The following is a 57671-nucleotide window of genomic DNA, read 5'->3' on the forward strand; positions in this document are numbered from 1 at the left end:
CACATTAGCTTTTTTTAATCAATTTTCAAGCGAGTTTCAACATGATATTTCTACAAAGAACATAAAATCTCAATTACAACAATCTTGTAAAAAGCAGACTATGAATGATATACCGTTATACTCTGATATAACTGAGAATGAACTTGCATTCATAAACAAAAACAAACCCAATAATGTAATAATTAATGATGAATGGATTCGATATTATCCTAAACACGAAATTGGTTCGCAGGTAATTGGGTATGTAGAAAATGACCTTAAATCAAAGCATATGCTTGTTGGAAAAAGTGGGATTGAGTTGCAATATGAAAATGATTTAAAAGGAAAACCAGGAAAAACTCTTATTTTTAAGATTGGTAATAAAAAGTTCTTCTGGAACATTCAAAACGTACAAAAAGGAAAAGATGTCCGGCTATCCTTAGACTCTAAATTGCAGCAAAAAACAGAGGAAGCATTAAGATCGCAAATTAAGAAATTACCTGATGCTAAAGGTGGTTATGCTGTAGTGAGCGATGTAAAAACTGGTGCAATTTTAACTATGGCCAACTCGGCAGTATTTAATCCAAATACATATGTATCATCTAAAAATGAAAACTTTAAATCACTTTCGCAAAATAAAACAATTCAAAAATTAAAGTATGGTGAATCTTATGTAAATATGTCCTCTACTATAAAACCTCTTACTATTTTAATTGGATTAAACGAAAAGCTTTTTCAACCTGAAGATACTTATTTAGATAAGGGTACCTTTCAGTATGATAATCAAAATAACATTTCGAATGCACCTGGAACGCCAACAGGTGAGATTACACCAAGGCAGGCTATCATTAATTCATCTAACACATTTATGACAGCAAAAGTAGCTCTGCCCTTATTCAACCAAAATAATGGGAATATAGAAAAAGTGGCACATATATGGACAGATTATTTAATGCAATTCGGCCTACGTTCTAAAACCGGGATTGATTTACCCTTTGAAGAATACGGACAATATGAATTCCATCCATCTAATACGTTTGAAAAGGGGCTCTCCGCTTTATTAAATGCCTCTTGGGGAGAAAATGAAGTGCATACCCCCCTTCAAATCGCTCAATATGCAGCAACTTTGGCAAGTAAAGGTGATAAATATAAACCTCAAATTGTAAGTGCTATTATTGGTCAAGATGGTAAAGAAACAAAAAAGTTTAAACCCCTTTTAGAAAGTTCAAATCGTTATCCTATGGAATTTTGGAGTGTCGTGCAAGGTGGAATGGGTCAGAATATAGAGGAGATTAAAAATTTACCCTTTCATGTCGCAGGTAAAACGGGTAGTACAGGTTCTCCTAATGAGCAAGAAAGAATGATAAATCATTCTCTTTTCATTTCATATGCTCCTACCGAAAATCCACAAATCGCAATTTCTGTCGTTATTCCGGGTAGTAATTCAGAAAAAAACATCGCTGCTCTCGTTACAGCAGAAGTTTTAGAGTTCTGGCATACACTTCAATAAGAAAATAAAAACAAAGAGGAAGGTTCATTAAAGTGAACCTTCCTCTTTTACCATATAGAATCTATATTTATTATTTTCCACATACCTTCATGATCCTTTTCGAACACAAATGAATATTTAATATCCGTTAAAACATATTCTTTTTGTACATACCCAGTATTACCGTTAAATGTCGATATTTTTATATATTCCTCATTCTGTACTTTTTCTGGAATCCAAGCTTTTACCATTTCATTAGTTACTTCGTATAAAACATGTGCTTCTCGTTTTGGTTCAGCTAAAATCTTCGTTTTATTTCCAGTAACAGTTGCATATATATAATGCGCCTGCTTTGGTTGGTCACTTTCTGTCAATCCACTTGGTACTTTATATATTTGCTTTGTATCATTTGCAAACTCTCCCCCCATTGTAAGAGCGACCTGCAACTCATGAAAAATATCTTCATTAAACTTCAATTCATCCTTCTTATAACTCTTCCCTTTAAATAGAACTTCCTCATTTAATGCTCTATACAAATCATTTTCATTTTTTGAATTTGTACTTTGATATAAATCATTCATAAATTGTTTCAATGATGGATCTTGAGCAGATTCATCTTTTGTTTTCGGCTCAATTTGAGTACTACTTTGTACCGGTGATTTATTATCATCAAGCCAAGGTTGTTGAACAATGAAAAATAACATTGTACAAACCAAAACAACTACAACAGGCAATGCTTTTTTTCGAAATGGTCTCTTATATGTTACAGAATCTACTTTACTATTTTGATATACCGATTGCTTTATTTTATCAATATATTCTTCTTCATCTTTCCGATGCTCCATTGGTCCTTTTTTCAATTTACTATACCAGTCAGGATTTTTTTTACTGTTCATCACTTCTACCCTCCCCTATTAGTTTTGAAACTTTACTTCTCGCTCTACTTAATCTAGATTTGACTGTTCCAATTGACACACCTAATGTTTCAGCCATTTCTTCATAAGATAATTCATATTTTGCGTCTAATATTAGTATTTCACGGTGTTTTTTAGGTAGTTTTAATACAACATCCCACACTTCATTTAGTTCCTCTTGTTTAAAAAACTGTTGTTCTGCCGAAGAAGACTGCTTGTCGTCACTAAAAAATCCCACTAAAGATATCCTTTTAAAATAAGCAGATTTTAAATAGTTTATTGCTGTATTTCTTGTGATTTTTAATATCCACGTTTTAATAGATGAATCCTTTCGAAACGAATGCCAATGTTTAAAAACCTTTATAAAGACATCTTGTGTGATATCATCTGATAAGTGTGGATCTTTTGTAATAATAAATGAATAATTCCATACATCTTGCCAATAGTCTTTAATAACATAGTCGAGCTCGTCATGATTACATTTTTCAATAAACTTCTGTCCCATTTCCACACCTCAAACTCATTTGAATAAACATAAAACTGCCCTCACTTTTAATATGGTTTCAATATATAGACATGATACAAGTTTCATTTGTTCCATACCGCTTTTTTCTATATAGCTACGCTTTCTTTATTTCCTCTTAACGTTACGTAGCTCTTCTTGCGCCCTTTGTATTTTGGTCCTGGTGCAAAAACAACGTAAAAGAGAATAAAACATATATATTCCTAACAAAATCGTATTTTATGTTACAAGTCCATCTACTATATTATTCAAGTACTTTTGTTGTCTAAGTTGCTTACTATCAGGTATGCCTTTTTCTTTTTTCAACTACTCAATTGCTATAGAATAAGCCGGATTCTTATCGATTGTTATTACACGTGGCTTCGAAACATGAAAAGGCCGCAGCGCTATATAATAAGAAAATTCCGGATTCAAACTTTCTATTTTGAGTACGTTTAATTTATAGAAAACAAATAACAACATAATTTTCTCAATAAGTAATATTCTTATTTCAATACAAAATTCTTACAATTGATGCTATACCTGTATTAAGGGGAGCGTTTTAGTTAATTAGGGAGAAAAATTATAAAAAATGATATGGGAGGAACAAAAAATGTCATTGAAAAAGAAATTAGGTGTTGGAGTGGTTTCAGCCGCTCTTGGTATGTCTTTAATTGGTGGGGGAACATATGCATATTTTAGCGATCAAGTTGTAACAAATAATACATTTGCTGCAGGTACATTGGATTTAGCTATGCAACCAACTACTTCACTTAACTTAGAAAATTTAAAACCTGGGGACAAAATATTAAAGAAATTCAATTTAAAAAATAGTGGCTCATTAGATATTAAAGATATCATGATGAAAATAGACTATACTGTAAACGACTTAAAACAAAATAATACTACAGAAGATTTCGGTAAACATATTAAAGTACAATTTCTTTGGGATTGGGATCCTGCAAAAAGCCCTGCATACGAGACAACCCTTGCAGAACTAAAATCACAAAGTTCAGAGATTGTCTCCAAAAAAGTATTTCATTCTAAGTGGACTGAAACAGGGGGGTTAAAACCTGGGAAAATGGATTGGTTTTGGATAAAGTTTGTATTTGAAGACAACGGCACAGATCAGAACGTGTTCCAAGGGGATAGTATTGCGTTAAAAATGGAGTTCCAAGCCAATCAAACAGAGGGAAAAGAAAGATAATTTCACAAAAATATCGTTGGGAAAATGTAAAACTGAGCTTGTAATTTTTTATAATTTGTCAAATTGACCATCATATTTCCATATAAAAAACCAGTGATACTAGTACATGTGTAGGATATCACTGGTTTTTTTGAGTTTAACATTTTGTATGTTTTGTAAAACTATTTTTCTTTCGGAAGTACAATTCTTTTATACAATTGAACTGTAATCAAGTAATAAATTAAGTAAATTACTACGAAAATGACAAGTGGCAACCAAATTCGAAAATACGGATCAATCAAAAGCGGACCGAACATGTTCATACCAACTAATACGTGAACAATACCCACAATTGCTGGGACTAAGAATACAAAGAATAACTCTTTATAAATCGATTGTGTTAATACCTCTCGGCGAACACCGATTTTACGAAGCATTTGATAACGCGTACAATCTTTGGATGCACCAGACAGAACTTTAAACATCAGACAACTTGCCATCATTGCTAAGAACGCAATTCCAACGAAGAAGCCCATAAACATGAGTCCGCTAGAAAGACTTTGGTTCGACTTATATGTTTGATACTTACTACCCAGTTCTTCTGCTTTCACATCTTTAAATTTAACTACATGTAATTGATCAAGTTTTTTCCATTCTTTTACATGCGAACCGAAATTATCCGCCTTACCAATGAATACTTTATTTTCTATACCTTTCATATTATCGTATATGTTTTGATTGACAATTTTCACTTCATGATTCGGATACATATACTTTGGTTGAATTGTTTGGAATGCATCGCTCCATTGTTTTGGTTTTCCATCATCTTTACCCCATTGTCTTGACAATGCAAATGCATTCATGGGGATTTTTTCTGAAACTTTCATTGTCTTCTCATTTTTTCTATCTTTTACTAAAGGACGATTATTCTCTAACTCTTCTTTTATATAATACACATACGTATCATCCACCTTGTAGCGATATTCAAGTTGCTCTTTAAATGGAATACCGTCTAGCAATTTCTTTTCTTCCACTGATGGATTATGAACTACCGAATCATAAATGGTTCCTTTATCAGTCTGTTTTAGAACATCGTTTTTAAATGCCATACCACAAGCAATTCCACCAGCTCCAAGAGCTACTAAGATTGCTACCGTTGCCAACACGTTTGTTAGACTGTTCATACGGAAGTTTAATTGCGCAAAAGTAAAAGCATTCAGCCCTTTTTCCCTACGTTTTTTATTACTATGTACCTTTTTCATCATAACGGGGAGAAGGGATCCAAATAGCATGTACGTACCAACTGTAGCTGTGATTAATCCAATAGCCATGAATGTAGGAATGCTTATTATATCTTCTCCTTGTAGCTGTGATATATAGATCAGTGATGTATAACCAATACCTAGTAAAAGTAAACCAAGGCATGCAACTACAGCTGTCATTTTCCCTTTTACTGCGACACGTTCTGTTTGTTCATCTGCATGTACAAGTTGCAAAACAGAAATACGTGACAATTTCATACTATTCATGATGGCTGATAGTACAAATAAGACAAAAAAGAAGATGCAAGTAACAGTCATAGACGGAATATAAATGCTTGATACCCCTCACCAGAAAACTCCAACTGTTTCATCAATAACTGACCGATACCGTCTGCAAGTCCCACACCAATTGTAATTCCAATCACAAGAGACGCTGCGCCTAATACGATTGTTTCAATAAACATAAGTAGTGTAACTTTATGCTTTTTTGCTCCTAACATCATATACATCCCAAACTCTTTTTGGCGAAGGGATAATAAGAAAGAATTTGCATATAAAATATAGAAGAACGTTATGATTGATAGTAAAACCGAACCAATTTGAAATGCAAATACAATAGCAGCTACATTTGAATTAGATTCAAGAAATGCTTTATTTTGTGCTAGCGTTTGGAACATATAGAAAATTGAAATAGATATAATAAGACCCAAAAGTAAGACAATATAGTCTTGCAACTTACTTTTTAGGCCTGACATAGAAAGCTTAAATAACATGATTGAACTTCCTTCCTTACGCTTTTTGTGTGCCTAAGTTTGCAAGCACGTCTAAAATTTCTTTATAGAATTCTTCACGGGTACCACCACGATGAATTTCTTTATATAACTCACCATCTTGAATGAATAAAATACGCTGACAGTAGCTTGCGCTGTAAGGATCATGCGTAACCATCATAATGGATACACCTTGCTCTTTATTTAAGCTTGTCATGGCATTAAGTAAACTCGTTGCATTTTTAGAATCTAGAGCTCCAGTCGGCTCGTCTCCCAAAATAATTGCTGGTTCATGAACTAACGCACGTGCTGCTGCGGAACGTTGCTTTTGTCCACCAGATACTTCAGAAGGATACTTTTGAAGTATCGCTGTAATGCCTAACATATCAGCTACCTTTTCTACTTTCTTTCCAATATTACGAGATGAAACACCTTGAAGTGAAAGTGGAAGTGCAATGTTCTCATAAATAGATAAGTTCTCTAATAAATTAAAGTCTTGGAAAATGAATCCTAACTTTTGTGAACGGAAATCGGAAAGCTCACCTTGTTTCATTTTCGTAATATCTGTTCCTGCAATTTCAACAACGCCGCCCGTTGCTTTATCTAACGTTGAAATTACATTTAATAATGTCGTTTTACCAGAACCAGATGGTCCCATAATTCCGACAAACTCACCCTCTTGGATTGAGAATGAAACACCTTTTAACGCGTGTGATTGGTTCTCACCTTTTTTACCGTACACTTTTTGGACGTTTTTCACGTCTACAACTGGTTTCGTCATATATATCCTCCTACCTTTGTTTTTTCATTTCTTTAAAATAAGTTGCTATTCTTATTTGCTACTAACAAAATAGTCATGTTGCATCTACCTTTTCCATAAAGCTGTCACGATGTATCCAATTGAAAGCTGTAAAGAAAATTTTATTTTAATCTCTCCACTCAACTCATCGCTTTGAATACATACATGATAAACTATAAAAATTAGGAAACACCCTGTAAAATCCTTAAGAATTCTTAAGTTTTAAAAAAAAAAGCTTATGGAACCTGTAATTCCATAAGCCAGTCTATTTGATTGGATGTTCAACAATAAAAGACATCCAGCCATCATTATATTCTGCATGTATATTACCATCATGAAGTTCAACAATTCTTTTTGAAATAGCAAGCCCCAAACCATTTCCCTGGTCATCTTTTCTTGCCTTATCCCCCCTGAAAAACCTTTCAAATAATTTATTTGGATCGCTCACAGGCGGTTTCTCGACTTTATTTGACACTTTCAAAATTGCTTTGTTATCCATTAATTCAAGACATACGGATAATTCAGATGGTTTCATGCTGTACTTTATCGCATTCATAAACAGATTTTCATAAACACGTACCATTTTTTCTACATCTATGAAGATAGGTATTGTTTCTTGTGTAATTGATTTTTGAACGATTAAGCGTTCCTTTTCAAATATAGGAATGTATTCTCCAACTATTTGCTCCAACAAACCTGATAAATCGACTTCATTTAAGTTTAAATTAGCATCAACGCCTGATAAACGAGTATATTCAAACAGCTCACTAATTAAATATTTCAGTCTCTGTGACTTTGAATACGTGGTTTCAAGGTATTCCTGTAATTGTGTGTTACTGTTGTATTGCCCTCTTTTTAATAAATCTATATAGCCGATAATAGATGTTAACGGTGTGCGTAAATCATGAGATACGTTCGTTATAAGTTCATTTTTTGTACGTTCTAATCGTCTTTCTTGTTCAAATGTATTTTCCAATTCCTTGGACATATAGTTGATATTTTGAGCAAGTTGGGTCAATTCGTCCTTCCCCTTAATCCCAATTGTCAAACCCAATTTTCCATTGGCAATATCATTTACATTATCCGAAATGAGCTTCAAATATACTATTTTCTTTCGAACCAATATCAAAAAAAGGATTATAAAAGTAAAGATTGCAAACGCGAATAAGAACAACATTGAGACATTGAATTCAAACATACCCCAATGCTCATATTTTCTAAATAATGGATCTATAATGAATAGAAAAGTGAGGATCGTAAAACCAAATGAGATAAAAAAACTAACTGCAACAGCACCAAGAAGTTTTATAATGATCTTATTTCTAAAACTAACATTCTTCATATTTTATATCCAATTCCCCACACAGTTTTAATATAAATGGGGTGTTTAGAATCCTCTTCTATTTTGTCTCTTATTTTTGTAATATGCACCATGACAGTATTGTCTGATTTATAAAAAACCTCTTCCCAAACTGCTTCATATATTTTTGCTACACTCAGGACAATCCCTTTGTTGCGGGCAAGTAGTTCGAGAATAGCAAACTCTTTTGGAGTTAACCTTGTTTCTTTTCCTCTTATCCATACTTGACGTGTATCTGTATTCACAGTTAAGTCACCAATTTCTAGAATACTTTTATTATATTCTATTGATGAATTGTATTTTTTAAACCTTCTTAATTTGGATTTTACCCTAGCGATTAATTCCAATGGGTTAAACGGTTTTGATAAATAATCGTCTGCACCAGAGGCTAGACCCTGAATTTTGTCTATATCCTCAGATTTTGCAGATAGCATGATGATAGGTATATTGCGGTCTTCCCTAATCTTCATACACGCTTCAATACCATCCATATTAGGCATCATAATATCTAAAATAATCAAATCAAACTCCTTTTCTTCTAACAGTTGTAAAGCTTCCATAGCATCTTCTGCCTTTTGAGTTTTCAGACCTTCATTTTCCAAATAAACAGAGATAAGATTTCTAATTTCTTTATCATCATCGACAATAAGAATTTTTGACTCCATAGGATTCCCCCATATTTTTTCTCGTATTAAACAGCTAAAGACATAAGCAGGTGAGACATTTTTATCTTCTCTTTATTGTAAACTTGCAAACGAAAAACAAGAAATAACATAATAGATATAAGTCGTATCGTTCCCCTAATATATTTTTCAAAATTTACTGCTGAAGCATATATACAGAGATAAGAAAGCTAATTGTTTTCATAGCTAATCATCCCACAGATTTGAACTCATTATCATACTCTAGAGTCCAAACCTTAAGAAAAAGGGGCAAAAGTTCTTAAGAATTCTTAAGCTTTCTACAGCATTTTGTCATAAGAATTTTTTAATATTACTGTTTAAGAAGTCTAAACTTTATTTTTTATAATGACGATTTATCAACATTTATTCTGGGAATTTTAGTTTAGAGATTCATGTTTTTGTACAATCTTAGATGTATGTAAAAAGATAAGAAAGTCTAAACTTTTACTTTTGGTTAGTAATTAAGACATAAAATTCTAAACTGAAATTTGCTACACTACAAAAATTATCCTTAGAAATACTTAATGTTTTGAATGCATCAAACTTTTTGCTTTTAAATATAGAATCACTCTTCTTAAACACTCACTCGCCGCAATAAAGCAAAAAACACCATTTGTTACTAAACCTAGCGCATACTGACTTGAACCTTTAAAAATATACGCTACGATAAAACGTAAAATAAATACAACAATCCATATACCTAAGGCGATATAAGAATTTTTAGTATAAACCTTCCCATTATTTTTATCAATTCGTATTATAGTTGTAGAACCACGCACAGCTCCTACAATTCCTCCAAGAGCAAGTAATACTACAAATAGACCTGTTTCTATTAATGTGAGATTGTTAAATACATGGGTAAATGTATAGTATGCGATCAAAACAGGAGCAATCCACATTCGTTGAACTTTCAATTCTCTTTCTTTTAGTTGAAGGAGAATTATAAGAATTAAAATAATAAGACCAGTTGTATTGTCCATGCTATACTCTCTTTCTTTTTTATTATGATCTGTTTAATTTCAATTAGAAAAACACTATGTTAATTTAAAATTTTATTCTTTTTACTACATACAGCAGCGATCACTTTACAATTTTTTTTCGAATTGCCATTACAGCTGCTTGTGTACGATCTGTTACATCTAGTTTTTGTAGAATATTGTGGACGTGAGTTTTGACTGTCCCTTCGGAAACATAAAGGATTTTAGCTATTTCATGGTTTTGTTTTCCATAAGCTAATAATTGTAAAACATCAATCTCCCGCTTAGTTAGAGTTTCCGTATATTCAAGTACTTCGCCAACTAAATTATAATCATTATTATCGTGTTTTATAAATTGTGTAAAAGCTTGATTTGCTGTCGTGCTATTATAAATCATTGCCCCTCTATGCATATATCGAATACTATCTAGCATTTCCTCCGTTTCAGTATCTTTTAATATATAACCCACTGCACCAGCTCGAATACCATCTAACACATATTGTTGTACATCAAAGGTTGTTAATAGGACAACCTTTGTGTTTGGTAATATACTCATAATGTTTTTAGTAGCCATAATGCCTGATAAGTCAGGCATTTGAATGTCCATAATTACCATATCTGGTGCAGTTTCTAAAGCCACTTTAATTGCTTCCTTACCGTCTTTACATTCCCCAACTATCTCCATGTCATCTTGCATTTCAATTATATAGCATAGGCCTTTTCGAACAAATGGTTCATCATCAGCTAGCACAATACGAATCTTTTCTGTCATACTTCTCCTCCATTTTGCTGAATTGGAATAGTGGCTTCAACTCGAAGTCCTTTTGGTTCATTTAGAATAAAGGAACAATTACCTCCAACTGATTTACAGCGTTTTATCATACCATTGAGTCCAAAGCCATATTGTAATGGCTTATCCCCTGTATATATACCATTATCATCAATTGTAAGTTTTACTACTCCATTTATTTCTGTTACGTTTACAATGACAGAATCTGCATAAGAATGTCGTAAGACGTTTGTTAAAGACTCTTGTAAGATCCGGTAAAGAATTGTACTTTCCTCTATCGTCCACTCTGTTATATTTCCATCTTGAATGAACTCAATTTGTAATAAAGAATTCGCTTGAACCTGTGAAATCAATCCTTTTAATGAAGTAAGCCCGAGATCTTTTTCATCACTTGTCCATTCTCTAACAGCAACTCGGATTTCTTCCATTCCTTTTCGTGCCACCTTTAAAAGTTCTTCAACATGATCTTGGGCAGCAACAGGATCTTTCCTTAACATAATCTTGAGAGCCTGTAATTGAATAATAAGTGAGGTCATTTGATGTCCAAGTCCATCATGAATCTCTCTTGCTAATTTTGTTCTTTCCGTAAAAGCTGCATAGCGCATAGAAAATACCGTTGTTTCTTGTAGTTCAGCATGTGCTTCGTCTAATTCTTTTAGTTGTTTTTGATTTTTTTGATATGCGTCTCTTAGCTTGGATGTACTTCGGATCGAGACATAGAGGCCAATAATAATTAATGTTTCTTGATAAGGAAACGTATTCGCATGTATAAATAGAATAATAACTATCCCCGTTATAGCAGCTAAAATTGTCGTTACTCGTGTCCACTTGGGTTCTGCAGCGGCAAGAAAAACTAAGAGTGGCCATAAAGCATAATTTGGAAAATTCGGATGAGAAAAATATAATACACATGATATGCTTATTAATATACTCGTAAACAAAGTGTACTTCCTTGCATTCCACCAAGATTTTGGTGAATACAACATCCATAGATAAACTGTTACAAAAACGCTACAAACCCATATTGCAAAGGTACCATGAGGTGCGAAACCTTTATAAAAAAATACACATATTAAGATGCTTCCTATCGCATTTCCTGCATGACTATCCATCATTTTTAAAAATACTTTTTCCATGTACTTATTCCCTCGCAAACTCACTGTTTAGTTTTTATATTTCTTGGCTATAGATAAATATCCATTTCTTGATTTAAGGGCTGGAAATTTACAACTCACAATTATAATAGTTCATAGTTGAGTTAAATCCCTTTAATGCATATCATCTAAAATCTGAAATTAAAAGAATAATGAAGTAGTTATTATAGTGTGTTTGCTTTACCTACTTCATTATACAAAAGAAGTTGTTTTCTTAACCTTTTTCTTTAATTTTCTTTTAGATTTTTTCTATATCTTTGTATCCTAATCACAATTCCAATAGTACGAATAACTACCATCGCAATTGTAAAAAATACAAAAGCAGGAGCTATAACATTAAAATCCAATTGATTCGATACCATGAAATCTACAAATTGTTTTGGATACCAGTCTGTCGCTACATAAGCTAATACGACACGCCATCCAAGTCCAATAATCCATAAACATAAATAAGGAATACCAGCAGTTACGTACGCTTTATTGTCAGAACCATAATCTACTTTCACTGTAAAAAGCATTAGCCCTCCCATGATCATGCCGACCATTGTCATGATTATGAGTGCGGTCATATTTGAACCTGAGGTAGGTATTTCCTCGACGAATAAATAAACACTTATACCACAAAGAATAAATGGCAATACAGCCTTTGTGGTCGTAAATTCTTTTCTTCCGATTTGTGTTACTAATACAATTGTTAAAAATGCGCCAATCATTATCCAAGCTTGAGTATTCAAATTAAAACCCCCATAAAGTATACATTTATTGTTTATTTGCTTACTTACTGGAGGATTGTAACATCCCTACTATTTTAGAACATCTATCTGAAAGATGATTTTTTGAATACCCTCTATCTATAGATAGAGTTTTTTATGATTCTTGTGTAAAAAAAGCCACTTGAATATATATAACTGGATATATGAGACAGCAGCATACCTTCATTAACCGAAATATTTTAACCAAAATCTAATTATTATTACGGTAATTACACAAAAACACCCAAGAATTATTAAAGTTAACCTCCTACAGTACAACGGACGAAAATCTCATCGATATGAGAAAAAGACAGTCTTTGATATTTGGGGTGTTATATATATGAGTATACTACTTCTACTCATCAGGTATCATAGTAAAAAAGTTGCGGCTCGTCAGGGTTTATTTGATATGCCGACTTTTATAAAATCCATAAAAGATAATAAAAAAACACATGGAAAGAACGCATTTTGTATAAAAATATACCTTAAGTTTATGGATGTGTGGCAGGACCCCATGCCCATTAACTTAAGAATATAAACTACGCCAAAGTACCAAAAAACGTTATTCTTTCTAAATAAGCTAGATTAGAAAGAATAACGTTTTTTTATGAATCCCATGTTTCAAGATGAATTACAACTATTTGACAAAGAATTATAAAGAGAAATTACACATGCATTTTCAAAAAACTTGCAAGAAAAATCGAATTTTACAAATGTTTTTGAAATATATGCAACAGAACTCTTTTTTTATAAGTCAACTTCATTTATTCCTATGCTATATACGATTATCATGCCAGAAGTTTATTGGAAAATGATTATTCTCATCATACGCTTCAAATTCATATCCCTTTTCTTTTAATCCTTTTATAATTGCTGGTATTGCTGCAATAGATTGTGGATGAATATCATGCATTAAAATAATCTCTTTGGACTTTGTTGCACCTGTAATTACACTTTCAGCAATTTTTGCCGCAGCAGCATCCACTGGCATGTTACCATATCTCCAGTCTGAAGTATCTATCGTCCAATCCCAAACTCTTAAACCACTTTCTACAACCTTATTTCGAAGTGCTTCATTTAATCCAGGCGAAGAACCATATGGAGGGCGTGTTAGTTTTGGCGATTCACCAATAATATTTGCTATTAACCCCTGGTCTTCTTTCATTTCATTGACATATTCGCCATTTGTATATAACTTCTTGGAATTGTGTGTCATACTATGCATACCTACATAGTGCCCTTCTGCTTTTTCACGTTTTACTAAATCGGGATACTGCTTTACATTTGCACCAATTAAGAAAAAAGTTGCTTTCGTATCATTTTGTTTTAATATATTTAACAATTCAGCTGTATATTTTCCTGGACCATCATCAAATGTAAGATAAGCAATTTTCCTCACTTGACCATTAAATTGATCTGGTGCAGCCTTATTCATCTTCACCTTCGACTGTTCACCTGCAAGATGTACTGCATTCACTTGGCTGGCTACTGCTCTAGCAGGTGAAGTAATTGATTGAAACATAAAATACCCAATTGCGATTGCAATAATGGCCACTATTGTGACTATTATTCTTTTTACATTTAATACATTTCCCATTCTATGAAATTCCTTTCTTTAATAGCATTTCTCTATAATACTTCTATTCATATTTAAATATATTCAATTTTTTCGTTCCTACAAGTACATATTAATAAACTATATGAATGGATAGCATCAACATTTTGTGCGCTCTGTACGCTAAGGATGTAACCCTTGATTTAACAGAGATTCTAATCCTTCTATTCCACCTACTACAAAAAAACGAGCGGAAATCTCATCGATATGAGAAAAAAACAATCTTGGATATTCATAGGTGTTGTCTATGAGTATAGTGAACTTAGAAAACAAAAGAAGGCTGCATAATCTTTAAAAACGATACCTATTTAGGCTTATTTGGCATGCTCATCTTTAAGGATAAGAAGTGTTTTAAGAGTGTTGTAGTTTATTTGAACGAAAATTGATTTTGTTTCTGTTCTTAAAACCAAAAGTAATTCACCGTTTTTTAACATTAAAAAGAGAGGGTCATGTGCTTCTTATGAATATGCATTAAAAATAAGAGTTGTCTTTATTTTCCGCTAAAGAAAGAACCGATTTCGTGCATAAAACGTGTAAACCAATTAGCTTGTTCTACTTCAGATTTTGTTACAAGGTCTACTTGTAATGATTTACCTGATAAGAATCCAGGATCTGTACTATCATTAGGCGCTATAATCATTTGACTAATTGTTACACCTTTTTTAATAGGCGCTTCTTGTTCTTTATTCAATACTTTAAATTCTTTTTTATAAACGTCTATGCTACCCTTTGGCATCGGAAGTGAAACATCTTGCTTTATTTGAACAGCTACATCTTTATCTTTTGCATTTTCTACCCGCACTGTTTCATGCCCTTTTACTGCTGAATCTTTTTCATAGGCCTTCTTCACTTTAAAATTCGCAAATCCATAATCATATAATTTCTTTGTTTCATCAAAACGTGCTGTATGAGATTTTGTTTTAATCACTACAGAGATAAGACGCATACCGTTTCTTTCTACTGTGCCAGTGAAACAGTCCCCGGCTTCTGGAGTTGTTCCTGTTTTCAAGCCATCTACACCTTCGTATTGCTTAATTAAACTTTTTAACATCCAGTTCGAGTTCGCCATATCAATTGGATACTTGCCGCTCTTTTGGAATGTTTTTTTCGGAACTTTTGCTGTTTCTAATATTTGCGGAAAATCTTGAATTAGACGTTGTGCTAAAATTGCACAATCTCTTGCAGACATTTTATTTTTGTCATCTGGAGTTGTCCCTTCAGGATGCTGTCCTTTTAAGTCAATGTTCGTTAAGCCTGTAGAGTTTACAAATTTATAATTTTTCAATCCAAATTCTTTCGACTTATCGTTCATCATTTTTACGAAATTGACTTCTTTTCCAGCAATTGCTTCAGCTAAAGCAATTGTCGCACCATTGGCAGAGCAAATTGCCATTGCCTCGTATAGTTCTCTTACCGTATAATAACCACCGTTTTCTAGGGGCACATTTGATAATGAGCGATCTTGTGAAACTTCGTGTGCGTATTTAGAAACTTTAATTTTCTGATCCCACTTAAGCTTCCCTTTAGCTATAGCTTCACTAACTAAGTACTCACTCATCATTTTTGTCATACTAGCAATCGCTAATAGTTCATCCGCATTTTTTTGATACAAAATTTTCCCGGAATCTGCTTCTACTAATATTGCTGCACCTGCTTCAATATTTAAAGCAGATCCTGTTTCTGCTGATACACTTACATATGTAACAAACATGCTAAAAAATAGTGTAAGCACAGTTACTATTGCAATGAATCTCTTGCAAAACATACCTTTCACTTCTGTTTCCTCCAATATCTTGTACTCAAAAAACGTTATTCTAACATAATCCGCCCCAAAATAGACAGTGTTATTAAATCCTAAATACATATAAGATATTAGAACCATTTTTAAATAAACCATCTCATCTCAATCTTATAGGCGCTAACACGAATCAGTTAGTCTCCTTCAGTTTTATCACCTTAACGAATAGTGGTCCCTGCAAATACTTCAAGAGTCATACCGATATCCACATATTTTTTATGGTTAGTGAATATTCAACTCAGTCACCTTTCGTAAAGGTTATAAATTTATCAAGTTTGTCAATTGAAATTTACTTTAGTACTACTCCTGCAGCCAAAAACATATAAGTGAAAACGCTCATTAAATCGAACAGGCGCTTACCAATTTGTAGGGTATCGGTATCAATAGTATAGGCCCCCATTCTAGCGACAAACTTTTTTGCGTTTATCTGAAATGATTCACCTATAAAAGTTCTACACTTGTAAGACTAACACTCTTTATTTCCACACACATCCCTATTTTTAATACCCTCTCTCCTTTCGAAATAGTCCGTAATGTCATATTTTTCAGGGTTACACTTAATAGACAATCCAAGTAATACATTTGTTCCACATTTACAAAAAAATCAAACCAGTGTGCACCGCATATTGTGGTACCCTATTAAAGAAAAGGTATATAAAATTTATCAAATCCATATGAGAATAGTTTCTTAGTTTCAATAAAACGCTGAGAACCATTACTATTTCCCATTACAACAGAAAGCATCCTTTTACCATCTTGTTTTGCTGTTCCTGCAAAATAGTAACCTACTGTATCTTTAAATCCAGTTTTTAATCCATAAACCTCTTGAAAATATAATATTCTATTAGGGGTCACCATATCATTGCTAGAAAATTGTAGGTTTAGACACAAAAAACAAGTGTATAAATTTAGATAATAGTTATAATTTCAAAAGTGGATCAGATTTTTTATTATGACTAAAAAATCTGATCCACTTATTTTTGTCCTTAAAAATAATCATATTTGAAAAAATTAATAACTGAACTTTCATTCATCGTTCAATATACTTTTACTTTTTCTGTTCTATATGGATATATTTGTTTATTTTTCTGTAATATTTACAAAATTAACGGCTCCCTTGTCCTTAGTTCCTAAAACCATATTCACTTTATCTATTTCCTTACTTAATTCTGGTGCTTTCCCTTGATTGACTAAATTAAGATTCCCAAAAGATTTATTAAAAGATAGAATCTGTCTAGTTTTTTCTTTCCCATTTATTTCTTTAAATAATGTATCATCTACAATTAATAGGATTTCGTTGGATCCACCACGATGTGGAGATACCCATACATCCCCTTTGTATTGAACATTCATTTTTTTGTTATCGAATGTTAATTCTTTTAAGTCTTTATATTCTTTATTTGCAAATATGATAGTTTCATTTTTCCCTATTTTCGGTAACGAATCGAGAGGGTCTGAAGATAGGAGCCCCTCGTTATTATCCCTTTCACGTATAAATCCCTTTTTATTCATTTTTTCAGCAGTTGTTCTACTAATAAATAGTAAATTACTAGTAGCAGTATCAATAAGATCCCCAAAATTAGTCGGTAGCTTTATGTCGAGCTTGTTATTATCTATCGTCCCTTCTTTTAATTGATATAGGTCTTGTGAGCTTGTTATATCTTTGTATGAGTCAATTATAGAGCTTCTTGTTTGTTCGTTTATCGCTCCTACTTCTATTGAAATTCCATTTGCTGGAGAGTCTTTTGTACCAAATAATGAATATGCTCCTAACATGGTAATTGAAATACCAGCTACTATTAATAATCCAATTCTTTTTTTCAACCTATATTCTCCTTCATTTAATTATATTTAAATTAAAAAATCGTTTTATACATTTTTTTCAAATATTGAGCACGAACAAAGTAAAAATATATAATTTGTAAAACTAAGAAACAAACCAATACTATAACGGAACTACCCAAGACTGAAAAATCAGCTAACTTTTGCAAGGCCATAAAAGCTACGGCACTATGTGTAATTGCTATTACAATGGGTAAAAAGAATAGTAATGCAAGTTGACGTGTCACAATTTTCTTTAATTCAGGTTTACTTAAACCAACTTTTGCTATCATTTTATATTGCTGCTGATTTCGTTCTAAGTCTGTGTATAATCGGAAATATAAAAAGCTTGCAGCAAACGTAAAGAAAACAATACCTATTAATACACTCATGATAGATGCAAGTCCAAAACCTTGCTTCATAGCTATCCATGTAAAAATTAAAGTCGAAAATTGATATGATTCGTTATATACCCTAGGATCATTTATATCTTTATTCCCTTTCTGTAAGGAAGCCAAGATTTTTTCAGCAACTTTTTTTGTTTTCTCCCAATCTTTCACAACAAAACCATTGATAGTGAATTGACCGTATTGATTCTCTGGATCCACAATCATTTGATTATATACAGAATCCGGAATAATAATTGTCGTTATGTTTGTATCTTGTAGTTCTTTTGGTGTTAGTAGTTTATATACATGCATAGCTTTTTTTATATTTCCATGCAACAATTGAAAGTTATTTTGAGTAGATTTTGTATTAGCAAATTTTCTTGATGGTATTACAAGACTATCATTTTCATCTTTTAAGCTTTCTTTTTCAAAACCAAATGCCTCAGCTAACTTATTATAATCACTTATTTTTATAACACTTAATAAAACATTACTGTTATAAATGGTATCCGAAATTTGTTTGATTGAATAAGTCACCCGTTCGAAATTAAACCCGCCATCATTGAGTTCACTTTCAATCCTTTTTATATGTTCTTTTTCTAAATTGTTATTATTATAAGACCGATAAGAAAATGCAAAAGGGCTATCCGATTCAGCCATGGATGAGTTACCTAACCCCATACAAGTCCCCACTGCAGTGAAGGCAACAGCAGAAATAATAGTTACCATAAAAAACATTTTTGCATTATCTTTTAATTGATACACTAAATCTGAGATGGTGAGTATGTTTGTTTTCTTAAAGAAAATATTTTCCCTTTTCTTTAATACACGTAACACATACACACTTAGTTGTGTAAATAAGAAGTACGTTCCAAGTACAACAAAGCTCACCCCTGTCGCCATCATGAATAATACATATTTCACATCCTTGTAATGAATTGCGTTAACACTATGGAAAACAGCTGTATACCCTAATCCAATACAAATTAGTGCGAACAAAGATAGCCAAAGGGATGCTTTTGGTTCAGGCTTTGGCTTTTCTTCTGCTTTTATTAATTCTACTAATTGCTCTACATTTACTAGTCGAGAAGTAAAAAGTGAAATAAATAAAAATAGTAATAAGAATGCTCCAAATGTTATCCCAATTGCTTTAAATGGCATGTAAAACGGGAGTCCTTTATCAATCATTAACAGATTGTTGCTCATAATTAAGATAAACTTAGAGAACGCCATTCCAATTGTAATTCCTGTTAAAATAGAAGCGGTACCAATTATTAAATTTTCAATAAATACTAATTTATTCAACTGTGAACGCGACATCCCATGTAGCATTAGAATTCCAAAATCTTTTTTTCTTGTTTTTAAAAATGCACTTACAGAATATAAGATAAAGAAGAATGAGAAGAACAATATTAACCCCTGCGATATCTGTAATCCTGACTTTGCAAATGTATTGATTATTATACTTGCAGCAAGATCCCCTTGTAAATTAGGATGAAATGCAAGTAATGCATAAGTAAAGAAAATCATAATAGCAAACGTACTACTTAAAAAATGAGCCAAATATGTTCGTTTACTTCGAATGACGTTATTAAATGCGAACTGTCGAAAAGTCATTTGCATTTCCTCCTAATAATGCTAAAACCTCTAGAATTTTTTGATAAAATACTTTGCGATTATCTCCACAATAAATCTCATTGTATAACTGTCCATCTTTGATAAACACAATTCGATCACAATAACTTGCAGCCATTGCATCATGTGTCACTAACATCATCGTTGTGCTATTTTCTTTATTAAGCTTTGTCAATAATTCCATCACATCACTAGCAGATTTTGAATCCAGATTTCCTGTAGGTTCATCCGCAAGTAATAATTTCGGATTATGAATAGTAGCTCGTGCGATAGCTGTTCTTTGTGCTTGCCCACCAGAGATTTCATACGTACGTTTATCTAATATTTCAGTTATCCCTAGTTTTTCAGCAATAGCTTCCACTTTACCTTCCATTTCTCTAGGGCTTACACCATCAAGCGTAAGTGGAAGAACAATATTTTCTTTCACTGTCAATGTATTAAGGAGATTAAATGATTGAAAAACAAACCCTAATTCACGTCTTCGAAATAAAGACAACTGATCTGGAGATAACAGATATGGGTTTTCTCCATGAATTAATACTTCTCCTGATGTTGGAGCATCTATAGTAGAAACCATATTTAATAGCGTTGTTTTACCACTCCCAGATGGTCCCATAATTCCTACAAATTCACCTTTGTTTATTTTTAAATCAATATGGGATAATGCTGTATAAGAAATTTTCCCAGAATAAACTTTCCCTAAATCTGAAACATGTAGTATCTCCACAAGTATTTCACCTTCCATTTCTCTTTTCGATACATGAAGTGTAACTTATATATAGTATGTCTCATATCGATTTCCCTAACATTTATCTAACAAGTTTGTAAGATTCAAAAGAAAAACCGATGAAAGGTATACCTTTCATCGGTTAACGAGATGCATACGGGAATATGATTCTAATTTTTGTTCCCTTACCTACCTCAGATTCTAGCTCAATCTTATGATTTAATTTTTCACATACTTCTTTAACAAGATATAATCCCATTCCCGTAGACTCTTTAAATTTCCTACCATTTTCTCCAGTATAAAATGGATTGAAAACACGTGGTAAATCAGCAGTAGGAATACCAACCCCATAATCTTTTACTTCCAAAACAATTGCTCGTCCCTTCGAACACGCCGAAACTATTACTTTTTCTTTCTTACTTGATGAATATTTAATTGCATTTGACAGTACTTGATTGAGTATAAATCGAAACCATTTCTTATCTGTTTCTACAATAAGATTCGGATCTACTTTTACCTCTGGATACACATAACTACGTATAAATAGACGTTTATTTTCATGAATAGCAGAATCAATCATTCCCAATAACTGCAATCTGTTCACTTGAAAATCTTGTTCAAATGTTTCTAAGCGAGCAACATATAAGACCATTTCTAGTCCTTTTTTGATTCTTTCTGTTTCTTCATTAATACTATCAAATCGTGAGTCTTCTGCATCTTGTGTAATTAACTCAATAACAGAAATAGGTGTTTTCATTTGATGAACCCATTGATTCATAAAAGTCATTTGTTCTTGTTGTTTTCGTTCCCATTTTTTTAATTGGTTTTGATAATATTGATATTGAGATTGTAGTAATGTTTCTAAGGCCATTGATAATGGAGTCAAATCACTATCTTTTATTGACTCATTTAAAGTTTCCATTGGTGTTGATAGACGCTTGTAGAATGAACGATGACTATAATAACGATAGATTAAATAACCCATTAATAAAAAAACACCCAAAAATACAGAATATAATGCTGTCAATATATGTGGATAACCATCAAACCAATATATAAAAAGAATGATAAGCAATTGGGCAAATGTATAACAAATAAGTGGAATATGTTCTTGTAAAAATAATTTCATTATTCCTTTCCTTCCTTTTTCCAAGTAGCATGCAAACGATATCCAGCACCACGAACTGTCTCCAGTGCATTTTCAATACCTAAATCTTGCAGTTTCCTTCTAATTCTCCCTATATTTACACTCAATGTATTTTCGTCTATATATGAACTATCCCATAGTTGTTCTAAAATCACTTCACGTTTTACAAGGAGCGGAGACTTTGTTATTAATATTTCTAATAAAGTTGTTTCTTTTCTAGTAAGTAAAATTGTCTTATCATTTAGTTGAAGTTCCATTCTTTCTGGGAACAGGATTAACCCTGATTGCTCAACTATTCGTTCTTTTACTTTAGGAGCATATTCACCGTATGCTCTTCTGAGCTGGCTACGGATTTTAGACATAACAACTTCATAATAAAAAGGTTTCGTAATGTAATCATCACCACCATTTTCTAAAGCCATAACTTGATCCATCTCTCCACTCCTTGCAGATAGAAATACAATTGGACAGGTAGAAATAGCTCGTATTTTACGACACCAATAATAACCGTCAAAATTAGGTAAATTCACATCTAATAGCACTATATCTGGTTTTATCTCTTGAAATATATCTAAAACATTTTCGAAGTCCTCTATAATAACACTTTGATATCCATATTTTTTAATATGAGTTCCTAGTAATTCAGCAATTTTCATATCATCTTCTACAATCATGATTGTATTCATAACGTACTCTCCTTTAATTTAAGTGCAATTTCTAAAGTTCATTTGTTATTTAATATTTTACTTATGTAAAAAAGATGATATCTTACCTCTCCCCTTAAATGCAATAAGTATCCAATAAATCTTATATTTGTTGTTACTTAATTAATAATTTCAATAGGGATTGTTTCTATCTTTTTTCTTTACTTAAGTAGACTCTTTTTAAAATACACAAAAAGACCGTCACAGTATTGTGACGGATAAACGGGAAAATATTACTAACTATTTACAATTATTATTTATTTGTCACTTTTAAAGCATCTAACACTATCTTGGTTGCTTCTGCAATAAGCTTATCATCGTATTTAGCATCCTCTTTATCATGATTAGAAAGTATCGCAAGAATAATTGGCTTTTTATTTGGTGGCCAAATAATTGCGATATCATTTCTGGTTCCATAAGATCCCGAGCCAGTCTTATCAGCTACTTCCCATCCTCCTGGAACTCCGGCACGAATTAAGTTGTCTCCGGTAGTATTCCTTTTCATCCAATCTATTAATAAATCCCGTTTCTCAGTTGAAAGTACATCTCCTAGTGCAAAAGCCTGAAGACTAGTAGCTAATGCCTTTGGGGTACTAGTATCATGTACGTCTCCTGGATGTACTTCGTTTAATTCTGGTTCAAAACGTTCAGGATTTGTAACGGTGTCTCCTACTTCTCTTAGTGATTTTTTGAATTCACTAGGTCCACCTAATTGTTTAAGAATAAGATTTTGTGCAGTATTATCACTATATCGAAGAGAAGCATCTGCAAGCTCTTTCAGGGTCATACCACTATCAACATACTTTTCTGTAATTGGATTGTAATTAACAAGATCTTCACGGGTATACAAAACTCTTTGATTTAGATCTTCTATTGATTTCTTTTGTAAAAGTACTCCCACAGCTAAAGCTTTGTGGGTAGATGCGTATGCAAACCGTTTATCTGATTGATACGTAACGGTTTGATTCGTATCAGTGTCCAATGCATAAATACCGAGTTTAGCATCAAATTCTTTTTCAAGTTTAGCAAAAGAATCATTACCAGTAGTTTCTTGTTTGGTTTGATTTGTTTGTTTCGTTTGTTTAGGTAATTCAGACTGAGTATTGCCATCGGAACAGCCTATAAGCGTTGCACATGAAAGAAATACTACAGGTACCATCTTTTTGTAATGTAACATGTTAAAAAACTTGTTTAAGACTATCATACATTTTCAACCTCTTTCAAGAATATATGGTTTTTCTAGGTGTTATACATACCGATACAATTAAAGAGTGTATCGGATATCACTCTTCTTGCATCTCACTTTTCATAAAATGATTGAACTATCATGAACACCTGTTTTATACGTATACTTAATAGACAACCTAAGTAACAAGTTTGTTCCATTTTTATCAGTAGTCGTATCTAGAAACCTAAAAAAGTCCATTTAGAAGATTTAAATGGACTTTTTCACTCATATAATACTATCTATAGTTAAACGAATAAGATTAAATACATTTAAATTTTCTTGTTTTATCTAATAAACTGTTTAGGCATTTCTTTAACGTGCTTATCATCATCACGCCAATCATAGGTTTCTTTCTGCGAAACATCTAAAGTTTGATCTCCAATTCTAACAATATTCTTATTTACCCATTCAATATATGGATCGGTATCTGGATAATTCCAATATATATTTTTCTCTGAATCTGTATCAAGGTTAACTAATTCACCCCTAACAGCATCCGCACTTAATGATCCTGCATTATGAAAATAAGTCTTGATGAGATATTTTCCATCTGGAGATTTCACTGTTCGAATTAATTCCCCTTTTGGAACACCTTGCAAACTAAAAAGTTTCCAATATCCAAATCCAATTATAATTACTAACATAGTAAGTATAGTTAGTAATACTTTTCTTTTTGTTTTTTTAATTTCACCTTTTGTATTTATAATACTCATTCAACTCCATTCCACAGAATACATACCATATTATACCATTAAATAAATGGTATAATATATCAAAAATAAAAATCCTCTCGTAATAGTATTATAAAAAGGGCATGGGATGGTCTCCCTATTTATAAAGTGAAACTTTAATCCTCCTCACCAATCGGGCTACCCGTTAATGCGGGCTACCCGTTAATGCGGGATAAACATGAAAATTCCCCTTTAAGAAAAATATAAAAAATCAGACAGTATACTTGAATTGCTCTTCGCATGAGAATATACTAATAAAGCAGGCTATGACGTTCCTTCCTTCTAACTTCTTTGGCGAAATAGGGATGTTACTTTCCTGCTAAACACATAGGCTATGACAATTCTTCCTTCTTTGTAGAAATTTCAAATTGTTTTAGAGTTGTCAATTTCCTATGAAAATAATTAGACTATAAAACCTCTTTCTTCTTTGGGTTTGAATAAACTTTAGTTTATCAACCATTGATGTAGAGGTTTTCTTTTCTTAATTAACAAATTACCACTTAACAACTAAATGTTATACCTCTAATTTTTCACTAAAAAATAGCTATGTACCCTCTGTGCATTTCTCTACAATTAGTGTGTTTATGCATGTAAAAATAAAAATCTACCACTGAAAGGAGGACAGTCAGACTATTCCCCTCTTTTATAAGGAGTGAATAGCTGGCGTTCTCATGAAAAATTCTATTTACATAAGAAGAAGTTTGAAAGTAATTATAAAAAGAGAAGAAAATAAACTACCGAACATTTATTTAGCCACTGTTTTAAAAAACTTGGAAAGTTTAGGATTTACTTTCTCCGAGCCTTTAATAGAAGAGTTGCAAACGCTTTCGGTTGATGCATTCACATCGTTTTACAAAGAGTTAGTAAAACATTTAAAAGAAATGGTTGGTGCACATATTCAGTTTACTCCTATGTATCCAAACTTTCCGCAACAAATGATGGATTTAAGTGACGCTGATTTATACATCAATGCCGTTATTCATTATGTGACGTTACGCCTACCTGTATCAAAAGTAGAAGAACGACTTCCTCTTTTAGATAGAGTTGATTTGAAAGTTATTGACTTAGGAGGTGAAGAAGATTTCAATCAAATGATTTCTCAATTGATTAGTGCAAACAGCTCTATTTCCTCAACTGATAAGACAGATGTAGAATGGGCTATTACACATACTGAAGATGTTTCCTGTTTTCTACCTAATGTAATTCCTCATAAGGAAAATATGTCTTTTATAATTGGGGTTTTATTAATAAACAGAAAAATATCAGCCGATGCTGCTGCAAAGTATTTTAAAACAGCAACTGATGTTCTTCGCCTTGCAGTTGCTTTATCTGAAGGCGATGTGAGTTTAGCAACCTCTGTTCGATTCAAGAAGTTTAACCGAACAGAAAGACGCTTCCTTTTAGGCTTGTTAGAGCAATGCGGAAACAGTACCGAAGATATGCTTCGATACAAAAAACGTTGGATTCGTTTAGGTGAAATTCTTCATCCAGCAGAATATCATACTCGTTTCCCAAAAACCCACCGAGCGTTTGAGATTCTTCGCAACAACATTAAAGTTGAAACATTTAATGGAAAAATAGAAGCAGCTTTGTTGAATCGTGATATCATGACAGCGAAAAATCTTTTAAAAACTCGCCCGGGGGAATTTGCCAGACGCTTGGATCATTTAATCCGTTTATGTAGTGATAAGTCAACAGATGTTTTCAATATTCTCGAAGAGTTTCTAAGTATAATAGGAAACGTTTCTACTCCTGTATTACTTCAACTCACGGCTCATTTTAAGCATCGAAATGATAAAAATGAATTTCGTACCTTTTTTCCAAAGGGAAATGTAGCAAAAGCTATAGGTATTGAAAATACACTTCCATTTATCTCAGAGGATATTTGTTTAATGATTGTAAAAATGTGTGAAGATACTTTAAAAAAGCGCTTCGCAGAACTTCCAAGTCTCGGAAAAGTATTTTTGGATGAACAGTTAAAAAATCACCTAGTTCCCTTCTCTCAACGTTCAGCCAGCAAAGCGCTTCGCACATTATCTCGAGGAAGTAAAGTAGATTTACCAGAAGGAGATACAATTCGTTTTTTCCTATGGTGGAAAGAAGGCTATGTGAATGGACAACATACAGGACGCGTTGACATTGATTTGTCTGCTGCAATGTACGACGAAGATTGGCAATACAAAGAACATGTCTCCTTCACAAACTTACGTTCAAAAAATTTCAATGCCTACCATAGCGGAGATATTACTTCTGCACCAAAAGGGGCATCTGAATTCATTGATTTCGATATTCCGTCTGTGCTGAAATATGGTGGACGCTATGTGGTCATGACTTTGCTTTCTTACACAGACCAACCGTATAAAGATTTACCAGAATGCTTTACTGGTTGGATGGTTCGTCAATATCCTGGTTCAGGTGAAATATTTGAACCTTCTACTGTTCAAGATAAAGTGGATATTACTGCCGACACCCAAATTTCTATTCCAGTTATTTTAGACTTAAAGGAACGAAAATTGATTTGGACAGATTTGTCTCTTACAAGAGATCTAACTTATGATAATACCATCGAGGCTAATCAAAAAGGTATGATACTAGTTGGAAAGGCTTTAACTAATTTAGTTAAACCGAATTTATATGACTTGTTCCGATTACATATTGAAGCTAGAGGTGAACTCGTTCAAGACATCAAGGAAGCAGAAAGCATTTTTTCTTTGGATAAAGGGATTACTCCTTTCGATATCGAAAAAATAATATCTGATTTTATAGCTGACCCACAAGGCTAACTACATTACAGACATTGATAATGTGTGGAAAATATCATCTATATGAAACAGGACCTGGCAGATGAATATCAGGTCCTGTTTTTTATTTAGTAGATACTAAAATAGTCCGGTTAATCACTATTTATCTAAATACACTATACTAATGAATAAGCAACGCTACTAATAATGCCGAAACACTTAACATACACGTTAAGGTACGCAAGTGATTCAGCAACGTCCAACGTGATTCAAATCGGACTCTAAGTTCAGCCCAGCCAGAATCTCTTACAGGTAGTTCCGCCGAGATGATTACTCTATTCATCGGGAGGTTTCCTGTGAAGGTGATCAGTAGCGTGGCGACATAACTGATCAATGCGATTGCACCTAAAACGACTGTATCAAATTGCTGTAAGTAAACGGATAATACAACAAAACCAACCTGTGCTATAAGAGCACCGTTTGAAATAAAAAGAAACATCGGATTGGCCACTGATGAAGTAAAATGTCTAACGGAAAGAACGAAGGTACGATCATCCGCATTACGAAGACCAGGCATGACTGAATTAGAGTATGCAAAAACAATTCCAGCAACAATACTTGTCGTTAATATAGAAAAAAACGCTAAGAACTTAAATAATAATAATTCATTCATATGTTTTCACATCCCCTATTTATAAAATAATTACAAAATGATTTCAACTTAAACGCATAGCGTATAACGGTTTTTAGTTATGTTTAAAAAATATGATATAAACTTACCCCTAAACTGAGGACGAACAAGACAAGCGCAGGTATTGCTTTCTTAAAAGGATCTCTTGCTAATACAATAAGAGTAAGTGCCGCCGCAAGCATCGTACCACCTAACAAGAATCCTGCTAATAAGGCTGCTACCGGGATCCAAATACCTATCAACATTCCAATCGCTCCTACAATCTCAAAAGCTCCAGTTAAGAAATTAAAGAAAGAAGGTAAACCAAATCTTTTAAACTCATCTGCCATTTTCCCGGATATAATTTTCGTTCCTGTCATTAAAAAGAACACAAATAACACAGCTTTTATAACATTAATTAAAATTAAAATAGTAATCACATCTTTCTTATTATTTGATAAAAACTCAGTATCGTTCAGGTAGTTGCCATTACCCTTTTCAATAGGAAACAGATAAAACTACATGCTATAGCATGTATAAGACAAAAATTGAGTGATATTAGATATGAAAATGATTCTGAATCCATATCATACAAAATACAACTCTCCCTATCCTCCTTCGAAAAAAAAATTATATGCTACAGCATATATATAACAAAGCTTGTTCCTTATAAATAACATCAATAAGGAACAAGTATTAATAGCGTGTACCATATAATTTGTTTAATAATGTTTTTAATTGTTCGATTTCTTCCTCACTCAAATTACTCGTAACAAAATTGTGAGCGTCTTGAACCACAGGCAAGATTGCTTTTTTTAACTCGTCACCTTTTTCAGTTAAAAAAAGGTTATGTGAACGCCTATCTTGTTCATTCAAAGTCTTCTTTACAATCTCTTTTCTCTCCATTGACTGTATCATTCTTACGACTGTAGTTTGATCTTTATCAATAGCTTCTGCTAATTCTCTTTGGGTAGTGCTCCTTTGGCTGCTAAGAACACTAATAATACCCCACTGCTCTGGGGTAACTCCATAAGGCTTTAACCTCTTCGTAAAATAATTGGACATTTTCACATCAGTACGATGGACAAGATAGCCTATTAAATCATGTAAGTTCATGTATCACCTCTATAAATTAAAATATAAAATGGATATAGCATACGAGCCAATCATTCACGATAAATTTGTTTGTTTCACTAAATACATGCTATGACATGTATATTAAAGGAGGTCATTTTAATTGTCAAATTATTTATCTATTCTAAGGCAAAATTCATCCCATACGTTATAGAAGGTATCCCTAATTTGATAAATCCCCCAACGATTTGACACTGTGCTTAAAACTGTTCAGCCAGTGTGCAAAGGTTTATTTTAAATTCCATCAAGAAATTAGTTAACACCTTGCCCTTCAAGCAAAGATTATATAGCTTTGGTTTCATATGAGATTTTTTCTTTTTCTACAGTATCAGTCCAGCTTATTAAAAATAAGAAAATCCCGTATTCAATAATAAATACAGGATTTTTATAAATGAGTTATTCACTTATTCGAAAGAAGTTCATTAGTTACTACGTATATAATTAAGACAAACTCAGATACCAGCCCAAACATCTTTTCCATATCGTCCTTCACTTTGCAAACGATCCAACCAATTTCTTGCTTCTTGTTCACTGACTTCATGAATTTCTTGATATGCTTGACAAAGGGTATCTTCTACATCCGGAGCCATTTTACTTCCATCACCACATATATAAAGATGAGCTCCATTATCTAATAATGAAATTAAATTGATTCTATCTTGTTTTATTAAATGCTGTACATATGTTTTTGGATGTCCCTCTAGACGAGAAAAAGCTGTATGTAAAGAGATTAATCCATCTCTTTCATCATTTTCTAGTTCTGTACGATAGAGATAATCTTTTTCAGGATGACGACAACCAAAATATAGATGCGCTTGTCCTAATTTAATACCTTTTTGCTTTTGAACACGACGCGCTTGCAAGAACCCACGGAATGGTGCAATGCCAGTACCTGGCCCAACCATGATAATTGGGGTTTCTGGATTTTCAGGTAATTGAAAGTTTGATTGTGGCGTTCGAATGAAACAAATAATCTCATCTTTATTATTACGCCGAGCTAAGTAATTAGAAGCGACTCCTTCATATGTCCCTTCCCCACTCCATGCAGGCGCATTAACAACACCGACCGTAATGCTCAGACGATTCTGTGCAACGAGTGGAGAGCTTGAAATAGAATAGTAACGCGGTTTGAGCGCAGGAAGAAGTTCTAAAAAGCGTTCAAATCGGATTTCACAAGCCTCATACTTTTCAAGAAGATCCAACATTGAAATACGTTTCTTTAATATTTGTTCATGATAAACTCCTTCTTCTAATAATGATTCCAATTCTTTTTTATGAGGAGGGCATGCTGTGAATGTTACCATTTCTCGTATTTGTGCTCGAGTGGCTGCTTCTTGAACTTCGACACTATAACTAAGAAGGTCCAATAAACTAACAGGACTGTCTAAAGGTATGTGATTTATACTTCGTCCACTTGCACTCAGTATGACTTGATCCTTCCCATTTAATCCAAAGCGTTTTAAAATTCGGTTGATATTTTTCTCGCTATTAATTGGCAGCACTCCAAGATGGTCTCCTTCTTGATACGTAGCACCTTCTGGCAAGGATACCTCGATATGTCGCGTACTTCTATCACTGCTGGATGATTGGAGTTCACGATTTTCTAGTATAGATGCATAAACTGCTTCATATGTTCGTGCAAGAGGAGATCCTCCAAGACGACTGACAAACTGTAGACTCAAAGTACTGCGTTCTTTTTCCATATTTTTGTTGAGTTCCAATCCAAATGCCTTCATCGCATCAAACCACATGCTTTGTTTCCATTGCTCGAGCTGTTCCTCGAAATCACCACTTGCATCCGCTTCTCCGCGTTTAGAAAATCTTGTTGCTCCTTTTTGAGCCATCTGCTCATCAATGTATCTTGGAATCCGTTGATAGGTACTAGCCCAATTATGATCTCCACAACCAAAAACTGCGTATTGAACACCTTTTAGCTCATCCGGTTTTAGTTCCTCCAACCACTGCACAAACTGTCCTGCATTACTTGGCGGTTTTCCATTATAAGAAGAAGTTACAATAAGAACCGCTCCCTCTTTCGGCAAACTTCCAATTCGATCGTTAAGAGCTACTACTTCCGTTTGAACCCCTTCTAAACTAGCTGTATCCGCTAGTTCTCTTGCAATACCTTCTGCTACACCTGTATCCGAACCATACAGAACAAGAAGCGAAAGATTATCGGCCCCAATAATAGAAGATGTCTTCTGAACGTGCTGCTTAATTTCATGGGTTTTCAGCTTTTCCTCTATAGGTGCAAGAACAGTAGGATGGCTAATAGTTTGTTCTCGGGGTACAATCCTAATCTTAAAATCACCGGGCTTTAGCGTTAATGTTTGTTTTACGTCCAACTGATAGTTTTGATAATCGATTAATTCAAAATGTTGAAGAAGCATTCCCATTACAAGAGTGGCTTCATGAAGTGCAAACTGCATACCGATACATGCTCTCTGGCCATTTCCAAATGGCTTATAAGCATGATGAGGCACCTTATCCAGCTCTTCAAATCGTTCAGGTTGGAATTCTTCCACATTGTCTCCCCATGCATCTTTATCCCTATGTAGCTGTGGAATAAGAACAGAAATACGATCTTCTCCTTTCTTAATTGGGTATTTCTCACCAATTACTGTATCTTCTTTTGCATAGAGACTGAAGGCTGGAGCAGTAGGCCATAGACGTAGCGATTCATTTAAAATCATCCGTATATACTTAAGTTTCATAACTTGTTGGTATGTTGGAGTAGCATCTGTCAAAACACGGTCTACTTCTTCATAGGCTTTTTTCAATTTATCTGGATTCTTTAATAAAAAATAGATTGCAAAAGATAACAACCCACTTGTTGTCTCATGCCCAGCTATTAAAAAGGTAATAATTTGGAAACGAATATTTTCATCATCTAATTTTTCCCCAGTTTCCGGATCCTGCACATTTAACATACGGGAAAGTAAATCATTTTCATCTTGATTTCCATTACTTTTACGTTCAGCAATAATATTATCTACTAAAGAAAACATGGATTGAATATCATGCTGAAATTGACGTTTCGTTCTCCACATGAGTTTGTCTTCTATATCCAGTCGCTGCAATTGGTGCATAGCCTCATCTAGAGCACGGGTCATGCTAGTGATAAAAGGATGAGATGTCTCACGATAAAAGCTATTGAATCGGTAATTAAAACCACATAAACCAATTGTATCTAATGTAAGTCGAGTCATATCCTCCGGAACATCCACATTTTCATTCGGATTAAGTCTTGCCCATTTCTGAACGAGTTGTACGGCAATATCGACCATCATGGCATGGTAATCTTTCATTGCCCGTTGGCTGAATGTAGGCATCAAAATATTATGAGCTTTTTTCCAGTTAGGCTCGTGAGTCTCACTTGTAAATAATCCGTCTCCAGCAAAGGCACGAACTTTTGCTAAAGCACCCTCTATACTTTTATCGAACCGCGTTTCGTCACAGACTTCTGCTACCAGTTCATGTCCGGAAACGACAATTATGGTATCACTTAAAGTTTGAATTCGAAAAATGGGACCATACTCTTCCGCCAGCTTAATAAACGATAGAGTCGGTTTATCTTTATCGATTAATGGGAGATTACCCAGCGGTCCATATGTTTTCGGCTGAGGAATGGCAGATACTTTTTTTTCCATTTAAAACACCCTTTCAAAAAAGCATGAAATAAAGTGAAACTTTAATCAGTGGGGGTTTTGTTCATCCCCCACTGATTATTAGCCCTCACCAATCGGGCTTTTACGGGCAGTTGGTCCCCCACCTAACTTCTTTGCTTCCGCTGAATTTTGAGGTGTGGGTCTTACTGCCCGGCAAATAGCGGGATAAAATATCCCATTTAATAAAGAGGAAATAGCAACTAATCTCCTGGGATACAGATATGTAATTGATTACCTTATTTTATCTTTTCCCTAACTATTCATGATTATGATATTGCGTATAAGCTTGGCAATTAGATTTATAACTTGTAGAAAAATACTAAATTAAAATGCAGCGAATTAATATAATTGGAGCCTTTTAATGTTGGTGTTAAAAGATAATCTAAAATTATAATGTTTATGAGAAATTGCAAACGGATCTCATCTCTTGTATTTGTTTATAAAAACGATTATTTTGATTCATTTTCTTCTAAAACACCCCAAAATAGAAAAGTTGACGAGCTTAAGATTGTAGTATTCGAAAAATCAGTAGTTTAGTTAAACCAATACGATAAGCAAGTATACCTTGTTATTAATGAAAGAGGACCTGATATGAACATCAGGTCCTCTTTTACTATATAATTATTTCCCTGCTTCTTTTAGTTCTTTTCCAGCTTTAAATGCCGGCGCCTTAGCAGCAAAAAACTTGTAGGAATCATTATCAAGCGTTTTATTTTTCTCTACCGATTTAGCTTCTCGACAGCTTCCGCACTTGTATCTACACGTTTAACGAAAAAAACTAATAGTAGTGCAACAACATTCATGCCAAGCGCTACATAAAATGAATATTGAATTCCAGATAATAAAGCCTTCTGAGTTACTATTGCCTTCGTAGTTTCTGTGAAGGTTGTTGGATCTATATCAGACATTAAACTTTCAGCTTTTGTTTTTGTTACAGAATTCATAATCGTAACAAGAATAGCAGTACCAATCGAACCGGACACTTGTTGAGCTGTATTATTAACAGCTGTACCGTGCGGATTTAAGCGAGTTGGCAATTGATTAAGACCATTTGTCATAAGTGGCATCATCACCATCGCCATTCCAAACATCCGCAGTGTGTAAATAAGAATAATATGTGTGTGACTAGAGTCAATTTGCAGGTTTGCCAACATATAAGTTGAAACAGCTGTAATGGAAAGCCCTACTATGCCAAGAATCCGCGGGCCATATTTATCAAATAGTTTACCTGTAATTGGTGACATAATCCCCATTATAACCGCACCTGGAAGCATCATCAGCCCAGAGCTTAGCGGCGAAATACCACGGACGTTTTGTACATAAGCTGGTGTTAAAATCATACCTGAAAACATGGCCACCGCGTTGACAATTGCAATTACAGACGCAAGTGCAAACATTGGGTACTTGTAAACACGTAAATCCAATAACGGCTCATCCATTTTTAATTGACGGATAATGAAAGCAATTAGGGAAATAGCGCCTATGATTAAGGTTGTTAAGACAACTTTATTTGTCCAACCATCGGAGCTTGCAGAACTGAATCCATATAACAAACCGCCAAAACCGACAGAAGATAATAGTAATGAGAGATAATCAAGTTTTGCATTTTTGTTTTGTTTCATGACATTCTCAGATTTCCAAATTCCTAACAGTAAGCTAATGATTGCTAACGGTAAAATCATTTCAAAAAGCAAACGCCAGTCATAATACTCTACAATATAACCTGATAGTGTCGGTCCAATTGCTGGAGCTGTAATCATAACTAGTCCAAAAATCCCCATTGCTGTTCCCCTTTTTTCTCTTGGAAAGCTTACTAGCATAATATTCATTAACAAAGGCCCCATAACTGAAGAGCCTGCCGCTTGAACCATCCGGCCAGTAAGTAATAAACCAAAGTTCGGCGCTACAGCCGCTAAGGCCGTACCAAAAATAAAAATCACCATAGATGTAATAAATAAACTCCTATTTGAGAAACGCGTTATTAAAAATGCTGATGCCGGAATTAATATACCACTTACAAGCATATACCCTGTAGAAAGCCATTGGATCGTTGAATAATCTTTAATGTCTAAATCTTTCATTATTGATGGCAAGGCTACATTTAAAAGCGAGTTATTTAAAAATGAAACAAATGCCCCAACAAAAAGGATTACAAGCATTAAATATGGTGGTTTTCTTTTATGTAATGTTTCACTCATATATTTAATTGCCCCTTCATTATAAATTTCATTGATTCGTTTAAATCATTTGCATATTTGCACAAGAAAACATTATCCTTGCAGTATTTTGCCAAACTCTTCGAATGGATATTCTCTTTTTAGCAATTCCAATTGCCCAACATAACATTTTAAAATCTTTTTGTTGATTAAACCTTTATAAAAACGTTTGTTAACGGAAATTAAATTAGGCTGAAATACACAAAAGAAGCAACTGAAAATCCCCTCCTAAAATAAAATGAAACTTTAAATCAGTGGGACTTTTACAGGCAGCGAGAAAAATCAACCAGACCACGCACCCATTCCTTTAAATACGGGCTTGTAGATCTAGTTATGTAACCATCCATAAAAAGGAATATTACATAGGCTAAGTCTAACATTACATTTTTAAAGTGAGGGGAATAAGCGTATGCACCAATATTGGTATTTGAATTCAAAAGGAAACGGGGAACAATATTCTAACCAAATTTCATTATATTCACAGCCCAAAATAACTAAATATGAGGTAATGAATGATTTGAAGATTCCTGAGAATTGGAGTTGTCGAGTCTATCCAGTTAGTTGGGATTCATCAGCCAATTATACGGGGTTCAGTCCCCATCCCCCTCCCTTCTCTTGGGGGCAGCCAATCAATTATGCAGGGATAATGTCCCAAGGACATTCTGCTAATTGGGCTCCATTACCAGGCCATGCAGGTTTCAATTTTCAAAAACCTCCCTCCCCCTGGATCCAACCGTTCAATCATACAGGGATGTTCGCACAAGGGAATCTTGCCGCTTTACTATCGCCGCCAGCCAATCCTTTTAATTTTAGTACCAATAAATGGGGTGTTTTTGGAAACCCTCCAGGATGGGGTGGACAGGTAAGTCCCATGGGATGGGGAAATAACGGAGGTAACGGTCAGCTAGGAATGCTTGGAAACTTACTTACAGCAGGAAAAGGCACCATGAGTGGAATAGGAATGATCAGTAGTCTAATCGGGATGGGGAAATTCTTCTTTTAGTTAATTAGAACCGGAAAATATGGCTGTAGCTTTAATCAGCCACATTTAAGGGAAGTAATCTCCCACCTAACTTCCTAGCATTCGCGGAAATTTGAGGTGGGTATGTATTATTACAAGTTACTGTTTTACTTTGAGTGCTCCTTTACTTTCTTATCAAGTGCCTTACTATAAGCATCTTTGTTTTCCTGTGATAACTCATAAATTGCTTTTTTCCAATACTCTCCGTCTACACCTGATAAAAATTCAGTACCTTTCATTGTAGCTTCTTGAATCTTCTGTTTATCTTCTTTACCAGCATCCTTAATTAACTTCGTTGCTTTTCTTGCCTCTGTTACCCCTTCTTGTATGGATTTGTGAATGTCTTTGTATGTATCAGGTACTTTTATGTGTTCCATATTATCTAAAATTTTATCTATCTCGTTTGATGTTTTTAAAACAGCTTTTGCTTTTTCTTTATCCTTTAAGGATTCTCCTAAGTTTAGTAATAGTTCATCCTTCTAAAATTGGAACTCTACCACTTGTTCACTTATGTAGTACGGATACTGTTGTTCGGAAATTACTGTTTTCGTTATTGCTTTACTAGTTTGCTCAGTTTTATGAGTAGAATCTTTATCTCCTACTTCGCATCCGACTAACAGCATAAATGGAACTGCTAACGTTACTAGTTTCTTTGCTCTCATTATGTATTCTCCTTGTAGAAATTATTGTAAGTAATTAACATATCAAACTATAACATACATTACATTATGGTTCACTTCCATTACGCTTTTAAAATGTAAAATAAGAATACACCCCATAAGCTACAAATAAGATTAATAGAATAGAAATGCCGAGTACCGTATATATGATCCATTTTAAATTTGAGTTCATATAATCCTCCTACCTCTCGATAATTCCAGTATATAACAAAAAAGCATTGGATACCCAATGCTTTTTACACTTACGCAAATAGAGACGTATTCGCATATAAAGCTGGTGAACCACCTGAATGTACGAATAAAATATTGTCTTCCTTATTAAATTTACCTTTTTTAATTAAGTCGATTAATCCCGCTACTGCCTTACCTGTATACACTGGATCAAGTAAAATACCTTCTGTTTTCGCAAGTAACTGAACTGCCTCTACCATTTCCGGCGTTGGTAACGCATAGCCTGGCCCTACATATTCATCAAAGCACGTAACAGCGTCGCGCGGGATAAAGTTTGGAATACCAACGTGTGCTGAAGTTTCATCTACAAGTTTTGCTACTTTCTCTTCTTGCTCAGCTTTTCCTCTACTTACGTTAATTCCAATTACAGGAATATGGCTTTGCGTTCCAGAAAAACCAGTAATTAAACCAGCGTGCATACCAGCGCTACCACTTACGCAAACGACTGAACTGAAATCAATTCCTTGCTCAAATGATTGCGCCATAATTTCTTGCGCACAAGCAACGTATCCCATTGCGCCAGTAGGATTTGATCCGCCAACTGGTATTACATATGGTGTATTACCTTTTTCACTAACTTCTTTCGCTACTTTTTGCATCTCTTCCATAAGATCTGCTCCGTTCGGTACAACAATTACGTTTTCAGCACCTAGTAAGTGATATAAGAAATAGTTACCGTTAAAGTCTCGCTTCTCTTCTGGCTCAAGCCCTTCCTCTAATACAAGGATACATTTCATCTTTTCTTTTACCGCAGCAGCAAGTGTCAAGCGGCAATGATTTGACTGAATACCACCAGCTGTAATCAACGTATCTGCACCCTTTTCCTGTGCATCCGCAACTAGAAATTCTAACTTTCTCGTCTTATTACCACCGGCTGTTAAACCAAGTAAATCATCTCGTTTAAAATAAATAGTCGGGCCACCAAGTGCTTCAGAAAAATTGTTTAACTTTTCAATTGGTGTATATGATTCTGTATATTTTTTTCTCGGGAATTTAGCTAAATTCATTGTAACGCTCCTTTTGTACTTCTTTCACAATATATGTAACGTTACTATTATTACATGTAAAAATGGTGAAGTCACCTTTCTGGGTTAAAAATGTATTAGAATTTCATTTTGATAAGTAAAACCGTATTAATGATTTTAACTTAATTACGGTACATGAAATTTATATCAACGATTTTCTTAATATATCGATCTATCGACAAAAAACGACAGACAGGCAACCCCTTTCTCATCAACAAAAAAAGAGCCCACACATTCAAATGCAGACTCCCTCCAATCACTTATTTACCGAAAAACGAAGTAACTGCGTTAATCCCGGCTCTAAATTCATTTCACCTTTATGGCGTACGTATACGACTTTATCTCCATCAAATTTCGGAGGATTTGCTTGACTATACGTATGCCACTCATTCGTTCCTTCTATAGAATACTCCATATATTCATTTGCACCGACAATTATATTTTTACGATCATCTGCCGTTACATTTGGTGCCATCTGCGCAATTTTTGAATCACTAATTAATAACTTCTTTATATCCTTATCACGTTTGTAATCGTAAGCTGTCACAATTACATCGTTACCATATGCTTTTACTTGTAACCCTTGTTTAAATGAATAGCCATCTGGAGCAGTTTTCTCTCCTCCATTTGGTCCTGCTGACATCCAGCCTGTTTCAATCCCGCCCGTATTTACAACAGTGAAACCTTTTTCATCTCCGCCTGTAATTTTCTTTTTACCAGCCCAGTCAGGTAAGTTTAAATCCCAATGTGTATGACTCGTGAAGAAAACAACCTGCGGATAGTCTTTTAATATATCGTACAATTTATCCACGTTTAAATAATCTTGTAAATATGGTGATTGTCTTGATCCAGATACTGTATCAGGTAAAACGTGATGAGAGAAAATAAAGATTGGCTTATTTTTATCTTTTTGACTATACTCTTCTAAATTTTGTTTTAACCAACCTAATTGCTCATCACTCATATATACTTCGTCCCACATTTTTGAATCGTGGTATTTCATATATTTTTCAGTTCCTAAAAATAAAAGTGGATAGCCATCTAATTCTTTTTTATGATATACCTTTTCTTGTCCACTAAATTGTAAGTAGCGACCAAATAGTGTTTCTTCCGTTACACCATTTGGCCATGTACTTTGAGAGAGTTTCCCATCCGCTGTCCATTTACCAGCATAAAACTCATGATTCCCAACAGTAGACCATACATTTTCTGGATGCTTATTTTTATTTAACACACGCTTTACATCATTATATTGTGACTGTTGCCCAGTCGGCGTTATATCCCCATTCATAATAAGCGCTCTAGAAAGTGGCGTCACTTTGTTCATATCTTTTAGCACATGATCAAAATCCCCTAAATCCCCTTGAATATCACTAATAACGTTAAAAGTTGTAGCTGATTTTCGGACTTGCTCTTTCCCTTCCGCATGTGCTGAAAACGTCGGTAATAATGCAGTCATAACTGCTAACAAAGCAACTGTCTTTTTCATACAAATTCTCCCCCTAATAATAGAATGTACAAACTGACATGTTCTGCTTTCTCTTAGGTGCTTGTCCAATTCACATTATAGGAAGGGATTGTAAAGATAGATGGAGTTAAAAGTTAAGTGTTTTTTAAGAGATTTTGTCTTTTTTTCACACTCCACAATTAGTAATTCGCGCCAATCTAGATTTCTAGTCTTTAACATTACATAAATGTAAATGAATATGATGAATCTCTTCGTTTGATATGTTGTCTTTTTAATCTTTGTTATATAACCGCCACAAAATACGCTCTCTTTTCAAGTTCTCTTCATTTAATAAACGTTACTCCTCTTTTAATTAGCCTTAAAATTATAAATCGGCTTAATAATATGTTTGATATCAATTGTGTCCTTTGTATTCTCAACAATCTCATCCATTGGCTTATATACCATTGGTGCTTCATCTAAAGTACTTTCTGCTACAGATGTAGTCCAAACCTCTGTCATTGTATTTTGAAAATCCTCTAAGTTCAGTACTTCTTTCGCCTTCTTACGGCTCATAATACGTCCTGCTCCATGAGGGCCAGAAAAGTTCCAATCTGGATTTCCTTTACCAAATGCAATGATAGAACCGTCTCTCATATTAATTGGAATGATTACTCGTTCATCTTTCTGAGCTGAAATAGCACCTTTTCTTAGAATCATATTGTCCATATCGATGTAGTTATGGATTGTAGTGAATTGATCTGTTACTTTCCAATCCATTTTAGTGACGATTTCATCAATCATTGCTTTACGATTTAACTCCGCATATTTTTGAGCAATTTTCATATCATTCATGTAATCTTTAAATCCTTGTCCTTCTAAATAAGCTAATTCTTTGCGAATCACCGGTTTCTTAATTTCACGTAAAGCTTCATGTATCTCTTGTTGTCTACCTTCTTTCGTTAAACGTTCAATGATTTCTTCTTTAATAGATTTAACGTTTATAAGTTGCTCGTAAGCAAAGTTTTGATAATACTCTGCTACCTGTTTCCCTAAATTACGCGAACCACTATGAATGACAATGTATACATTTCCTTTATCATCCTCATTCAGTTCGACAAAATGATTGCCCCCGCCAAGTGTACCAATACTTTTTTGAGCACGTTGCAATGTAAACGGGGCTCTTACACTATCAAAATCAATCATTTTTGAAAATCTATGTTCCTTATCTCGAATACGAAAACCACTTGGGACAAATTTACGTATCGTTTCGTCTAAGTGATCGAAGTTGATTTCTTCTTTCTTTTTGTCGATCATAACAACTTCCATGCCACAACCAATATCGTACTGACCTCCCAGTTTCCTGAAAGAGTGGACTATACCTTCTCTACAGTCATCGAGATATGCAGTCTCTACTGTAGGCTCACCGTATTAATTATTCCTCTTCAACTCAAAATGGATGAAGAATAATTCTATACCTTAGTCTGCTAACATGGTACAAGTCTCTGAACCATTCGATTATGTCACCATAACCACTGGCTGCTGATTGCCCTCGCCTTTTATCGTTAGGGTTCCCAGTCAATTGAGTGAGTAGTTTACAGTCTGAGCCGATTAGTTAACCCCGACTAAATTAGGAACAATTTTATCTTGAATCGTCATTGTTGTCCCAATCGTACAACCTGCACCCGCATGTGTATCTGGCATAATACGAATCTTGCTACCCTTTACGAATTCTTGGTTACAAAGATCGAGTATTTGACCTGCTGCCGTTTCTTCTACATTCGTAGTATACACTTTCGCTTCATTGTATTTTCCTTGTAATTTCAACATCTTCTATTTCCCCTTTCCTTTAGTTTCTACAAAACATTAATTTATATATATTATATATTTATAATTATATTTTCCACCACTACAGCTCATTTCCTTTTTTATAAAAAAAGACACAGAGATTCCTCTCCATGCCTGTTAATTTCCTACCTCTTCACCGCATGCACATAATGTACCGTCTCGAAAGCTTTCAAATAATCATTTCTTCCGGCAAAATATAATGTATTTATGTCCTCTGGTGATAAGTGCTCATAAATGAGTAAACCTGAATTCTCTAACAATGCTTCCATTTCGCGATAAGAATAACATGACTTCATCGGTTCTCCACCTACCGCTGCCATTTTTACTATATTTTCAACTCGGTTAGACAACCCTTTTTCCGTAAATAAGTTTTCAGCCGGATAATCGAAAACGATAGAACTCCCTACTGGAACTATCTCGAATAAACACTCTATTAAACTAGCAAGCTCCTTTTTCGTTAAATAGTACGTAACACCTAAAAGGCTAAAGAAAGTCTTTTTATGTTCAAATCCTTCATTCTGTAACTGTTCATAGGAAAATCCTTTCGTAAAATCCATTGAAACAAAATGAAGGTTATTTGGAACTTCAAGTTCTACTTCTTTTATTCTTTCCCTCTTAAACGCCTGTGTAGAAGGATGATCCACTTCAAATATTTCTATTTTATTTTCTAATTCTCGGTGTCTAAAACTGAACGTATCTAAGCCTGCACCGAGTATGGCGTATTGTTTTGCTCCTAATATAATTTCATGTAGTAATACTCTTTCACAATATGCCGCACGTGCTAAAGGTGTTGGTGATAACTGAACTTGCGTAATCCATTTTAATATCTCTTTTGGATTGTCTTGAAACTGCTCTGCGATATCTTTATTGAAAAAATGTATACCTTGAACCATATTCGTTTCAATATCGTTACGTTCTTTTTGTGAAATGAAATTTTTAGCTACATAATCATCAAAGATTTTAGGATTATCAAATTCACTATGATATGCCCTTCCGAAAGCCGATACTAATGCCGTTACACTTGCTTCACCTTGTTTCATGCACATACACTCTCCTTCATTTTCACAACAAAAATAGGGTTCCCCTGGCCAGGAGAACCCTATTATACACCTTATTTTTATATTGGTAAATTATAGCATAAATAAGTTTTTTTGTCAAGTTTTCAGCCTACTACGCTCCAACAATTTGTGTAATCTCTAGAAGGAAGATTTCGATCTACACCGAATATTCCAGTTTATAACAATACAAATGGAGGGCGTCATGAAAAGATTAGTCATCATTACAGTGGGAAAAACACACAGTGGAAAAACTACATTTGCAAAAGAGCTCGAAAAAGAGTTACCTAATTCTTTTATTATGGACCAAGACAACCAAGCTGAATTTATTAACACACATTATGAAAAATTACAGCCGACAGAAGGTTCAAATACACTAAAGCACGGTCTTTCAAAATTCATTGTTGATTATGCGAAAGAACATACAAATTTACACCTTATTATTTGTAACTCAAATAGAAGCCTAAACGGACGAATGTATTTGCTAAATGAATTGTTTAAGAAGGAGGAATATATACGCGTATTAGTTCACTTTGACATCCCAGATGATGTACTTTATGAAAGAGTGGCCCTTAGTAAACGAAGTACAAATATTTTTAGGGGAAACTATTCCAGTTTCAAAGAAGTCCTCCACCGCCAACAAGTTGAATCACTACATGAAGACGTAGTAGATCCTATAGAAAATGAAGCTGATTATTTGTTTGTTATTCGTAACAGTAAGAATGTAAACTCTACTATATTAAAAATTGTCCATCTTGCTAAAGAGTTCTCCCCTACTCCAAAATAAGAGACTATAAAAATCACATAATCATAGATTATTATGCAAATACTTCCTCTAGACGGCGCAGATGGTATATAATAATGGAAGAATCTACTTCTATATGCTCAATTTTACACAAAACAGCTCATGCATATGAAAGAAAAGAGGTACAAAAATATGAAAACAAAACAAACAATTGCTGCGTCTACACTAGCTTTAGCAATGATTGCTGGCGCGAACTCTGCTCATGCGGAAGTAAATGATGCTACTCCTCAGCAAAGTACGGGAGATCGATTAGCTGAAATTAAGCAACATAAGCAAGAGTTAGATGCGAAATTACAGCAGCACAAAGAAAACGTGGATCAAACATTAAATGAACTTAACAAAGTTAAGGAAAATGTTGATACAAAGGTGAATGAACTACATGAACGTAAACAAGTTGCTGATGAAAAAATTAACGAAGTTAAACAGCATAAACAAGAACTAGATGCAAAACTTCAGCAAGACAAACAAATCGCCGAAGATAAAATCGCTGAAATTAAAGAGCATAAAAAACAAGTAGAAGATAAAGTCGCTGAAGTAAAAGAACATAAGCAAAATATCGATAACAAAGTTAATGAGATTAAAGAACATAAACAAACTGTCGATGAAAAAGTGAATGAAATGAAGCAACATAAAGAGAACATTGATCAAAAGGTTAATGAACTTAAGGAAGTTAAAAAACAAGTAGATGACAAATTAGCTGAGTTAAAGAAAGCGAAACAAACTGCTGAGGACAAACTCGCTGAGCTAAAAGAAAACAAGCCGAATACTCGTAACACGTTAGAGGAACTTAAGAAAATTAAAGGCAATTTAGATAGCCTTTCCGCTAACTTAGAATTAGCTAAACAAGATGTAAAAAACAAACTAGCTGAATTACAAAAGGCTAGAGAAGATTTACTAAATAAAATTAACGAAATTAAACAATCTAAACAAACTGTTTCAGACGATTTAACAAAGAAAAAACAAGACTTAGATATTAAAATCAACGACTTTAAGCATACTGAGAAAAAAATTGACGACAAATTAGCTGAGTTACATACAACGAAGCAAAATGTTGATAACAAGATTAATGAAGTATCACAATCTAAACAAACGCAAGCAGATAATGGTACTAAAAACAATAACGCTAAAGAACTTCCTAACGCTGGTAGCGAGCAATCAAACAATATGGCTCTAGGAATGCTATCTGTATTAGGCGGTGTTTTATTACTTACTCGTAATAAAATTAAAAAGTATTTATAAAACAGCTATCATTTTGATTATATAATCTACTGTCCCTTCTCTAAGAAGCCTATGCATAGGCTTCTTAAGGAAGAGACCAAATATAAGTACGTTTACAAACTAGTTATCCCTCTACAGTTAGATTCTATTTCTATCCACATATCATTTGTTGCAGAGCCCAACCTTTCACTTTTTCATTATGATAATACCTCAAAAATAAATATAATTATCAAATTTCAAACTTAGATTAGTTCCTTATACTTTAACAAAACTGAAAAACTGTCATTCCCCTAAGTCATACTAATAGGAAAGTGTACAATTCTTTAACAATACTAACTCTTAATTCATACACTACTAATAGAACTTGTGTAGCAATAAAATTTTCCAAATCATCTAAATCACCATATATTTAACCTCTACTCGTACCTACATGATATTTTCATCCCCCTCTCATAAAGTTCTTATTCTTCTAATTACTACATGACCATGTTCCATTGCTACATTAGAACGACATCTATAAATATTGATAAGGAGTGAAATACATGGGTTCAACAAAACTTACAGGACGAGTAATTTACAAAGGAGATCCCGGTTATTTAGAAGCTATTAAGAATTGGAATCCTTACGTTGATGTCTTCCCCCTCGTCTTTGTTTTTGCACAAAATTCATATGATGTTAGTAACGCCATTAAATGGGCTCGCGAAAATCATGTTCCGTTACGTGTTAGAAGTGGTCGACATGCACTAGATAAAAACCTTTCTGTAGTAAATGGCGGCATCGTTATCGATGTAAGTGATATGAACAAAGTAAGTTTAGATAAAAAGAATGGTATCGCAACCGTTCAAACTGGAATTCACGTCGGGCCACTTGTAAAGGGACTAGCTAGAGAAGGTTTTATGTCACCGTTTGGAGATAGTCCTACAGTTGGAATCGGTGGCATTACAATGGGCGGTGGTTTTGGAGTAGTCTCACGAACAATCGGTCTAATAAGTGATAACCTTATTGCTTTAGAAACAGTAGATGCGACAGGCCGAATCATTCAAGCAGATCAATGTTGCAATAAAGATTTATTATGGGCTTCTAGAGGTGGTGGTGGTGGAAACTTCGGATACAACACTGAATATACATTGAAGCTTCATCGTGCCCCTAATACTGCCACAGTCTTTAATATCATTTGGCCATGGGATCAGTTAGAAACTGTTTTCAAAGTTTGGCAAGAATGGGCACCTTTTGTAGACTCACGATTAGGCTGCCTTCTTGAAATTTACAGCAAAATAAATGGACTTTGCCATGCAGAAGGTATTTTTTTAGGTTCCAAAAGTGAACTCATCAAACTATTAGAACCTTTAACAAATGCTGGAACTCCAACACAAATTGTTATAGAAGAATTACCTTACCCAGCCGCTATCGATTTCTTAGATCCAGATGAGCCAATCCCTGGTCGATCTGATCAAAGTGTTAAATTCTCTTCTGCCTGGGCACTTAACCTTTGGCCGGAAGAACCTATTTCCATTATGAAACGATTTTTAGAAGAAGCTACTGGAACAGAGGCTAATTTCTTTTTTATTAATTGGGGAGGTGCTATTAGTAAAGTACCTAGCAGTAAAACAGCATTCTTTTGGCGTAGCCCGTTATTTTATACAGAATGGACTGCTAGCTGGAAAGACAAATCCGAAGAAGCTGCCAATCTAGCATCAGTTGAAAGGGTACGCCAATTAATAAAACCTTATGTAACTGGTTCTTATGTAAATGTTCCAGATCAAAACATCGAAAATTTCGGACAAGAATATTACGGAGCAAACTTTGATAAGCTGCGGAAAGTAAAAGCAAAATATGACCCCGAAAATCTTTTCCGTTTCCCACAAAGTATACCACCCTCTTCCTCTTGTTAATGCTTGAAAAAACAAAAAAAAGAACTCTTACAATTGTAAGAGTTCTTTTTTTCATCATACCAATTTCCCATCTCGAAGCGTCAATATACGATCACATACATCAAGCATTCTTTCATCATGTGTAATCATAATTGCTGCTTTTTGGCTCTCTTTCACTTCACGTTTCATCATTTCTACGACTTCACGTGCACGTTTTGAATCTAAGCTCGCCGTTGGCTCATCCGCTAATATTAAATCCGGATTGTTCATGAACGCACGAGCGATTGCTACCCTTTGTTTTTCCCCGCCAGATAGTTGATTTGGGTAATGATTCTTTCTTTCTCCTAACCCAAACGCCGCTAATAAATGATCTGCACGCTTTTCCGATTCTTTCTTACTATCTTTTTTTAACTTTGCAATATAAAGCAATTGTTCTTTCACATTTAAATATGGAACAAGGTTTGCAAACTGAAAGATGAAACCGATTTTTTTCAAACGAATATCTGTCATTTCCTTTTCTGATAACTGTGTAATATTTTGCTCACGAATGTAAATATCCCCTTTTGACGGTGATAATAGTGCACCCGCGATTGATAATAACGTACTTTTTCCTGATCCAGAAGGACCAACGATTCCGATAAATTCTCCAGCTTTCACATCAAGCGATATCGGATGAAGGGCTGTTACTTCCGTATTCCCTTCTCCGTACACTTTACTTACTTTGTCTAATTTTAATAATGAAGTCATTACATCCCGCCTCCAATTGCCTCTAGCGCATCAACTTTTAATACTTGGTATAACGAAATAAGTGTTCCTAAAATACTAATTACGATAAAGATTGCTGCATATTGTGCAATCATCGGTGTTGTTAATAAGAACGGCATACCTGCTGGTAAAATTTGTTCTAACCCTTGTACAAGAACGATACTGATTACCATCGCAACGACTGATAAGAATAACGCCTGCACGACTAAGCTATTTGCTAAATACGAGTTCTTTGTACCGATTGCTTTTAATACACCTAATTGCTGTGTTTTTTGCAGTGTAATAACGTAGAAGAATACACCAATTAGTAATGCAGCGATAACAAGTAAGAATGCAATGATCATCGTTAATGTTCCTTGCTCTTCTTTAAACCCTGGAATACTTTGCAGCACTTCTTTTTTGTCAATTACGTGTGCATTTTTTACTTCTTTATCTGTATTAAGTGCGATTGCACTATAATCTTTTTGGTTTGGTTGTGAAATAGCGCCCCATACGTCTTCATTTACATAAACGACTGGTGTATGGCTAAACATTTGATCTTTCGTAAATCCGACGATTGTAAATTCTTTCTTTGAAACAGGATCGATAATTGTATCCCCAATATCGATTCCTTTTTCTTTAATTGATTCGTCAGCAACCATTTCATTATTTGCTGTACCTAATTTCTCACCTTTTACAATGTTCGGTTCTAAAAATGAATCGCGTTCACTTGAAAAAATAGCGATATCAACCTTTTTCGAACTATCTTTCTTTTCATACGTTGAAACTTTCACCCGAAATGGAACTGCCTCTTTCTCGCCCACTTGATTTACTACGTTATCTACATCGTCTTTCTTAATTTGTGAACGAAGTAATTTATTTTCCGCATCATCTGCTAAAACGAACTTATTCGCCTCCATATTTTGAATCGATGAAGCATTATCATATGATAATCCATTTGCTAATCCTGAAATAACAAGGACTAAAAATGATAATAAAACCATGATAAGTCCGATTAATCCGTATCTTAATTTTGATTGTTTCAATTCACGCAGAGCTAAAAACATTATGCTCGCTCCTTCCTCTTTCTTTCTATGCACTAATCATAAAAAAGAAATATGAACGGAATATGAACAGAAGATTACAGAGTAAAAAAATAAATTTTCTGAAAGTATTGAAAATAAATAGAATCCTTGATACAATTCAGTCAAATAATATTGACCGAGTAATTTAATTCAAGGAGTTGATCATGTTGAAGCCCGTATTAACACTAACTACTTATAGCCAACTAAAAGCATTAAGCGATCCATTACGTGCCGAAATGATGATACGTCTATGCGAACGTCCTTATACTGGACAATTACTATCTGAGAAATTCGGCATTTCAAGGGCGAAAATTCATTATCATTTAAAAGAATTAGAAAAGAATGGTCTTATAGAGATCGTTTATACAGAAGAAAAGAATGGGATTGTTCAAAAGTTTTATCAATCTGTCGCTAAAGGCTTCACCCCTGCCGCAGATCTATTACCTCATTTAGAAATATTAAGCGAATCAGGTCGCCAAATCTTTTTACAAATGATAGAAAGAACGAAAAGCCAAATTCTCGCTGCACCAGAAGAAGCTTTTACATTACAAAATGCAAGTGAAGATCCAGCTAAGTGGAATTACGTTTCATCCTGCTGGGAATTTGATGCTACGCCAGAACAATTTCAAGTGTGGGTGAAAAAGTTTTATGAATTAATGGCTGAATTAAACGAAATCACAAAAGGTGCAGATAAAGATCCGAATAGTAAACCTTATTATATTTCTACTACTGCACTTCAAATCGCTGAGAGAACAATGCAGCAATTTATTAAAAAAGAAGAAAAATCGTAATACGATTTTTTTTACATAAACGGTCAAATTTATTTTACCGAATAAATTTATTATAAAGGAGTAGATCAAGTGGACATATTAAAAAACCGGAATTTCCTCTTATTATTTTTAGGAAGAATTTTTACAAACATAGGAGATAGCTTGTATTATGTAGCAGCGATGTGGCTCGTATACAAATTAAGTGGTAATCCTTTTTATTCTGGATTGGCTGGTTCCCTTACGTTATTACCTTCTGCATTACAATTTCTTACTGGTCCATTCGTTGATAGATGGTCAATAAAAAACACCCTCGTAATCACACAAGTTTTGCAATGCATTCTTATTTTAATCATTCCTATTACACACTACTTCGACCTACTAACAGTCCAACTACTACTCATCATTATGCCCATCATAGCTTTTATCGAACAATTCGCCTATCCTGCACAATCGAAAGCTTTACCACTTCTACTGCATAAAACACAATTATTAAAAGGAAACTCACTCTTTTCATTTGCATATCAAGGCATTGATTTAATTTGTACGACTCTTTCTGGAATATTAGTAGCACTATTCGGCGCAATTACTTTATATGTGATCGACTCCTTTACATTCGCGATTACTGCCCTTTTGTTCTTTTCATTAAAAATACCAAAACAAACTGAAGCAGACACAACACTTTCAACTAAGCAATATTTCTCTGATTTAAAAGAAGGCTTTTCAATCGTCTTTCGTTCATTGATGGGTATCTTCTTAATCGGTTCCGTTGTCGCTAATTTTTCAATTGGTATGACGATGGCAATACTCCCTTCTTTCGCTGATTCTTTAGGCGGTGTGAAATTATATGGTTTCTTTTTAGCCGCTATATCCGCTGGTTGTTTAATTGGAGCACTATTCAGTTCATGGGTTGGGAAATATAATGTTGGCCGTGTCTCCATTATTAGCTTTGCAACTGGCGCTTTCTTTTGGTTTCTCTCTACGGTTGTACCGTTTCAATGGTTATCCATTTTTTTATTCGGGTTAGCTTGGATACCAATTGGTGCGACCAACATATTATTTGCGACTATTGGTCAAATTGTAATTCCAAACCAATATCTTGGGCGCATCAATTCAGTCACACGGAGTATGGGCACAATTGCTATGCCGCTTGGCTCTTTAATTGGCGGATACACTGCGAATGTATATAGTAGCCAACTCATTTTCGCGCTTGCTAGTATTGGGATTTTATTCATTTCTCTCGTATGGCTGCTTCATCCAAAATTACGGGCTTTGCCGAAAGCTGATGAAATTACAGCGGATACTTTTGAGCTTCGGTTTAAAGAAGAGTCCGGGAAAGGTGCGGCTTTATAACAGAACAAACATAACCCCGTTCTAAATTGGGGACGGGGTTAAAAATATAATTATTTCATTTTGGATGTAAAATACTTCACTAAAAATATAACAATAAAGTCGTTTGAATATCTAAAATTTATTCAAAAAATAGCACCAACTAAAAGGTTCAGTTAACGCTTTGATGGCCATGCCCCCTGCATTTTCCTTAATTGAATAATTTGGCCTGTATGATAAGCATCATGAAGCATAATGTTCAGCAATTTACCTTCAAGTGAATTTTGCTCAAGTTCTCTTTCAGAAATTGCACTTAATATCTGTCTTAAATTACGCTGAGCATTTTCAGAGCGTTCAACGACTTCCTTCCATTCCGTATCATCATTAGATTGCTTAGTAAGATAAAAGGTGTCATTACCATCAAGATTATGTGTCCATTCACGTCCTTCCAAGTTTGCAGCAAGTCTTTCTTTGTAATAAGTGAGATGATTAACGTTCTCCCAAATGGTATTCGTTGTCTCTCCAGCTGGTTTCCACATAGCCTGTTCAGCTGTAAGTCCTTCTATAGCATGTTTAAACGGTGCATACCAACTCTCTTTATCGAATGTTGAATCTAGTACGTTTAATAACAAGTCAATTCGTTTCAAAGTAATTTCCTCCCTACACAGTTCAAGTTTTAATACACTCCCTCTAACTCTGTAGAGATTCTACATTTTTAAATAAACTTCCTCCTAATCCCACTCCATAAACTCATCCGATTATGCAATTAAAATGACTCATATTTTTTCATTTTACACGTATACTAGCGACAAAAAAAGAAGAGGCTGTTCCCAAACAGCCTCTTCTATCTATTTAGGAAGCTCAACCCGAACAGTCGTCCCTTCCCCTTTTGTACTATACACTGAAACGTTTCCATGATGCAGTTCAACAATCTTCTGCACAATCGATAATCCTAAACCGCTACCTTCTACGTTTCTTGCCCTTGCTGTATCTACTTTGTAAAAACGGTCAAAAATACGATCCATTTCTTCTTTTTCCATACCGATTCCGTTGTCTGATATAGAAATTATAACGCTAGACTCTAACTCTTCCACGAAAAACTCAATCGTTCCACCATCGTTTGAAAACTTAATGCTATTCGTAAAGATATTACTCCATACTTGATGAAGTAAGTTTTCATCACCTTTTATAGTGATATCTGGCACATCAAATTCAACAGCGATATCTTTTTCACGCCATTTCCATTCGAGCATAAAAATAACGTCTTTAATTTGCTTCTGCAAATTGAATTCTTTTATTTGTAGAACTTTCTCTTCTTTATCTAGTGATGCAAGCGTGAGTAACTGTTTACATAAACTAGACATTCGCTTACTTTCACCCTCAATAATTTGTAAGTAATGGTTTCTTTCTTCCACGCTCATCTTTTCTGTTTGCAACGTCTTCGAAAAACCTTGTATAGAAGAAAGCGGCGACTGAAATTCATGTGAAACGTTCGAAACGAATTCTTGTCTCATTTCATCTAGTTCTTTAATACTTTTCGTCATCTTTTGGAAGCTCGTAGATAACGTTCCTATTTCATCTTTTCGTTTTACGTCTAATTCAATTTTATATTCCCCACTCGCAATTTTTTGCGTAGCCTTCGTAAATTTACGGATTGGGCGAACGATATAACCTGCTGCAATCGCTATAAAAATAATACTTAATAGTACGATAAACCCAAGTAATACCGCTAAGAAAATTCGCATTTCGCCAAATTGGTTCTGAATGTCAGGACGAATAAATAAAGCGTACTGTTTATCACCGTGTTGCACTGGTACACCGACGCTATTAATTAATTCATTATCGAAAAACCCTGTAATAAAGAGACGAGTTGGATAGGTGGAAACACCATTAAACGTTTCTCCTTGCAATACTTTATGAACAGTAGCATCGCTAATAGACGTCTTACGAAACGCATTGCCAATACGCTTTCCATTCTTTTGATCATCGACAATATAAATTTCATACCCTAACTTTGCGATAGAATGTAAGTACGTCTCTTGATTTTCTTCACTTTGCTTTTCATATAACGATTTAACTTCTTCAGCATACTTTAAAATTTTTTCACTATTATACGGTTTTAGCTTCACTTGATAATATACGTTCGTCAATAAAAAGCCGATAATACTACTAAGAAGCATAATACCGACTGTCATAAAAGCAAATCTAGAATATAGTGATTTCATTTTATTTCAACTCCAACTTGTACCCGAGTCCGCGCACTGTCGTAATTTGAAAATCATCCGTTCGTTTTGAGAAACGATCTCTCAGCCGCTTCACATGAACGTCAACCGTTCGTTCATCTCCTTCAAAATCCATTCCCCATACTAATTCAATTAGCTCTTCTCTTGAAAATGTTCTTCCAGGATAACTAGCAAGTTGTGATAATAACTCAAATTCTTTTAATGGAAGCAAAATCGTCTGCCCGTTACACTTCACTTCAACACCTTTACGATCAATTGTCGTTCCGTGGAGTGTAATAATGTCAGCACTCAGCATTTGATAACGGCGCAATAAAGCTTTCATACGGAAAATGACTTCAGCTGGCTCAAATGGTTTTACGATATAATCATCCGTACCAGAAATAAACCCTTTTTCTTTATCGACTAACTGATCCTTTGCAGTTAATAAAATAACAGGAATATCATGATATTTCCGGATTTCTTCACATAACGTATAACCATCAACGAACGGCATCATAATGTCTACTATCGCAAGATGAATATTTTCCTTCTCTAATACGTCTTGCGCTACCTTTCCATCTTCCGCCTCAAAAACTTGAAATCCCTCTTTTTGTAAATGATAATGCAACAACTCTCTAATATGTTTATCGTCATCAGCTAATAAAATATGTATCATCTTCATTAAACCCTCTCTCGTTCATCCTTCTACATCACTACATTAAGAAACAATTGAATTTTTTGCAAGAAAAAGAAAAAGAATCTATTTTGAAAAAAGATTATTCAAAATAGATTCTTACGTTTTAGTATTAAGATTATTTTAATGAAAAATAATTTCTATGCTTTAGAAATATCAACGAATCCTTCTCCAAATACGTCACGAACATCGTGTATAGCGATGAACGCAGCCGGATCTGTAGTTTGAACAATCCGTTTTAGCTTCACTACTTCTTGCTTATTAATAACAACATAAAGAATTTCCTTCGGAGTTTTCGTGTAATAGCCATGACCTGAGTACACCGTAACCCCTCTGCCCATTAAGGTAGTTACCTTCCCGGCAATTTCATTCGGATTATCAGAAATAATCGTAATGGCTTTCTTCGGATTTAAACCTTCAATTACAAACTCCATCACTTTCGTTGCTACATATAGCATAATAATTGTTATCATCAGTTTTTCTGCACCAATAATGAAATAAGATGAAAACGCAACGATTAAATCGAAGAACAGTAGACCGTAGCTAATGCTCCATCCTAAATATTTATGTGTCATCCTTGCTAAGATGGTTGTACCTGCAGTTGTTCCGCCAACGCGAATAATAAGACCAATCCCGCACCCGATAAATATTCCTCCGAAAATGGCATTTACGAGCATTTCATCCGAAGCAATCGTCCAGCCTTCTGTCAAATGAAGAAATAGCGAGTTCGTAACTACAGCGATAATCGTATAAATTGTTGTAATCTTATTTAAAAACTTATAACCGGCTATTAACAAAATCGCATTTAAAATTAAGTTAACTAAGCCCGGTGACCATTCAAATAAATAGTACGTAATAATCGTGATGCCTGTTACTCCGCCCTCACCAAATTCGTTCGGGATAACAAACAAATTGACACCTAACGCAAAAAGAAATGCACCGATAATAATAAAAATAATGTCTGTCGTTCTTTTTTTCATACAGTACCTCACTTCTTATGTAAATATTTATTCTGTCATAAACTCTCACCATTATATCGTGGAATATTCAAATCGAACAGTGGTTTATTTTTATTTTAATATAGGGTAATAAATCAACTTCATCCTACATCCACAAGTAATTAAAAAAGTAAAACAACTGTATTTATTATGTACTACAAATAAAGTTTTGATTTCACATGCAATTCATCCTAAAAAATGAATATAAACACTCTCACTCGCACAAACTTCGAATGCAAAGCAAATAAGCGAAGCTATAAAATAGACTTCGCATCAAGCGTGTGATCATAGAAATTTATATGAGATTTTATATTCATACGTTCCAGAAATAAATTCACTTATCTTTCTCCATATATTCTTTAATCTTTCGTTCTTCCCACTCTTTCCCGAATATCCCAACTGGAAAAGTTGTCAAACCGTGTATAACGATACCAATTCCCCAGCCTGCAAGTGGATATAAAAACCATAATTTACTTGAATCAGAACTTATATTTATAATAAAAAGCATTAAGTTCACTAGTATATAAACCGTTAAATGAATGTAAAAAGCTTTTAAATTCTCCACCCTTTTTTTAGCTCGTAAATAAACATCATCTTGCTCCACCCTTGAACACCTCTTTCAATATTGTATTTTTTCACCTTCGCTCCAATGTTAACATCATATTCTTATTGGAAATCCGTTATTCTCAAAAAAACACAAAACAAAAGTACCCATCAAATTGTTATACACATAATAATTTGATGGGTACTGCATGATACATTTAGTTTTTACATGTATTGTTTGGAGAAAAATGCAAATAACGACTTATACTCGCCTTATTAAGACCAAATCCAAACATCATCATTATTTTCAACGTTGCTCTTTACCTCATGAACTTTTTCAATGTTGTCCGTTGTGTTCCAGTTAATAGAACTTCCACCCCAGCCCACGTACTTCATATCAATTTTTACTTTCTCGCCCGTATTAAATACTTGTCCCTTTGTTAAGAAAACATCAATAATAACTTTCTTACCATTTAGCGATGGATACTCAACTACGACATATTTAGTAGCACCGTCTCCTTCATCTTCCATCGTTCCTACTTTTGATACTTTCCCAATCACATAATCAGGCGAACCATCTTCTTTCATGTGCATACCTAACTTGTTTGTTGTATTTTCAACTGCAGTTGCAACCATATATTCTGTAAAATTACGCATCATAGATCCAGTAGCTTTTACTTCATCTCCTACTTTCACGTTTGAAAGTGAATCAATATACACACTAACAGGTTCCTCATATTGCTTAGATTTTACAACAATCACACCGTTATCTACTTCTACTACTCGTCCTTCTAACGTTGAGAAATTCGATTCAATTGAAGCTGCACTCGCTTTTGTTAGTTCTAATCCTGGTACATTCGTTCCTGATAATGCTGCGATCCCTAAAGCACCTGCTAAAATTATTTTTTTCATACCCATATGTAACATCTCCATTCATGATGATTTTATTTTTTTGATTGGTATCGACCAACCTGTAATCATTATAGTTACAGGTTGTGAAAATAACAACCGTTTTCCTCATGCAATGATGCATACTGTGATTTTTAAATATACAACAATGAGACTAGATTCTCGAGTTACAGCAGGTGAAATTGTTGATGATGAAGAAACTAATGTCATGCATCATATTTTTCAGCGCTACGGTTTGTATAATCGTAGTTCATTACATTATGTAGGAGCGGGATTCATATGTTAATAAAACCAAAGAGATTACAACCAGGAGATATCGTAGCAACAGTAAGTGCTTCATGGGGAGGAGCGGGTGATTCTAAGCTAAGATGGCGTTATGATCAAGGAGTAAAGAGATTAGAAGACGTATTTGGGCTTACAGTTATCCCAATGCCAAATAGTTTAAAAGGTAGCGAATACCTTTATAACAATCCAGGAGCTCGTGCGGAAGATTTAATGACAGCATTTAAAGATACGCGTGTTAAAGCAATTATTACGAATATTGGTGGCGAAGATAGTATCCGTTTACTACCTTATATTGATTTTAATGTGATACGTGAAAATCCGAAAATCTTTATGGGGTACTCTGACGATACCGTTTCACACTTATTTTGTCATAAAGCAGGAATTTCCTCTTTTTACGGTCCAGCAATCTTAACCGATTTTGCTGAAAATATAGAGATGGATTCATATACGATTGAAACAGTGAATCGAACTCTCTTTTCAAATGAGATTATTGGTGAAATTCAACCAGCTAACGAATGGACGAGTGAGCGTTTAGAATGGATAGAAATAAATAAGGATACAAGACGTACGATGCAGCAAAACAACGGATATGAGGTCCTTCAAGGATCTAGGACTGTACAAGGGCGTTTAATTGGTGGTTGTATTGAAGTATTGGAATTCGTAAAAGGAACGGAACTTTGGCCTGAGAAAAAGCATTGGGAGAATAGTATTCTATTCTTTGAAACATCTGAAGAACATCCAGAACCAAATTATATAAAGTATTGGTTGCGAAATTATGCAGCACAAGGCATTCTGCAAAAAGCAAAAGGAATCATTTTTGGTAAACCGAAAGATGAACAATACTATGAAGAATATAAACAGGAAATATTGCAGGTTATGAAAGAACATAACTTAGAAGATTTGCCGATTCTTTATAATTTAAGTTTTGGCCATACTGAACCGAAGTTTATTTTACCTTACGGCGCGCTGGCGGAAATTAATTGTGAAAATGGGTCTTTCTCTATTTTAGAGAGTGGCGTGGAATAAAGGAAAACTTTAAATAAGTATCTAATTGGAGGGAGATTACGTGCATGGAAGTAACATTTACAGTAAGTAAATGGGATGAAAAACTAATCGATGATACTAGAAAAGATTTCCCTATTAATATTGCCCATGTTGAATATGATATTGATGGGGAATTAAAAGGAAAAGCTTTTGTTGAATACTTATTATATTATTTAGACTCAAATATAAATGATGGTCACTTGGCTACTGCTAAAATTTCTGGATTTTTACACTTTGAAGGAATTTATAAGGGGCAACAAGGGACATTTACAGCTATAGAGCAAGGAATATTTGATAAAGGAAATTTAGATTCCCCAGGAACAATTATTAAAGCTACCGGTAACTTAGAAAACCTGAGAGGATCCTATAATTATCAGTTTACAGGTCAAACTAGTAAACTAATTTTAGAGTTTGAATTTCAGCAAAATACCTTATATTTTAGTGGAAAGGACATTTCTTGTAATACTAGGAATGTCCTTTTTGTTGACGAGTTTATTCAAGTTAAAAATGAACAGAGTATATTATCAGTATTCAGCAATGCATAAAATTTTCTTCATGGGGGAATTAAAAATCTACGCCCTAGAGACATCATGCCCCCACCTATTCATTTCTTTTCTTACTAATTAAAGAATAATCCCCGAAAAACTCCCCTTCATAACTTCCTTTTCAAGTTGATTCCTACATATAAACGTCGCAATAATTTTGTACGATTTTTTTCATCAGGCTCAAATTGTTCAATAGTTACGTCACAACGAATCGTATCCCCACTAAAAACAGGACGTAAAAATTCAAAATCCATTTTGCGAGCTAGTACGTTATAATCACCGCCAATTTTTGTAGGCAATGTTGATGTTAACAGCCCTTGTACAACAAATCTTCCCTGCTCATCTGGTGTAACATGATGAACACCTTCATCTTTCGATACTTCTGTAAATAACGCAACATCCTCTTTCGTAAAAGTTCGTTCAAAGGTGATTTTTTCGCCTACTTGCAATTTCATTAATACCCC

General features: G+C 34.1%; 48 protein-coding genes and 6 pseudogenes. 13 read left to right on the forward strand and 41 right to left on the reverse strand.

The features are described from left to right. Positions 1 to 1489 (forward strand): peptidoglycan D,D-transpeptidase FtsI family protein (locus ACODS7_RS08025; protein WP_488826358.1); only part of this gene is annotated, 1489 nt, incomplete at its 5' end. 47 nt (positions 1490 to 1536) lie between these two features. Here ACODS7_RS08025 and ACODS7_RS08030 read toward each other — a convergent pair. The 3 genes and pseudogenes from ACODS7_RS08030 to ACODS7_RS08040 all read right to left on the reverse strand — a co-directional run. After that, positions 1537 to 2364 carry an SH3 domain-containing protein gene (locus ACODS7_RS08030; RefSeq protein WP_243168945.1) on the reverse strand — a complete coding sequence of 276 codons (828 nt, stop codon included), beginning with the start codon at positions 2362 to 2364 and terminating at the stop codon, positions 1537 to 1539. Beyond that, positions 2354 to 2887, reverse strand: a complete 534-nt coding sequence (locus ACODS7_RS08035; protein ID WP_000529862.1) for an RNA polymerase sigma factor — start codon at positions 2885 to 2887, stop codon at positions 2354 to 2356. The genes ACODS7_RS08030 and ACODS7_RS08035 overlap by 11 nt, the downstream gene beginning before the upstream one ends. Positions 2888 to 3139: 252 nt before the next feature. After that, positions 3140 to 3292: pseudogene (locus ACODS7_RS08040) on the reverse strand (IS6 family transposase); the annotation flags it as partial. Between the two features lie 205 nt (positions 3293 to 3497). Here ACODS7_RS08040 and ACODS7_RS08045 point away from each other — a divergent pair. Next, complete coding sequence (locus ACODS7_RS08045) at positions 3498 to 4091, forward strand: TasA family protein (RefSeq protein WP_000053759.1); 594 nt, start codon at positions 3498 to 3500, stop codon at positions 4089 to 4091. A gap of 161 nt (positions 4092 to 4252) precedes the next feature. Here ACODS7_RS08045 and ACODS7_RS08050 read toward each other — a convergent pair. The 9 genes and pseudogenes from ACODS7_RS08050 to ACODS7_RS08090 form a co-directional block, all read right to left on the reverse strand. Continuing rightward, positions 4253 to 6105, reverse strand: a pseudogene (locus ACODS7_RS08050) (FtsX-like permease family protein). 16 nt (positions 6106 to 6121) lie between these two features. After that, positions 6122 to 6883 carry an ABC transporter ATP-binding protein gene (locus ACODS7_RS08055; RefSeq protein WP_029442766.1) on the reverse strand — a complete coding sequence of 254 codons (762 nt, stop codon included), beginning with the start codon at positions 6881 to 6883 and terminating at the stop codon, positions 6122 to 6124. A 283-nt stretch (positions 6884 to 7166) separates the two neighbouring features. Continuing rightward, positions 7167 to 8243, reverse strand: a complete 1077-nt coding sequence (locus ACODS7_RS08060; protein WP_098365995.1) for a sensor histidine kinase — start codon at positions 8241 to 8243, stop codon at positions 7167 to 7169. After that, positions 8240 to 8926 (reverse strand): response regulator transcription factor, encoded by a 687-nt coding sequence (locus ACODS7_RS08065; RefSeq protein ID WP_243168946.1) that lies wholly within the window; start codon positions 8924 to 8926, stop codon positions 8240 to 8242. The genes ACODS7_RS08060 and ACODS7_RS08065 overlap by 4 nt, the downstream gene beginning before the upstream one ends. 539 nt (positions 8927 to 9465) lie before the next feature. Next, positions 9466 to 9924, reverse strand: a complete 459-nt coding sequence (locus tag ACODS7_RS08070; protein ID WP_029442769.1) for a CcdC protein domain-containing protein — start codon at positions 9922 to 9924, stop codon at positions 9466 to 9468. 100 nt (positions 9925 to 10024) lie between these two features. Continuing rightward, positions 10025 to 10693, reverse strand: a complete 669-nt coding sequence (locus ACODS7_RS08075; RefSeq protein WP_098629674.1) for a response regulator — start codon at positions 10691 to 10693, stop codon at positions 10025 to 10027. Continuing rightward, positions 10690 to 11847, reverse strand: a complete 1158-nt coding sequence (locus ACODS7_RS08080) for a sensor histidine kinase (protein WP_029442771.1) — start codon at positions 11845 to 11847, stop codon at positions 10690 to 10692. Before ACODS7_RS08080 ends, ACODS7_RS08075 begins: the two co-directional genes overlap by 4 nt. A 245-nt stretch (positions 11848 to 12092) precedes the next feature. Beyond that, positions 12093 to 12599: a hypothetical protein gene (locus ACODS7_RS08085; protein WP_029442772.1), complete on the reverse strand. Its 507-nt coding sequence runs from the start codon at positions 12597 to 12599 to the stop codon at positions 12093 to 12095. A gap of 793 nt (positions 12600 to 13392) precedes the next feature. Then, positions 13393 to 14214: a peptidoglycan-N-acetylglucosamine deacetylase gene (locus tag ACODS7_RS08090; RefSeq protein ID WP_029442773.1), complete on the reverse strand. Its 822-nt coding sequence runs from the start codon at positions 14212 to 14214 to the stop codon at positions 13393 to 13395. A 152-nt stretch (positions 14215 to 14366) separates the two neighbouring features. On the opposite strand from ACODS7_RS08090, the pseudogene ACODS7_RS08095 reads away from it, so the two are divergent. Next, a pseudogene (locus tag ACODS7_RS08095) lies at positions 14367 to 14520 on the forward strand (IS4 family transposase); the annotation flags it as partial. Positions 14521 to 14722: 202 nt separating this feature from the next. On the opposite strand, the gene ACODS7_RS08100 reads toward ACODS7_RS08095, so the two are convergent. The 9 genes from ACODS7_RS08100 to ACODS7_RS08140 all read right to left on the reverse strand — a co-directional run bounded on the left by ACODS7_RS08100 (position 14723) and on the right by ACODS7_RS08140 (position 24394). Then, on the reverse strand, positions 14723 to 16006 hold the full coding sequence (locus tag ACODS7_RS08100) for a D-alanyl-D-alanine carboxypeptidase family protein (protein ID WP_098365991.1): 1284 nt from the start codon (positions 16004 to 16006) through the stop codon (positions 14723 to 14725). A 663-nt stretch (positions 16007 to 16669) separates the two neighbouring features. Continuing rightward, on the reverse strand, positions 16670 to 16885 hold the full coding sequence (locus ACODS7_RS08105; protein ID WP_488826364.1) for a hypothetical protein: 216 nt from the start codon (positions 16883 to 16885) through the stop codon (positions 16670 to 16672). 225 nt (positions 16886 to 17110) lie between these two features. Further along, positions 17111 to 17854 (reverse strand): lipoprotein BA_5634 family protein, encoded by a 744-nt coding sequence (locus tag ACODS7_RS08110; RefSeq protein WP_029442776.1) that lies wholly within the window; start codon positions 17852 to 17854, stop codon positions 17111 to 17113. 32 nt (positions 17855 to 17886) lie between these two features. Continuing rightward, entirely contained in the window at positions 17887 to 19857 is a 1971-nt protein-coding gene (locus ACODS7_RS08115) for an FtsX-like permease family protein (RefSeq protein WP_029442777.1), read from the reverse strand. After that, complete coding sequence (locus ACODS7_RS08120; RefSeq protein ID WP_002104182.1) at positions 19832 to 20602, reverse strand: ABC transporter ATP-binding protein; 771 nt, start codon at positions 20600 to 20602, stop codon at positions 19832 to 19834. Before ACODS7_RS08120 ends, ACODS7_RS08115 begins: the two co-directional genes overlap by 26 nt. A 142-nt stretch (positions 20603 to 20744) precedes the next feature. Continuing rightward, a complete protein-coding gene (locus ACODS7_RS08125) occupies positions 20745 to 21731 on the reverse strand; it encodes a sensor histidine kinase (protein ID WP_029442778.1) in 987 nt (328 codons plus the stop codon). Beyond that, positions 21731 to 22435 (reverse strand): response regulator transcription factor, encoded by a 705-nt coding sequence (locus ACODS7_RS08130; protein ID WP_029442779.1) that lies wholly within the window; start codon positions 22433 to 22435, stop codon positions 21731 to 21733. Before ACODS7_RS08130 ends, ACODS7_RS08125 begins: the two co-directional genes overlap by 1 nt. 271 nt (positions 22436 to 22706) lie before the next feature. Further along, positions 22707 to 23657 (reverse strand): class A beta-lactamase, encoded by a 951-nt coding sequence (gene bla, locus ACODS7_RS08135; protein ID WP_098629953.1) that lies wholly within the window; start codon positions 23655 to 23657, stop codon positions 22707 to 22709. A gap of 308 nt (positions 23658 to 23965) precedes the next feature. After that, positions 23966 to 24394 (reverse strand): DUF5412 domain-containing protein, encoded by a 429-nt coding sequence (locus ACODS7_RS08140; RefSeq protein ID WP_000022542.1) that lies wholly within the window; start codon positions 24392 to 24394, stop codon positions 23966 to 23968. Between the two features lie 689 nt (positions 24395 to 25083). Here ACODS7_RS08140 and ACODS7_RS08145 point away from each other — a divergent pair. After that, on the forward strand, positions 25084 to 27195 hold the full coding sequence (locus tag ACODS7_RS08145) for a TerD family protein (protein WP_243168413.1): 2112 nt from the start codon (positions 25084 to 25086) through the stop codon (positions 27193 to 27195). Positions 27196 to 27334: 139 nt separating this feature from the next. Here ACODS7_RS08145 and ACODS7_RS08150 read toward each other — a convergent pair whose 3' ends face one another. From ACODS7_RS08150 to ACODS7_RS08170, 5 genes are all read right to left on the reverse strand, one after another. Continuing rightward, positions 27335 to 27826: an anthrone oxygenase family protein gene (locus ACODS7_RS08150; protein ID WP_016081004.1), complete on the reverse strand. Its 492-nt coding sequence runs from the start codon at positions 27824 to 27826 to the stop codon at positions 27335 to 27337. Between the two features lie 83 nt (positions 27827 to 27909). Further along, entirely contained in the window at positions 27910 to 28260 is a 351-nt protein-coding gene (locus ACODS7_RS08155) for a DoxX family protein (protein WP_043315761.1), read from the reverse strand. A gap of 259 nt (positions 28261 to 28519) precedes the next feature. After that, positions 28520 to 28939 carry a MarR family winged helix-turn-helix transcriptional regulator gene (locus ACODS7_RS08160; protein ID WP_048565120.1) on the reverse strand — a complete coding sequence of 140 codons (420 nt, stop codon included), beginning with the start codon at positions 28937 to 28939 and terminating at the stop codon, positions 28520 to 28522. A gap of 470 nt (positions 28940 to 29409) precedes the next feature. Beyond that, positions 29410 to 32607 (reverse strand): bifunctional P-450/NADPH--P450 reductase, encoded by a 3198-nt coding sequence (gene cypD, locus ACODS7_RS08165; protein ID WP_098629952.1) that lies wholly within the window; start codon positions 32605 to 32607, stop codon positions 29410 to 29412. Positions 32608 to 33344: 737 nt separating this feature from the next. After that, positions 33345 to 34823, reverse strand: a complete 1479-nt coding sequence (locus tag ACODS7_RS08170; RefSeq protein ID WP_016081000.1) for a DHA2 family efflux MFS transporter permease subunit — start codon at positions 34821 to 34823, stop codon at positions 33345 to 33347. A 427-nt stretch (positions 34824 to 35250) separates the two neighbouring features. Between ACODS7_RS08170 and ACODS7_RS08175 the strand changes: the two genes are divergently transcribed. Further along, a complete protein-coding gene (locus ACODS7_RS08175; protein WP_098629951.1) occupies positions 35251 to 35844 on the forward strand; it encodes a hypothetical protein in 594 nt (197 codons plus the stop codon). Positions 35845 to 35969: 125 nt separating this feature from the next. Here ACODS7_RS08175 and ACODS7_RS08180 read toward each other — a convergent pair. From ACODS7_RS08180 to ACODS7_RS08205, 6 genes and pseudogenes are all read right to left on the reverse strand, one after another. Continuing rightward, positions 35970 to 36524: pseudogene (locus ACODS7_RS08180) on the reverse strand (DUF7018 domain-containing (lipo)protein). A 260-nt stretch (positions 36525 to 36784) separates the two neighbouring features. Next, entirely contained in the window at positions 36785 to 37780 is a 996-nt protein-coding gene (gene cuyA, locus ACODS7_RS08185) for a D-cysteate sulfo-lyase (protein ID WP_048565115.1), read from the reverse strand. 274 nt (positions 37781 to 38054) lie between these two features. Continuing rightward, on the reverse strand, positions 38055 to 39287 hold the full coding sequence (locus ACODS7_RS08190) for a DUF4073 domain-containing protein (protein WP_243168412.1): 1233 nt from the start codon (positions 39285 to 39287) through the stop codon (positions 38055 to 38057). Between the two features lie 327 nt (positions 39288 to 39614). After that, positions 39615 to 40574, reverse strand: coding sequence for an RtcB family protein (locus ACODS7_RS08195; RefSeq protein ID WP_098629948.1), 960 nt, complete (start codon positions 40572 to 40574; stop codon positions 39615 to 39617). 282 nt (positions 40575 to 40856) lie between these two features. After that, positions 40857 to 41075 carry an RtcB family protein gene (locus tag ACODS7_RS08200; protein ID WP_029442788.1) on the reverse strand — a complete coding sequence of 73 codons (219 nt, stop codon included), beginning with the start codon at positions 41073 to 41075 and terminating at the stop codon, positions 40857 to 40859. Positions 41076 to 41218: 143 nt separating this feature from the next. Then, positions 41219 to 42133, reverse strand: a complete 915-nt coding sequence (locus ACODS7_RS08205) for a class I SAM-dependent methyltransferase (RefSeq protein WP_142333843.1) — start codon at positions 42131 to 42133, stop codon at positions 41219 to 41221. Between the two features lie 220 nt (positions 42134 to 42353). Between ACODS7_RS08205 and ACODS7_RS08210 the strand changes: the two genes are divergently transcribed. The 3 genes from ACODS7_RS08210 (at position 42354) to ACODS7_RS08220 (ending at position 46063) form a co-directional block, all read left to right on the forward strand. Next, positions 42354 to 42935 (forward strand): AAA family ATPase, encoded by a 582-nt coding sequence (locus ACODS7_RS08210; protein WP_088115151.1) that lies wholly within the window; start codon positions 42354 to 42356, stop codon positions 42933 to 42935. 150 nt (positions 42936 to 43085) lie between these two features. Next, positions 43086 to 44192: an LPXTG cell wall anchor domain-containing protein gene (locus ACODS7_RS08215; RefSeq protein WP_243168411.1), complete on the forward strand. Its 1107-nt coding sequence runs from the start codon at positions 43086 to 43088 to the stop codon at positions 44190 to 44192. Positions 44193 to 44713: 521 nt separating this feature from the next. Further along, a complete protein-coding gene (locus ACODS7_RS08220) occupies positions 44714 to 46063 on the forward strand; it encodes an FAD-binding oxidoreductase (protein ID WP_016080985.1) in 1350 nt (449 codons plus the stop codon). 54 nt (positions 46064 to 46117) lie between these two features. Here the strand turns inward: ACODS7_RS08220 and ACODS7_RS08225 are convergent, their stop codons facing one another. Both ACODS7_RS08225 and ACODS7_RS08230 read right to left on the reverse strand, forming a co-directional pair. Then, positions 46118 to 46789, reverse strand: a complete 672-nt coding sequence (locus ACODS7_RS08225; protein ID WP_243168410.1) for an ABC transporter ATP-binding protein — start codon at positions 46787 to 46789, stop codon at positions 46118 to 46120. Next, complete coding sequence (locus tag ACODS7_RS08230; protein ID WP_016080983.1) at positions 46789 to 47853, reverse strand: ABC transporter permease; 1065 nt, start codon at positions 47851 to 47853, stop codon at positions 46789 to 46791. The genes ACODS7_RS08225 and ACODS7_RS08230 overlap by 1 nt, the downstream gene beginning before the upstream one ends. 185 nt (positions 47854 to 48038) lie before the next feature. On the opposite strand from ACODS7_RS08230, the gene ACODS7_RS08235 reads away from it, so the two are divergent. Together ACODS7_RS08235 and ACODS7_RS08240 are read left to right on the forward strand one after the other, a co-directional pair. Further along, positions 48039 to 48662 carry an ArsR/SmtB family transcription factor gene (locus ACODS7_RS08235; protein WP_014895296.1) on the forward strand — a complete coding sequence of 208 codons (624 nt, stop codon included), beginning with the start codon at positions 48039 to 48041 and terminating at the stop codon, positions 48660 to 48662. A 69-nt stretch (positions 48663 to 48731) separates the two neighbouring features. Continuing rightward, positions 48732 to 49991, forward strand: a complete 1260-nt coding sequence (locus ACODS7_RS08240) for an MFS transporter (RefSeq protein ID WP_029442793.1) — start codon at positions 48732 to 48734, stop codon at positions 49989 to 49991. A 152-nt stretch (positions 49992 to 50143) separates the two neighbouring features. On the opposite strand, the gene ACODS7_RS08245 is transcribed toward ACODS7_RS08240, so the two are convergent. From ACODS7_RS08245 to ACODS7_RS08270, 6 genes are all read right to left on the reverse strand, one after another. After that, entirely contained in the window at positions 50144 to 50614 is a 471-nt protein-coding gene (locus ACODS7_RS08245; RefSeq protein ID WP_029442794.1) for a DinB family protein, read from the reverse strand. 201 nt (positions 50615 to 50815) lie between these two features. Beyond that, a complete protein-coding gene (locus ACODS7_RS08250) occupies positions 50816 to 52192 on the reverse strand; it encodes a sensor histidine kinase (protein WP_243168409.1) in 1377 nt (458 codons plus the stop codon). Position 52193: 1 nt separating this feature from the next. Beyond that, positions 52194 to 52871 (reverse strand): response regulator transcription factor, encoded by a 678-nt coding sequence (locus tag ACODS7_RS08255; RefSeq protein WP_000781973.1) that lies wholly within the window; start codon positions 52869 to 52871, stop codon positions 52194 to 52196. 152 nt (positions 52872 to 53023) lie between these two features. Then, positions 53024 to 53863, reverse strand: a complete 840-nt coding sequence (locus ACODS7_RS08260) for a YitT family protein (protein WP_000747488.1) — start codon at positions 53861 to 53863, stop codon at positions 53024 to 53026. Between the two features lie 352 nt (positions 53864 to 54215). Further along, entirely contained in the window at positions 54216 to 54485 is a 270-nt protein-coding gene (locus ACODS7_RS08265; RefSeq protein ID WP_016080975.1) for a 2TM domain-containing protein, read from the reverse strand. 215 nt (positions 54486 to 54700) lie between these two features. After that, positions 54701 to 55342, reverse strand: coding sequence for an ATP F0F1 synthase subunit alpha (locus ACODS7_RS08270; RefSeq protein WP_043936641.1), 642 nt, complete (start codon positions 55340 to 55342; stop codon positions 54701 to 54703). A gap of 34 nt (positions 55343 to 55376) precedes the next feature. Between ACODS7_RS08270 and ACODS7_RS08275 the strand changes: the two genes are divergently transcribed. The 3 genes and pseudogenes from ACODS7_RS08275 to ACODS7_RS08285 all read left to right on the forward strand — a co-directional run. Beyond that, positions 55377 to 55619 carry a hypothetical protein gene (locus ACODS7_RS08275; RefSeq protein ID WP_098137748.1) on the forward strand — a complete coding sequence of 81 codons (243 nt, stop codon included), beginning with the start codon at positions 55377 to 55379 and terminating at the stop codon, positions 55617 to 55619. Continuing rightward, positions 55613 to 56644 (forward strand): S66 family peptidase, encoded by a 1032-nt coding sequence (locus ACODS7_RS08280; RefSeq protein ID WP_243168408.1) that lies wholly within the window; start codon positions 55613 to 55615, stop codon positions 56642 to 56644. The genes ACODS7_RS08275 and ACODS7_RS08280 overlap by 7 nt, the downstream gene beginning before the upstream one ends. Before the next feature lie 44 nt (positions 56645 to 56688). Next, positions 56689 to 57081, forward strand: a pseudogene (locus ACODS7_RS08285) (DUF3224 domain-containing protein); the annotation flags it as partial. A gap of 204 nt (positions 57082 to 57285) precedes the next feature. Here ACODS7_RS08285 and ACODS7_RS08290 read toward each other — a convergent pair. Next, positions 57286 to 57662, reverse strand: a pseudogene (locus ACODS7_RS08290) (hotdog family protein). Positions 57663 to 57671 lie beyond the last annotated feature (9 nt).

The organism is Bacillus sp. FG16, from assembly GCF_057809515.1.

What these genes read in the sequence shown, in the direction of transcription:
- ACODS7_RS08030 (WP_243168945.1), bottom strand. Translation starts at nt 2,364, where the DNA reads ATGAACAGTAAAAAAAATCCTGACTGGTATAGTAAATTGAAAAAAGGA.
- ACODS7_RS08035 (WP_000529862.1), bottom strand. Translation starts at nt 2,887, where the DNA reads ATGGGACAGAAGTTTATTGAAAAATGTAATCATGACGAGCTCGACTAT.
- ACODS7_RS08045 (WP_000053759.1), top strand. Translation starts at nt 3,498, where the DNA reads ATGTCATTGAAAAAGAAATTAGGTGTTGGAGTGGTTTCAGCCGCTCTT.
- ACODS7_RS08055 (WP_029442766.1), bottom strand. Translation starts at nt 6,883, where the DNA reads ATGACGAAACCAGTTGTAGACGTGAAAAACGTCCAAAAAGTGTACGGT.
- ACODS7_RS08060 (WP_098365995.1), bottom strand. Translation starts at nt 8,243, where the DNA reads ATGAAGAATGTTAGTTTTAGAAATAAGATCATTATAAAACTTCTTGGT.
- ACODS7_RS08065 (WP_243168946.1), bottom strand. Translation starts at nt 8,926, where the DNA reads ATGGAGTCAAAAATTCTTATTGTCGATGATGATAAAGAAATTAGAAAT.
- ACODS7_RS08070 (WP_029442769.1), bottom strand. Translation starts at nt 9,924, where the DNA reads ATGGACAATACAACTGGTCTTATTATTTTAATTCTTATAATTCTCCTT.
- ACODS7_RS08075 (WP_098629674.1), bottom strand. Translation starts at nt 10,693, where the DNA reads ATGACAGAAAAGATTCGTATTGTGCTAGCTGATGATGAACCATTTGTT.
- ACODS7_RS08080 (WP_029442771.1), bottom strand. Translation starts at nt 11,847, where the DNA reads ATGGAAAAAGTATTTTTAAAAATGATGGATAGTCATGCAGGAAATGCG.
- ACODS7_RS08090 (WP_029442773.1), bottom strand. Translation starts at nt 14,214, where the DNA reads ATGGGAAATGTATTAAATGTAAAAAGAATAATAGTCACAATAGTGGCC.
- ACODS7_RS08115 (WP_029442777.1), bottom strand. Translation starts at nt 19,857, where the DNA reads ATGACTTTTCGACAGTTCGCATTTAATAACGTCATTCGAAGTAAACGA.
- ACODS7_RS08125 (WP_029442778.1), bottom strand. Translation starts at nt 21,731, where the DNA reads ATGAAATTATTTTTACAAGAACATATTCCACTTATTTGTTATACATTT.
- ACODS7_RS08130 (WP_029442779.1), bottom strand. Translation starts at nt 22,435, where the DNA reads ATGAATACAATCATGATTGTAGAAGATGATATGAAAATTGCTGAATTA.
- bla (WP_098629953.1), bottom strand. Translation starts at nt 23,657, where the DNA reads ATGATAGTCTTAAACAAGTTTTTTAACATGTTACATTACAAAAAGATG.
- ACODS7_RS08140 (WP_000022542.1), bottom strand. Translation starts at nt 24,394, where the DNA reads ATGAGTATTATAAATACAAAAGGTGAAATTAAAAAAACAAAAAGAAAA.
- ACODS7_RS08145 (WP_243168413.1), top strand. Translation starts at nt 25,084, where the DNA reads ATGAAAAATTCTATTTACATAAGAAGAAGTTTGAAAGTAATTATAAAA.
- ACODS7_RS08150 (WP_016081004.1), bottom strand. Translation starts at nt 27,826, where the DNA reads ATGAATGAATTATTATTATTTAAGTTCTTAGCGTTTTTTTCTATATTA.
- ACODS7_RS08160 (WP_048565120.1), bottom strand. Translation starts at nt 28,939, where the DNA reads ATGAACTTACATGATTTAATAGGCTATCTTGTCCATCGTACTGATGTG.
- cypD (WP_098629952.1), bottom strand. Translation starts at nt 32,607, where the DNA reads ATGGAAAAAAAAGTATCTGCCATTCCTCAGCCGAAAACATATGGACCG.
- ACODS7_RS08170 (WP_016081000.1), bottom strand. Translation starts at nt 34,823, where the DNA reads ATGAGTGAAACATTACATAAAAGAAAACCACCATATTTAATGCTTGTA.
- ACODS7_RS08175 (WP_098629951.1), top strand. Translation starts at nt 35,251, where the DNA reads ATGCACCAATATTGGTATTTGAATTCAAAAGGAAACGGGGAACAATAT.
- cuyA (WP_048565115.1), bottom strand. Translation starts at nt 37,780, where the DNA reads ATGAATTTAGCTAAATTCCCGAGAAAAAAATATACAGAATCATATACA.
- ACODS7_RS08190 (WP_243168412.1), bottom strand. Translation starts at nt 39,287, where the DNA reads ATGAAAAAGACAGTTGCTTTGTTAGCAGTTATGACTGCATTATTACCG.
- ACODS7_RS08195 (WP_098629948.1), bottom strand. Translation starts at nt 40,574, where the DNA reads ATGGAAGTTGTTATGATCGACAAAAAGAAAGAAGAAATCAACTTCGAT.
- ACODS7_RS08200 (WP_029442788.1), bottom strand. Translation starts at nt 41,075, where the DNA reads ATGTTGAAATTACAAGGAAAATACAATGAAGCGAAAGTGTATACTACG.
- ACODS7_RS08205 (WP_142333843.1), bottom strand. Translation starts at nt 42,133, where the DNA reads ATGAAACAAGGTGAAGCAAGTGTAACGGCATTAGTATCGGCTTTCGGA.
- ACODS7_RS08210 (WP_088115151.1), top strand. Translation starts at nt 42,354, where the DNA reads ATGAAAAGATTAGTCATCATTACAGTGGGAAAAACACACAGTGGAAAA.
- ACODS7_RS08215 (WP_243168411.1), top strand. Translation starts at nt 43,086, where the DNA reads ATGAAAACAAAACAAACAATTGCTGCGTCTACACTAGCTTTAGCAATG.
- ACODS7_RS08220 (WP_016080985.1), top strand. Translation starts at nt 44,714, where the DNA reads ATGGGTTCAACAAAACTTACAGGACGAGTAATTTACAAAGGAGATCCC.
- ACODS7_RS08225 (WP_243168410.1), bottom strand. Translation starts at nt 46,789, where the DNA reads ATGACTTCATTATTAAAATTAGACAAAGTAAGTAAAGTGTACGGAGAA.
- ACODS7_RS08230 (WP_016080983.1), bottom strand. Translation starts at nt 47,853, where the DNA reads ATGTTTTTAGCTCTGCGTGAATTGAAACAATCAAAATTAAGATACGGA.
- ACODS7_RS08250 (WP_243168409.1), bottom strand. Translation starts at nt 52,192, where the DNA reads ATGAAATCACTATATTCTAGATTTGCTTTTATGACAGTCGGTATTATG.
- ACODS7_RS08255 (WP_000781973.1), bottom strand. Translation starts at nt 52,871, where the DNA reads ATGAAGATGATACATATTTTATTAGCTGATGACGATAAACATATTAGA.
- ACODS7_RS08260 (WP_000747488.1), bottom strand. Translation starts at nt 53,863, where the DNA reads ATGAAAAAAAGAACGACAGACATTATTTTTATTATTATCGGTGCATTT.
- ACODS7_RS08270 (WP_043936641.1), bottom strand. Translation starts at nt 55,342, where the DNA reads ATGGGTATGAAAAAAATAATTTTAGCAGGTGCTTTAGGGATCGCAGCA.
- ACODS7_RS08280 (WP_243168408.1), top strand. Translation starts at nt 55,613, where the DNA reads ATGTTAATAAAACCAAAGAGATTACAACCAGGAGATATCGTAGCAACA.